Genomic DNA, 57,671 nt, shown 5'->3' with positions numbered 1-57,671 from the left:
CCATTGGCAGTAGGTTGTGTGATCAACTGTAGAGCTGTTGGTGTTTTCAAAATGGAAGATGATGGTGGTGTTGATGCTAAAATTATTGCGGTACCAAGCGCTAAGCTAACTAAAGAGTATGATCATATTAATGATGTTGATGATTTACCGGTAACACTAAAGCAAAGAATTGAACATTTCTTTACTCATTATAAAGATCTTGATTCAGGCAAATGGGTAAAAGTTGATGGTTGGGATAATGCTGCTTTTGCTAAGCAAGAAATTAAAAAATCTATCAGTAACTATAAATAAATTCTTCTTTTGTTTTAAATATTTTAGTCTCAGAATCATTTGTGATAATATCTATAAATTGAATCAAATATTCTTTTTAAAGTTAATAATGAAAATAAGAAAAGAGAAAAATATTAAATTAGCGATCTTTGATGTTGATGGGGTTCTTACTGATAGTGGGATAATAATCTCAAATGACGGGAATGAATTTAAAAACTTTAATGTCAAAGATGGACTCGGCTTAGTCCTGCTTCAAAAGTTAGGTATTAGAGTAGCTATTATAACTGGCAAAGAATCAAAGATTGTTCATGATAGATTTATAAGCTTGGGCTTAGATGCTGAAGATATTTATCAAGGGCAAAAAAATAAAGTTAAGGCATACGAAAACTTAAAAAACAAGTATGATTTAAATGATCAAGATATTGCTTATATGGGTGATGATCTACCAGATCTTGTCTTGATGAATAAAGTAGGACTATCTGCAACTCCTTTTGATTCGATAGAAATAGTAAAAGAATATGCTGACTACATTTGTCAAAACAGAGGTGGCAATGCTGCTGTCAGAGAGTTTTGTGATTATATTATCAAGCACATGGGACTACATAATAAAATCATTAATGACTTTTTAGAGTTTGGCGGAGTGAAATAAAGATAAAGATGAAGTTCTTCACTAAGTATTCTTTATTTGCGAATGTACTCTCAATAATAATTATTATCTTTGCTATGCTTTATATAAGTTATAATGCTCTAGATGGTGCAAAACCTCTTAAAAGTAATCAACAAAAAAATCGAGTTGAGTTAAAAGCTTTTGATTTTACTTATAATAAGTATGATGTAAAAGGTAATTTAGCAACAAACTTTTTTTCTAAAGAGTTAAGGCGTTATATTAATCAAGATTTATTCATGATTGATCTTACTGAAAAAAGTTATGATAGTAAAACTGGTAAGTTGCAATGGCAAGTTAAATCTAAACATGGTTATATTCAACAGTTTACAGGGCAGAACTTAACTCACTTATATGATGGTGTTGATTCTATTATATATACTAATGGCAATGCAGTAGACTCTCAAAATAATAAAAAGCCTGATTCAACATCTTTGGATAAGATTTTCATTAAAACGTCAGAGATATTTTATAACTCGGGTTCAAAAGACTTTTATAATGCTAGATTTACAAAAATGTATGATCCTGAAACTGGTAATAATACAACAGGCATAGGAGTAGCCGGCAACTCAAACTCAAAGGTTATAAGACTTGGAAAGAATGTAAGGAGCTACTATGCGTCGAGTTAGATTGACTGTGGCAATTTTTCTTTCGTTTACATCATATGCCTTTTCAGATGTAAGCGAAAATCAGATTGATAGTAGTTTGCAAATGTATGATTCTGCACTTCAAGAAGATAATGTTGCTGATAATGAAAAAGAAGATAATTCGCCTACTAATAGTCTAAAGGAGTATGGTCCTGTTACTATATGTTCTGATAGTGTTACCTATGATGATAATCAGCGTGTAATTACTTATTTAGGCAATGTATTTGTGATGCAGATTCATAATAATCATATTCTTTGTCATAAGCTTACAACGCCTAAAGATAATATTGTTTACTTCGAAAGAGATCCTTCATTTACTCTAGAACAATTACAACAAAGTTGGCTAACAACAGCTAAAAAACTTTGTGCTGAGCAAAAAGAGTGTAACTTTATATCTGGTCAAAGACTAGTAATAAATTTAGATGATAAAAAGAAGCTAAAGACATTTACTATGATTTCGGATGATAATCATAATTCTCAATTCTATACCTATCCTACAAATTCAAATCCTGATTATAAGACTGTTAAAACAGCCACTAGGGGACCTGTTGAAGGTAAATCAAAAATGATAATTTATCATGTCGATGATAAACATTTAGAAATGTATAGAAAGGCTGTAGCTTATCAAAATGATAATGTTTACAAAGGTGAAAAAGTAATCTTTGATATTGATCACGATTTAATATCTATTCCAGGTAGTGAAAATAGAAGATCTACAATAATGTTAGATGGGGTGCAGAAACAGACTAGAATTGATACTGGGCTTACACCTATTGGTGATTATGGTAAAGATAGACAAAAAGGAAGTGTGATAGGATTGAACACTTATAACACCAGTACATAATTTTAAGAGTGGTTTAAAATGGAAAAATATACATTAGAAGCAAAAAGATTGGGTAAAAAGTACGGTGCTCGCTGGGTAGTAAATAATGTGTCTATGAAAGTTTCAACAGGTGAAATTGTTGGATTACTAGGTCCTAATGGTGCGGGAAAAACCACATCTTTCTATATGATTGTTGGACTTGTCGCTGCCACACGTGGCAAGGTACGTATGGGTGATGAAGATGTAACAAAAATGCCAATTCACTTAAGAGCACGAAGAGGGTTGGGATATTTACCTCAAGAAGCTTCTGTATTTAGAAAGCTAAGTGTAGAAGATAATATTGTAGCTATATTAGAAACTCGTAAAGAGCTTAATAAAATCCAAATAGAAGAAAAACTTAATGAACTTTTAGATGAATTTAGTATTCAACATATTCGCAAAAGTTTAGGTATGAGTTTATCTGGTGGAGAGCGAAGAAGGGTTGAGATTGCAAGAGCATTATCTATGGATCCTAAGTTTATTCTCCTCGATGAACCATTTGCAGGGGTTGACCCAGTTTCGGTAATTGAAATTAAAGAAGTTGTAAGACATCTTAAAGATAGAGGGATAGGTGTATTAATTACAGACCATAATGTACGTGAGACGCTTGATATTTGTGAAAGAGCATATATTGTGAATGCTGGAAATATGCTAGCCGCTGGTTCTCCAGAAGAAGTCTTAGCTGATGAGACAGTTAGAAAAGTATATCTTGGAGAAGATTTTAAATTGTAATTGATTACACAATTTATAAAAGGAAATAAATTATGCAAATTGATCTGACAAAATCAAAAGTGGTTTGTGTTGGTAGGAATTATGTTGAACATATTCATGAGCTAAATAATGAAGTTCCAGATAGTCCAGTTATATTCATTAAGCCTAATTCAAGTATATCTAAAGATCTTGGATTATCCCCAACTAGAGAAATACATTATGAATGTGAGATAGTCTTTGCATTTGATCATGATTCAAATATAAAAGTAGTAGGTTTAGGCTTAGATTTAACTGATAGAAATTTGCAATCAAAACTTAAGAGTAATGGACTACCATGGGAATTAGCTAAAGCTTTTGATAATAGCGCTATAATTAGTGATTTTGTTGAGATTGATAGTCAAGATATTGAATTTTTAAACTTTAAAGCATATAAAAATAACTCCTTAATTCAACAAGGTAGCTACGATTTAATGATTTATAAACCTCAACAAATTATAGATTTTTTAAGTCAAAATGAGATATCTGTGGCTGAAAATGATTTACTGATGACAGGAACACCTAGAGGTGTTGGAGTAGTAAATCATGGCGATAAATTTAGAATAGCCCTTTTTTGTAAAGATAGAAAAATATTAGAAGCAACTTTTGGATAAATGATATATGTGGGCAATTGTAGGAGGTAGTGGTTTTGAATCTTTTGATGATTTTGAGATTATAGAGGAGCTATCACGAGAAACTCTATTTGGGTTATGCTCAAATGGTCTCTTTAAGATAAAAATAGAAGATAAAGAAGCATTATTCCTAAATAGAACAGGCTTAGGTCAGAATATACTACCACATCAAATAAACTACAAAGCAAATGTATATACTTTGAAAAAATATGGAGCTACTTCTATAATTGCCTTATCTTCAGTTAGAAGTTTAAGAGAAGAGTTAAAACCTGGAGATATGGTTATTCCATATTAGTTCATTGATAGAACAAAATCCTTGCGAGAGTTTACCTTTTGTGAACAAGGTTTGCTTAATTAAACCCATAACTGAGAGTATTGCTGAAGAGATTAGGACTAAAAAGCAAGAATTTGATTTTGATATACATTTTAAGCAGTGTTATGTTTGTGAGGGTCCACAATTTCCAACAATAATTGATGCTAAATGTTTCCAAAGCATGGGAGGTGGTGTTATAGGTATGACCGCCTTCCCAGAGTTTGCATTAGCAAGAGAAGCTGGACTTAACTATATTAGCTGTAACTTTATTGTTGACTATGTCCCTTGGTCATATGATGTTAGAAATTTGTATAATGTTTTAGAAATAAGAGAAACAAATAATTATAAAGCTGAAAAAATTGTCAAATGGATGGTGAATAACTTGTCATTTTATGCTGAAAATGATTGTCATGAGCTAGGTATTGCTCGGTACTTATCAACACCTATTGAATTATTATCTCCAAATAAAAAAGAATGGCTTAAAGTTATAGCTAGGGATAATTCTGAGCATGAAGAAGCACTTGAAGCAGAAATTCTTAAAAAGGTTCTAGACTTATATGGAGGTATCAAAACTATACCTGCTAAATTACAAGATCTATTGACATTTATTAGTAAGTTTGACAGAGATGGTAATCGTCAAGATATTGATGCTACAAGAAAGGCAGCTGCATCACTAGGGTTATATAGTTATCCTAAAGTGGATATTGAGAGTGTTGAAAATATTGAAATCACACATGATGATGGTCACAATATTCCTGTTAGAGTATATAATCCTAAAGTTGATGAGAAACTTAAGGTAATAATTTTTTCTCATGGTGGAGGATTTGTATTTGGTACACTTGATTCATTTGATGCTTTTTGCCGTAAGCTTTCATTAACCACTAATAGGATTGTTTTTGCTATTGATTATCGTCTTGCACCTGAACATAAGTTTCCAGCTGGTTTAAATGATGTAGAGTTTGTTGCAGAACATGTTTATCAGCACTCCAAAAAACTTGGTGTATCTCGTAAGAAATTTACTTTAATGGGTGATAGTGCAGGAGCTAACTTGACAGTTTTAGCGACTTATAACCTACTACAAAAAGGTACTGTTAAAATCGAGAATAATATTATTCTGTACCCATCTGTAGATTTATCACATATGCCAACAAAATCATTAGAAGATTTCTCTAGTGGTTATATTTTGACCAAGGCAAAAACTAAATGGTATTCTGAGTTGTATGTACCAGAGAGTATGGACAAACGCTCTCCAGAAATATCGCCATTTTATATCAAAGAATTAGATAATATGCCGAGAACTTTAGTTATGACAGCAGGCTATGACCCTTTAAAAAAAGATGAGGGATTATTATTTGCTGAAAGACTTCTTAGACATGATGTTGAGGTACAACATTATCATTTTGATAGTTTAGTGCGTGGTTTTATTAATTTCTCAAAATTGATTCTAAAAGAGATGGAAATACTTCACTCTAGAGTTATTAAATTTCTTGGCTAATTATGAAAAATTATCTACTACAAATTGAGTACTTTGGTAAAAACTACTGTGGTTGGCAAAGGCAATCTCATTCGCCAAGTGTTCAAGAAGAGCTAGAAAAAGCACTCTCAAAAATTGCAAATCAAAATATAGAAGTTACTTGTGCTGGTCGAACTGATACCGGCGTACATGCGACTTCGCAAGTTGTTAACTTTCATTCGGATGCAGATAGGACTCTTAGCTCTTGGATGAGAGGTACAAATGCTCTTTTACCAAAAGATATCAAAATACTAGATATCAGAGAAGTTGATAATGATTTTAATTCGAGATTTACAGCAATAAATAGAACCTATAATTATATTATCTATAATAATATAACTAGTTCACCAATATTTGTGGAACATTGTTTGTGGGAAAATAGAGAGTTAAATATAGATAAAATGAATCAAGCCTGTAAATACTTATTAGGTGAACAAGATTTTACATCTTTTAGATCATCTCAATGTCAGTCTAATACGCCATTTAGAAATATTCAAAAAGCTGAGTTTATCAAACTGGGGAATTTTATAGTATTTGAGGTTATTGGTAATGCTTTTCTGCACCATATGATTAGAAATTTTATAGGCTCATTGCTAAAAGTAGGTTTAGAATTTGAATCTCCAGAATGGATTAAGCTAGTATTAGAAGCTAAGGACAGAACGAGAGCAGCTGAAACAGCTAAAGCACATGGTCTATACTTTGTTGGGGTTGAGTATCCTGATTTTAGCTTTAGACGTCGAGTAATGGAGCTTTTTTATTAGTCTAATAATTTAGTTTCCTACGAAAGTCTTATACGACTATATATTTAATATTATATTTATCACTAAAAGCTAATTACAATCAAATTCATTTAGGTTAAAATATTCTTTTAAGAAAATATTTATTTCTATAAAAATGAAAGATATACATAATCATAAGATTTTGATTTTAGATTTTGGTTCGCAATATACTCAACTTATCGCGCGTAGAGTGAGAGAGGTTGGCGTCTTTTGTGAAATATTTCCTCATGATATAACAGATGATTTTATCAAAGATTATCAAGCTAAAGGTATAATCCTTTCTGGTGGTCCTGAGTCTGTGTATGACTCAGATGTTAAAGCTCCGGAAATAGTTTTTGAATTAGGAGTTCCTGTTTTAGGTATCTGCTATGGTATGCAAACAATGGTGATGCAGCATGGTGGAGAGGTCAAAGGTGCTGATCAAAGTGAGTTTGGTAAAGCGATCATTAATATCTTAAAATCATCAGAAAATATATTTTCCAATCTTAAAACAGAACAGTCTGTATGGATGAGTCATAGTGATAAAGTTACTCAAACTGGCGAACACTTTGAAGTAATAGCATCATCAGCTAATGCTCCTGTTGCAGCTGTTGCTCACAAGAGTAAACCTTTTTATGGAGTACAGTTCCATCCTGAAACTACTCATACAGAGAATGGTAAACAAATTATAGAAAATTTCGCTTTAAATATCTGTAAATGTGATGCTCTTTGGAATATCGAAAATATTATTGAAAACGATATTAAAGAAATAAAAAAACAGGTTGGAAGTTATAGAGTAATTTTAGGCTTATCAGGTGGTGTTGACTCATCTGTGGTAGCAGCAATATTACATGAGGCTATTGGCGATCAACTTACCTGTATATTTGTAGATACTGGATTACTTCGTTTTAACGAAGGCGACCAAGTTATGGAAGTATTTGCAGAGCATATGGATATTAATGTTATTCGTGTAAATGCTAAAAATAGATTTTTAGATGCTCTAAAAGGTATCGGCGATCCTGAAGAAAAGCGTAAAATTATAGGTAAACTTTTTGTTGATATTTTTGATGAAGAAGCAGCTAAAATCGACAATGCGAAATGGCTTGCTCAAGGTACAATATATAGCGATGTAATTGAGTCAGCTGGTAATAGTCAGTCTAAAGCTCATGTTATCAAATCTCATCATAACGTTGGTGGTTTGCCAAAAGAGATGAAGCTTAAACTATTAGAACCATTAAGAGAGCTGTTTAAAGATGAAGTACGTAAACTAGGCTTAGGCTTAGGCTTACCATATAATATGCTTTATAGACATCCGTTCCCAGGACCAGGTCTTGGTGTACGGATATTAGGCGAAATTAAGAAAGAGTATGTTGAAACTCTACAAAAAGCAGATGTGATCTTTACTGAAGAGCTTTATAAGCATAATTTGTATCATGATATTTCTCAGGCCTTCGGTGTTTTCTTACCGGTTAAGTCAGTTGGAGTCGTAGGAGATCAGCGTAGATATGAATATGTCATAGCATTAAGAGCGGTGGTCAGTATTGATTTTATGACTGCAACATGGGCAAATTTGCCTTATGACTTCTTATCTATAGTTTCAAATAGAATTGTAAATGAAGTTAAACAAGTATCACGAGTCGTTTATGATGTAACAGGTAAACCACCTGGAACAATTGAGTGGGAATAACCACTAGTTGACGAAATGTTTAATTTATTAAAGTATATGTTCTTTAGAATTGTACTTTTGGGTTAGATTAAGATTTTATACTATGTCAAAATATACTATTTTAGATAAGATAAATACCCCTGCGGATCTTAAGCTTGTACCAGAGGGCCAGCTTAAAGAATTAGCATCTGAGTTAAGAACTTTTTTGGTAGACACATTGGATGTGAGTGGTGGACATTTTGCAAGTAGTCTTGGTGCTACAGAATTAACAGTTGCTTTGCATTATGTCTATAACACGCCTTATGACAATATAGTTTGGGATGTGGGTCATCAAACATATATTCATAAAATTCTAACAGGTAGAAAAGATAAGCTTATTACTATCAAAAAAGATGGTGGAATTTCAGGTTTTCCGAATCGATCTGAAAGTGAATATGATACCTTTGGAGTAGGGCATTCAAGTACTTCAATAAGTGCAGCACTCGGTATGGCTATTGCAGATAGACTACAAGGTAAGCACTCTAATTCAATTGCTGTAATTGGAGATGGCGCTATAACTGGTGGTATGGCATTTGAGGCACTTAATCATGCCGGAGGAATTAAAGAAGACATTCTAGTTATTCTCAATGATAACGAAATGTCAATTTCTGATAATGTTGGTGGTCTTTCTGCTCATTTTAGCAAGATTATTTCAGGTGGCTTTTATAACTCTATTCGTGAAAAAGGAAAGGAAGTTCTTAAAAATATTCCACCGATGTTTGAGTTTGTGAAAAAGATAGAAACACAGACTAAAGGAATGTTTGTCCCTGCAAATTTTTTTGAAGATTTAGGTTTTTATTATGTAGGGCCAATAGATGGGCATAATGTTGTAGAGTTAGTAAAGACTTTAAGAATTTTAAAAGATCACAGAGGTCCGAAACTTTTACATGTAATTACCAAAAAAGGTAAAGGCTATACTAAAGCAGAATCTGATCCAATTAAGTTTCATCATGTTGCACCAAGTTTTCATAGTGGAGATGCTCAATCAAAAGCTTCTAGGCTAACTTACTCAAATATATTTGGTAACTGGATTTGTCAAAAAGCAGCTAAAGATGAGCGCTTAGTAGGTGTAACCCCAGCTATGAAGGAAGGCTCTGATTTAATTAGATTTTCACAACAATATCCAAATAGATACTTCGATGTGGCTATTGCTGAGCAGCATGCAGTTACTTTTGCAGGTGGTTTAGCATGCCAAGGACTTAAGCCTATAGTTGCTATTTACTCAACATTTCTACAAAGAGCTTATGATCAAGTTATACATGATATAGCATTACAAGATTTAGATGTCTTATATGCTGTTGATAGAGCTGGTCTGGTTGGAGCAGATGGAGCAACTCATGATGGTAGTTTTGATATATCATTTATGCGTTGTATTCCAAATCATGTAATTATGACTCCTAGTGACGAAAACGAGACATATCATATGCTTGAACTTGGATATGAATACAAGGGACCTGCAATGGTACGCTATCCTCGTGGAGCAGGTATTGGTGCTGAAATTACTGATAATCTTGATATAGAATTAGGCAAAGCAAAGCTTGTTAAAAAAGGTTCAAGAGTCGCTATTTTAAATTTTGGAACTTTATTACCTCTTGCTAACCAGCTAGCTAATAAGTATGATATTACTGTAGTTGATATGAGATTTGTAAAACCTCTTGATGAACAAATGATTAATCAAATATGTCAAAACCATAATATTGTATTTACACTTGAGGAAAATTCAATAGCTGGGGGAGCAGGTTCTGCGGTTAATGAGTATATATTTGCTAATGATCTAAGTAAAAATATAACTGTTAGAAATTTCGGCTTAAAAGATGAGTTTTTAACTCATGGTACAAAAGATCTTCTGCTAGATCATTCAAATCTTTCTTTCAACAAAATAGCTGAGGTTTTAGAAAAGCTTTTAAGTCTCAAAAAATAATTATTATAAAATCTATATCTGAAATTTAATTATAGTTGCCATTAATCTTACTATATAGTATTTTGAGAGTTACTATTTTATAATTTCTAACATATTTATTTTTGGTGATACTCATCTGATGAAGAAAATATTTCTGGTTATTTTTTGATACTCTTATTAGCATTATTATACTATTATTTTATCTATCAAAACTATAATAATTGGCTAATTGTTAACCAAAAACCACAGGGTGAGACTATTATTGCTTTTGGTGATAGTTTAACAGCTGGATATGGTGTAGATAAATATGACAACTATCCATCTCAATTATCAAGAATGATTGGTGAACCTGTAATAAATATGGGAGTATCTGGTGAAACCACAGGTCAAGCACTATTAAGAATTGAAGATGTTGTACAAGTTAATTCTAGAATAGTAATAGTATCACTAGGAGCAAATGATCTCAGAAAAAGAATTCCTGTAGCTCAAGCTTTTGCAAATTTAAGACGTATAGTAAATATACTACAGGCAAATGAGACATTAGTTGTTATTGGAGGTTTAGATATGCCATACTATAAAAATGATTATGCTGAAGACTATATCGAGTTTGCAAAAATTAATGGATGTTTGTTAGTTCCTAATGTTTTAGAAGGAATTATTGGCAACCAAGATTTAATGGTTGATGCTGTGCACCCTAATGCAAAAAGGATATACAATTATGGCAAATCAATTTTATAATGTTATAGAAGGATATATTGATTAGTATTAAAACAGTTAGATACCTTTATTAAGATTAGAGACGCCTTCTTTTTGATAGACGTGATAGACATCTAAACCAAGCTTTCTTCTAATGTATGGTAAAGAGAAATAACCACGAATATATTTTTCGCCATTTTCATTCTTATCATACACTACTATATGATGGTAATCCGAATTAATCAAAGTATTAAGGATATGACCAATCTTAGTATTTTTTATAATAGAGTAAGATACAGTATTTACCTTAGCAATTGGTAACATAATATCATGTGTAACTAAATCAGCGGGTTTTGTGCCTGAGCTTCTAGCTCTTTCTTGAAGTGCTTGGCTTTCTATATAATGAAGAGCAATCGTCCCTACAACTTTATCTTCAGCACTAATGACTAGTGCAAAATCTTTATGATTATCAATTATTTTTGTTTTCACATCCTTTATATTTAGATCTGCTCTAACTGTCAAAGCATCATGATCCTTATAATCCCTAAAGACCTCTAAAGCGGAACTTTCTAAGTAAAGAAGATGGCTAGCATCATCTCTAAGATAGTTTATTGATTTAGTATCGGTAAAGTGAGAAAGCTCTATTTGTTTAAAGTCTTTTAAATCCACTATTTTCTCCATATATTAATGTCGATTTTATAAATAGATTTTAGACAAAACATTTATCTTTTTCAAAGTTTATCAATCAATATTTTTAGTATAAATAGTTAAGGTAGCAAAATTATTCAATTATAAGCATTTAGAACGGGCTAGAGCAAATAATAATAGTAGCTATAAGTTAATATTAAAAACACTAAAAATGTTATAATAGACTAAATTTTTATTAGAAGATTAAAGTATGATCGAGACAGATAGAATAATTTTAGCAAATACTGTACAAACTAAGGATGAAAATTCCATTGATAGAGCTATAAGACCAAAAACTTTAGCTGAATATGAAGGTCAGCCTGCAGTACGCGAACAAATGGAGATTTTCATTCAAGCTGCAAAATCTCGAAAGGATGCTCTTGATCATACTCTTATATTTGGGCCCCCAGGTTTAGGTAAAACAACATTATCAAATATTATTGCCAATGAAATGGAAGTGGAACTTAAGCAAACAAGTGGTCCAGTTTTAGAAAAAGCTGGAGACTTGGCAGCACTTTTGACTAACTTAGAAGAGAACGATGTATTATTTATCGATGAAATACATCGCTTAAGACCTGTTATTGAAGAAATATTATATCCAGCTATGGAAGATTATCAGCTTGATATTATGATTGGTGAAGGTCCCGCAGCAAGATCAATCAAGATTGATTTACCTCCATTTACATTAGTAGGGGCTACAACTAGAGCAGGGCTTCTGACTTCACCCTTGAGAGATAGGTTCGGTATAATTCAAAGGCTAGAATTCTACTCAGTTGACGATTTAGCTAAGATAGTTTATCGTTCGGCTAAGCTTTTAGATCTAGATATTACAGACGATGGTGCCAACGAAATTGCTAAACGTTCAAGAGGTACACCAAGAATAGCAAATAGATTACTACGTAGAGTTAGAGATTATGCTCAAGTTAAAGCTTCTAGAGTTATATCTTATGATATTGCTGATAAAGCTCTTACAATGCTAAAAGTTGATCCTGTAGGATTTGATCATATGGATCATAAATATCTACTTACATTAATGGAAAAATTTGGTGGTGGTTCAGTAGGATTAGATACGATGGCAGCTGCACTTAGTGAAGAAAAGGGAACTATTGAAGATGTCATAGAACCATATTTAATCCAGCAAGGATACATTATGCGTACAGCAAGAGGGCGTATTGCAACTTTGCTAGCATACAATCATTTTAAATTAAAAATACCAGATAGTTTATCATCAGATCAACAACAGAACTTATCTCTTTAATTCAGAACTTATTCTTTAACAAGAAGCTTTAAGCTTATCTAAATTATTTGATTTAATTACACTATTTAATCTATTTTGATATTCATCTCCCTCTAACGCAGAGTATTCTGTCAGAGTATTATGAGTTGAGAAGTATTGCCATTAGCTTGTCTTACTTGTCTAAATTTAGCAAACTTTTCTCCAGTATTTAATCTAAAGTAGTATCCAAGAATACTATCTCCAACATCTTTAAAAGTCTCTACTTGGACATCTGAATCTTTAGCCTTGACACCACAGTTTTCTTCAAAACAATGTAATCCAAAATAATTATTATAGTCAACTGCAAATCTAAATATTCCTCAGCCAGTTTCAAGAATTGCTTGAGCAATTACTAGACTTTTAGGGGTGATATTAACTTTTGTAACTAAAGCATTAACTTGCTCTTATAAAGTATTAGCATTCCATATTTTGTAGAATGAAGTATATTTTTTGACTTTTGTTTTTTGATTTTCATCTAAATCTTGTTTGTTATTAAGAATATCTTGTAGTTTTAAAATAGTTTGTCTTTGTTTACATAGTTCTCGATTAGCTTCATCTATTTCTTTTGACATAAATTCTATAAAGATTTTTTTCTTTTCAGATACGTCTTTCATATTTCTAAAGTCAGGTTTATGACTTCCTGCTGGAATCGGAGGAGTTTCTAAGTGATATTTATCAGAGCTTGCAAAACTTATATTTATAAAAAATATAGTTAAAACAAAAAGTATTTACTTAAATTTATTAGATTCATATTTTATATTGTCTAAGAGTTATTTAAATACAATTGTAACAAGATATACAAAATACTTGTACATCTAAATTCTATAAGATTTTAATCATGATGAACTAGTATGTCACCAGGTTGACAATTTAGATATTTACAAATTGCTTCTAAAGTAGAAAACCTAATAGCTTTTGCTTTTTCATTTTTTAAAATAGATAAATTTTGTTCGGTAATTCCAATAGCTTTAGCTAAAGCTTTTGATTTTATCTGTTTTTCAATCATAATTTTAGCTAAGTTAACTCTTATAGCCATCAAATATCCTTAAATTGTTAAACATTTTCTTCAGCAAGTTCATGAGCTTTTTGCATAACCTTTGATATTGTTATAATCACTCTCCCACATAATAATGCTAGAATTTCGTTAGTACCAATTGATACACTTACGAAACATAATAGCTTAGAGTCAATGATATTAAAGGCTCAAAAATAATTTGAGCAAAAAAATAATATACTAATCCTCATCCTAATCTTTTGTATATCAAAACTACTTTCGAAGAAAAGACCTCAAGTCTCTCATAACACGTAAATAATTTGATTAAAAGAGCAATTATATAAAGTATTACTGAAACTGGTATCAAGCTAACTAAAAGCTCCATAATTCTAGTATCTAAAGCCATTGGTTGCGACATTTGATCAACATATTGCTGCGCTGTATCCGTGACATTAGGTATATATTCATTCTGTGCGAAAGCCCAAAATGTTGGAACAGATATTATTATCAATATAAATATTATTCTAAAAATATTTTTATAGAATTTACTAATTTTTTCTAAATTTTGCATAACTTTATTCCTTGTAATTAGTGATATGATATCTATTTTAGATAAGTTTTACTGTTTATCAATAATTATTTATTGTTAAACAGTATTTATTTGTAAAAATGTCAAAAAAATGAAGGGAAATAAAATATGTTTAGAAAAGTTTCATTAATGTTAATTCTTTGCTTTTTTATTAATTTATCAGTTGCTAATGATCTACAGGGTATTTTAAAGAAATACTAACTATAAGCAATTGAGTATAGAAGGTAAAGGAGAATTTACAGCTCCATACATGATTGCTAAAGTAAACAATAAATCTGCCTATATAGTTTTTGATTCTGGATCAAAATGAATAAGTATTTTTAATCATTCCGTTGAACAGTCAAAACTTAGTCAAAAAAATAGCTCTGACTATTCAACAAATATGGCAGGTCAAAAAATTAAAAATCAAAATGTACTATTAGATAAAATTCAGATAGGAGATATTATCCTTCAAAATGTCGAAGCCAATATTACTAACCAGCCTAAAAGGGAAGAATATCCGGTAGTTGTTATTGGTACAGATTTCTTAGCTAAATATAATGCAATTTTTGACTTTTCAGAGAATTTAATATATTTAAATAAAAAAGGTGTAACAGTCAAACAACACTATGTAATAGGACAATTATTACAAGAAAAAAACTATCTATCAATTAGCTTAACTAAATTGTTATCTCAGCATCAAACAATTGTAATAGCAATAAACAATAATTTACCAGTTAATTGTTTAGTTGATACAGGAACTTCTAATTTTACTATTTCAGACAAATATTTAAAAAGTATAGATCTAGTATCAACTAACCTCAGAAAACAATTAAAGCAACAGATGAAACATTGACAGTTGCAGATATTAAAATCAAGAACTTAATCTTAAATCCTTTGAATTTATTTTTTCAAGATAAAATTAAATTGACAAATGTAAATGCAACTGCTGCAAATATAGAGTCTATGAGTAAATTTCTGGGAGTAGTATGTATCTTGGGATATAAGGAATTAAAATTAAAGAAAGCAATCTATGATTTTTCTGCAAGTAGGATTTATATAATACTATAGACTGAATTTACTCTCTCATATTATCGTATGATAAAATTGAAAAGAGCTCAATTATTAAGTTTGAATAAGAATTTGTATAAGAGTATAGAGGATTATAATTAGTTAGGAATAACTTTGTTTAAGTTTTCGAACATAGTTGCTTGAAGAGCTACATAAACTTGTTCTTTGAAAGCGGCATCGATAGTTTGCCCTTTAGCTATTTGTCCTGCTATTTGCTTAGTAGCCGCGACCATTGCTTTAGCGACAGGATTTTCGCTATTTTGAGCAGCAGTGAAGTTACAAGCATTTTGGCCAAATAGTATGCTATCAGCATCACTTACTTGCTTATATATACTATTTTCAGCGATAGCATTAGCTACAGGAGCTGCTACTGCACTTGCAGGTCTTAACATTAAAGTATGATCTTTAACATATATAACACCTTCAGAACCTATAGCAACAGCGATAGCATTAACAGCCCAATTATTTCCAAGCTTATCTAAACCATATACTTTTAATATCACCAACATTAATGATATCTAAGAATTGAGTAAGAATAGATTCTACAGCTTTTTCATCAGATAAGTCACTTAAAATATTTCTTGCTGTAGCAATATTACTATTAGCTCTGATATCAAGTAAATCAGCTTCACATATTGATTGAGCAGTTCTAGGAGAAGCTATTTTCTCTTGAATTCCACTCTCTAAATCCCCTAGTGTAGTTACTGTATATGCAAGTGTATTTACATTTGCATATGTAGCGATAGCTTTATCACTGTTACCACCTTGAATAAGTTGGATAGCCTGAATAGTTAAATAGTTAGTTATATTATTGAACTCTATTGCAGTTTCAGCATCTTTACTATTGATGTTATATTGACCATTCCAAAGAGCAACTCTTGCACTCCAGAATTTATCTATATTATTTCTATAACCGATGTAATCAAGAGCACTAGCTGAATTCCATACGGTAGTCAACTCAGATGAAACAGGTTTAGCAATATCATTATAGTATGCTGTAGGACCATTTACAGTTATGTTTTTAACAATATTAAACTGAGCAATTTTTTCTTCAGCATAAGCTTTATCACCATTCTCAATACCTTTTAAGATATCAATTTTAGTGTTTATAGCTTTTAACACAGCTTTCTTTTGAGCTATTTTATGATCATAATTTAATTGTTTAACTTTTTTACCGACTCCTGAAACATTGTTTCTTTTTTCAGTTCATCTTTCGATAGTTTCGTTAATTTCATCTCTTTCAGCTCTATATTTTTCAAGACCTTGAGCAGCAGAAGCTTCGTCTTTCATATATATGTCTTTAGGTTTAACAGCATTAGGTATTTTAACTTTACCATTATTTGTTAAAACTAGACCTCTAGCTATTTTTCACCATTTGCTTGTATGTTAGCGGCGTCAGCAGCTATGCTTTTAACAGTATAAATTGGAGAATTAGGATCAGTATCAGCAGCTGTTTCAACTTTATTTGAATAATCAATGATAGAGTTGTTTACAATGTTAGCATTTAAATCATCTGCATAAACAGAAGTAGCTGCAATTGAACCTAAAAGAGCGATAGTGATAGTTTTTTTCATTCTAATCCTCATAATTAATAAAATATTAAATTAGTGTTACTAAAGTATTTAAAATGGCCAATAATTATATTTTATATTAATTTTATTTAAATATTAAAATTAAAATAAAATTCAAATAATTTATTTATAATTAAAAATACGGCCGAATATGTATGAATATTAGTACATAGGTGTAGTTAAATAGGCGATTTGGTAGTAAAATTAAAACTAATTTCAGAATTGTGAGAGTAATCAATAATATTTAAAATAAAATTAAGATATCTATTTGTAAGCTGGAGATTTATATAAACTTTTATACCATAAGAATATAATTGCAGCAGCAATTAATTTACAAAGACAAGGTAAAACACAGTATACAAATCTAAGAGCTATCTTAAGATTAGCAGAATCAGAAGCAAAAGAAGAGTTAATAATAGGGAAAGTTATAATCGTAGCTATTGCATAACTAAACTTAGCAATAAATGTGAGCATAGCATAATAACCGTTACCAAGCTCTTTTCGTTCTGGATAACTATCTATCCATTTAGCTAAAAGAATACTTGGAAGACATTAGCTCTGTAGCAAGTCCCGCACCAGAGATAAAGCTAATAATAGTAAAAAGGATATAGTCATCATTTCATAGTGCAAAAACAAAAGAAAATATGCTGACATAAAATAAAAGGGCATAACCCCACGTTTTAATAATTCCAAATCTTAGTGATATCTTCTTTATTATAGGAATAAATACTATTACTCCTAAGAAGTATGCGAATATATACAATCCTGTTAAATCTGGAGTTTTGAGAATATATTTACTAAAGAAAATAATAGTTACAGCAGGTAAAGTAGAACCAATAGCACTAACTGTATACCCTACAAATAGAAATATACCATCTCTATCTAGATGATTGATATAGTTTTTAATATTGAAACTATATATTACGTGCTTAGATTTATCTTCTAGATTAACTTTATTTATCCATTTTAAGAAAAATATACTAGATATGACAATTAATATTATTGCCACTATAGCATACAGAAAATAACCATTTTGGTGAGGCATTATAGCTAAAAAAATAGATAGTAATACAGGAGCTACTAACACTCCTAAAATGTTAAAAATTTCTCGGGATGAGATTATTACCAATTTGCTATTATCATCCCTCAACCAAAGAGCACCTTTATTTGTTGAGAATATTGTAATATAGCTAAAAGCCAATGTAGATAAAAAAAATTTCAAGGGCAAGATTTACTATAATATTTGTAAATACAGGGATACATATAATATAAACACCAGCTATGAATATAGTGATTATAGCTATTAGACTAATTTTACTAGGATAATGAAATTCATCACAATACCAACCTATTATAGGGTCAAATATAGCGTCTAATGTTCTTAGGATAAAAAGAGCTATACTCAAAACTACCAAATTTATACCAAAGTTTGAATGATAATATTCAGGTATAAATATATATGGGAATACTAGCAAAGGCTACGGGAAAAGCTATAAAGCATAGTTAAATATATCTGATTTTTTTATCTGCATATTATGAATTTAAGATCTGTATTTATTATATATGATATCACCATTGCTAAATTAGTTTAGGTTAAAAATAATTTATCCTGAGTAAAACTCGATATTTAAAATAATAATTAAACAATCAAAATTCTACTTTGAGTTAGAAATTTTTCTTATCATACCGGTCGATACTAGTTATAATCAAATTTAAAATAAAATTACTATGGATAAAATTGATGAATATCAGAAATCAACCCCATTTTTCTTGTTTAACGTACATCATGTTAATTTAAATTTATTTGGTTATAGTGTTAATCCTCAGAGTATGCATCAGTTTTAAATACTGCTGGTGTAATTATATTGTCCCCGATATTAGCTTTTATATATACAAAGCTAGGGGCGAAAGATTTTAGCTTACCATTTAAGTTTGCTTTGGGAATCCTATTCTGTGGTTTAGCATATGGTAGTATGTTTTTAGTTTGTATGATTAATGACCCTACAGCTAAAGTTAGTATACTTTGGGAAGTTTTAGCAATAACAGTGTTTTTCTCAGCTGGTGAATTATTAATCTCAGCTCTAGGATTGTCTTTAATGGCTAAATTATTACATCAAAGGGTAACTGGCTTTGCTATGGGAACATGGTTTATAACATCAGCTATTGGTATTAAGATTGGTACGACAATTGCTCAAGTAGTTTCAAGTGGTATACAGTATGATGAGTCAAAAGGCTTTGATATTCAAATGACGATAAGTAGTTTTCATAAATACCTGGAATTATTTGGCTAAGTTTCTTTAGTTGCGATAGTTTTTGCAATAATTGCTTTTATAATTGGCAAAAAACTTAATAAAATGATCCAAGATTATGACTATAACAATGTGGTCAACAGCTTTTATCGGAATACGTTATTTGATGCTAAATGGATTTAGTGCTGGAGGCTTATCATTAGCTAGATATGGTATAGCTAGTATTGTTATGCTTATAATATTTGTTAGACAAAAAAATAAAACTAAGCCTAATTTAAAAGATTTGTTGAGATTTGCTATTTTAGGCTTCTTTGGTTTCTTGCATATAATGTACTGTTAAATTTAGGAGAATCTAGAATTACGGCATCTAGTGCTAATTTTATTATAGCTCAGGCTCCTATAATTGTAGCTGTATTTGCATTTATATTCTGGGGTGAAAAAATTAATAAGTATGGTATTTTTGGATTTGTCTTAGCCATTATAGGTGCTGCAGTAATTTTTTGTTCAAAGAATGATACCTCATTTGAGTTTATTGGTATTTGCTTAGTTTAAGGAGCTTGTTTTTCAGGTGCCATTTACTCAGTTTTCCAGAAAAGTTTATTTATAAAGTTTCACCCAATTGAAGCTATTACCTATTATATTTGGTTTGGCACGATTATGTTGATGGTATATTCTAATGAGGCTTATGCAGAATTATCTACTGCAAATTTTACAAGTATCTTTGTTGTAATTTATATAGGAGTATTTCCTGGAGCATTAGGCTATTTATTTTTGGGTTATGCTTTTAGAAATATTCCTACAACAGTTGCTATTAGCTCGTTATATTTTATGCCTATTATTTCTTTATTTTTAGGTTGGATTTTCTTGGAAGAAACAGAAGCATATATATCAATAGTTGGTGGAATAATAAGTGTTGTAGGGGCTTTTATAATTAGTAAATATGGCTTAAATAAAAAAACTAACTAAAACTCTTAAATTGTTTGTCTTACCACATTCTAATAAAAATCTTTTTTGTCTATAATATCTGCAAGTTTTTAAATAAAGGATAAATATGCAAATAGTTGATCAAATGAGAGATCAGGCTCTTGAAGAGTTAAATCTTGTCAGTGATAAAAAATCTCTAGATAATATTCGAGTAAAATATCTTGGTAAAAAAGGTGAATTGATAGGTATGATGAGGCTAATAGCTACACTACCTAATGAAGAAAAGCCAAAGCTTGGTCAAGCTGTTAATATTGCAAAAGAAGCACTTCAAAATGCTATTAATGAAAAATTAGCAAAATTTGAAGAAGCAGAACTAAATGAAAAATTAGCAAGTGAAAAAATTGATGTTACATTAAAAGGAGTAGGGCAAAATCAAGGTTCTCTACATCCTGTAACAAAAACACTTAATCGTATAGAAGCTTTCTTTAAGCAAAATGGTTTTGCAGTAGAAGTAGGACCTGAGATTGAAAGTGATTATTATAATTTTGAGACTCTAAATATACCGTCGCATCATCCAGCTCGTGCTATGCATGATACTTTTTATATTGATGATACTCATGTACTTAGAACTCATACATCAGGTGTTCAGATTAGAACAATGGAAAAGCAACAGCCTCCGATTAGGATTATAGCTCCAGGTAGAGTATATCGTTGTGATTCAGATATTACACATACACCTATGTTTCATCAGGTGGAAGGATTGCTTGTAGATAAAGATGTTTCATTTGCTGATCTAAAAGGTTTGTTACATGCTTTTCTTAACTCATTCTTTGAAAAGGATCTAAAAGTAAGATTTAGACCATCATATTTCCCATTCACAGAGCCATCTGCGGAGGCTGATATGAAGTGTGTAATGTGCGATGGCAAAGGCTGTAGAGTTTGTAAACACAGTGGTTGGTTAGAGGTTCTTGGTTGTGGTATGGTGCATCCTAAAGTATTAAAAGCTGGGAATATAGATTCTGAAAATTACCAAGGATTTGCTTTTGGTATGGGTGTTGAGAGATTATCAATGCTTAGATACGGTATTGATGATTTAAGAATGTTTTTTGAAAATGATCTAAGATTTTTGAAACAGTTTTAATTATTATTTGAGGTTTATAAATGAAATTTTCACATAATTGGTTAAATGAATATCTAGGAGATACTCAAAATAGCCAAAATTTGGCAGATACTTTAACTTTAGCTGGATTAGAAGTAGATGCAATTGAACCAGTTGTCTCAGAGAAAGTCAGTGGTGCTGTGGTTGGTCAGATCAAGACTATCAATAAACATCCTGATGCTGATAAGCTCAATATTTGTACTGTAGATGTAGCAGAAGGTGAGTTTCTAACTATAGTTTGTGGTGCTAGTAATATATATGAAGGTATGAAAGCACCAGTTGCAAAAATTGGAGCTGTTCTACCAGGTGATTTTAAAATCAAAAAATCAAAGCTAAGAGGACAAGAATCTTTTGGGATGATGTGCTCAGAAGAAGAGCTTGGCTTAGCTGAAAAAGCAGACGGCTTAATGGATCTACCTGCAGATGCCCCAATTGGTGTTGATATTAATAAGTATCTAAATTTAGATGATAATATTATCGAAGTTGATCTAACTCCAAATAGAGCCGATTGTTTGAGTGTATATGGTATAGCCCGCGAAGTTTCTGCGCTTACAAAAACAGAACTTAAAGATTTGGAAATACTAGAGCCTAAAGTAACTATTACTGATACTAAAAATGTCAACATTACTGCAACAGACGCATGTTATGCATATTATGGTCGCATTATCAAAAATGTAAATAATAACGTCCAAACTCCATTATGGATGGTTGAAAAATTAAGAAGAAGTAGTATTGGAAGTATTTCATTTTTTGTAGATGTAACAAATTATGTATTATTACTAACTGGCCAACCAATGCACGCTTTTGATTTAGATAAGCTAGATGGTAGTATAAATGTTCGCTATGCAGATAATAATGAACAACTAACTCTTTTAGATGAAACAGAAGTTAAGTTACAGTCAGATACTCTAGTAATAGCAGATGATTCAAAAGCTCTAGCTATAGCTGGTGTAATGGGAGGTTTAGATTCATCAATAACTGATAGCACAACTAATATATTCTTAGAAAGCGCATTCTTTGTACCAGAAAAAATTGTTGGTAAGGCACGTAAATATAATCTACATACTGATTCATCACATAGATTTGAGCGTGGAGTTGATCCGCAATTAGCTAAAAAAGCGATGAAAATAGCTATCAAATTAATAAATGAAATTGCAGGTGGCGAAGTTGCTCCAATTTATGGATCAGAAGATTTAGAAAAGTTAAATAAAAAGAACAAAATTACTCTTTCTATTAAAAAACTAAATCGTGTATTAGGAACTGATTTTGGTATAGAATATGTAACAGAAGTTCTCAAAGCGTTACACATGGATGTAGAAACAAGCTTTGATAGTAACTGTATAGAAGTATCACCTCCTTCATATCGTTTTGATATGGTAATACCTGAAGATTTAATTGAAGAAGTTGCTCGTGTATATGGTTATTCAAAACTACCTGAAACTATGCCTAAGTATGCCGCAACTAAGATAAATATTTCTGAAACAAAGCAATCTTATGACATTTTAAACTCTAGATTAGTTGATAGAGGTTATCATGAAGCTATTAATTATAGCTTTATAGATCCTAAGTTTGCTGATTTTTTCTTTGAGCAAAAGGGTATAGCTATTAAAAATCCAATTTCTCAAGATTTATCTGTAATGAGACAATCTCTGATACCTGGATTGATCAATTCATTTAAGGCAAACACATCACGTCAACAAAATAGAATAAGAATATTTGAGAAGGGTGCTTGTTTTAAACTAGAGAATAATCAAAGAGTTCAACTTGATAGAATTACGGGTTTATCTTATGGAGAATTACTAAATCCAAACTGGTCTAGTACAAAAAAAGTAGACTTTTTTGATGTTAAAGCTGATATTGAAGCGCTCTGTGCTGATATTACCGATCTAAACTTTGAAGTGTGTGATGATGTTAAATGGCTACATCCTGGTCAATCAGCTTATATACTTGCTAGTGGTAATAAGATTGGTGTTATTGGTGTAATTCATCCATCAGTTTTAAAAACTTTCCAAATCAAAGCAAAAGTTCCTATAGTTTTTGAGTTAGACTTAGATGTTTTAGTTAACAAAAAAATACCTAGTTTTGAAAAAATTTCTAAATATCCATCTGTATCAAGAGATATATCATTCTTAGTTGATAAATCTGTACTTGCTGGAGATATTATCAAAGCTATCAATGACCTTAATATAAGCATACTAAAAGATGTAAGTATTTTTGATATCTATGAGTCTGACGAAAATACAAGAAAGAGCATAGCTTTAAGCATGCTTTTCCAAGATAATGATAAAACTTTAGATGATATAATTATAAACCAAGCTACAGATTCTACTTTATCTATTCTAAAAGATAAGTTTAACGCAGAACAAAGAGTTTAATTTTATGTTAGAATGAAAATACATAGTCATACTCTAAAGGATGAGTAAATGTTATTTCTAGCTGTTTGTTTTATCATCACAGGGATGATCGTTGGTATTCTTTCGGGACTTTTTGGTCTTGGTGGAGGGTCAACTATAGTTCCACTTATGATGGTATTTATATCGGTATATGAGCCTAGCTTTAGTGCTAATGCCATGCATATAGCAGTTGCTACATCTCTTTTTGTAATGATATTTACTTCAACTATTACAACATATTCGCATCATAGAGCCAATAATATAATATGGAGAGTGGCTATTCCTATAAAATATGGTGTCATAATAGGGGCTATTTTAGGAGCGATACTTGCAAGTTTTTTATCAAGTAAAGTACTAAAAATATTTTTTATAATATTTTTGATTTATGCAGTTATCAAATGGGCTGTTAAATCATTTTCTAAAAAAAGCAAGAGTAATAATATTAGTCAGAGAATAGAGCCTAAGATGGCATTATCTATTATCTATGGTGGCTTTACTGGTGCCATAGCTGTACTTCTTGGTATTGGCTCTAGTGTTATGATTGTGCCATTTTTAAAACATAAAAATTTTACTATGAGTCAGTCATCAGCAATAGCAGCGGCTGTTACACCTTTTATTGCTTTATTAGGAGCTATTACATATATAGTTACAGGTCTTTCAGATTCTATGCTACCAAAATTATGTCTGGGATATGTATATATTCCTGCGACAGTCGGTATGATTTTAGGTTCGCTAATTGGAGTCCCTATAGGTACTAGATTATCAGTTAAAATAACTCCTATAATACAGAATATTATATACTTTATATTTTTGATTATAATATTAATTATAATGTTAGTTAATAGTTGACATAACTACCTAATAGAGCTGTCTAATGCACAAAGTCGCTGTACCTATTTTATCTATCATTTTTTTATAAATGGGTATTCTGATAACTTAAGCAATGAGCAGCAAAATAATTATTCTTCAGATTTAACACAAACAGTTGATGATGTGGCTATGCAGTATGGAGAGTCATTAAATAAAAATAAAATTAATCAGATAAAAACCTACACTTATGATGATTTGATAAATAGTCAATTAAATACATCTTATCTTAAATATAAATCTTTAAATGGTTTTAGGGTTAATGAAGTATTTTCACATGCAATGCTAAATCCACTTAAACGTACAGGACATCCTCTATTTATGATGCAAGCTTGAAAAGATGGTTTACTAGAGGATGGATATATTTATACAGGTGGTAAAACAGCTTTTATTGATTGGAATAGGCTTCATGCAATACACAATCAAGGAGAAACTAAAGATTTTTCTTATTTTATAGATGGATATGTAGCTTCTACATTATCTAAATGGATTAGTGCTTTTGGTAGTCTTACTGTATATAACGATGGCGCTGGAACACACGTAATTCCTTATTCATGGTATAGAACAGTAGGAGATTTATCAGAGAGCAATATTTTTGGTTATGTAGCAAATTATGTAGTCATGTTTGGTAATTTTGATATTGTATCAAATTATGTTTCTACTTTAACCCGTTTATATTTTATGCAATCAGGAGGTAATGCAAACCTATCATATGCAACAGATAGTATTCTTCTGAATGCTGTTATACTTAACTCAAATACAAAAGGCTATTTTGGAACTACGAATGCTAATAGCAAGGGAGGTATTGGCTATACAACTAGTTTCTAAACCAAGAATTTGATTTTCAAGCTGAACTCCCTGAGGAGTTCCTGTTAAAATAACATCTCCAGCTTCTAAGGTAAAATATTCACTTAATTTAGCTATTAATGTTGGAATTTTAAAAATCATTGTTTTAGTTGAACCATTCTGCATAATTTGATTATTTACTTTCGTCTTTATAAAAAGATCATCTGGACGAATTTCATCTTTAGTAACCAAGTAAGGTCCTGGTGGGCAAAAAGAATCACAGCTTTTACCCATGTTATATTGCCCAGGTTGTTGAAATTGCAGTCCTCTTTCAGAAACATCATTAGCTATGCAATATCCAGATATGTATTCATTGGCATCAGATATTTTGATATTTTTCGCAGGTTTACTAATAATAACAGCAAGTTCGTTTTCATAATCTAGTTTATTACAGTTTTTGGGAATATATATAGGATCGTAAGGTCCTATGATACTACTCGAAGGTTTCTGAAAAAATATAAAATTAGTTGGTTTAATTTTAGGTCCACCAAAAAATTAACTCGCTCTAAATGATCTAAATAATACATTCCTATGGCGACTATTTTTCCAGGGTTATTAATGCAGCTAGATATATTATTTTTGTTTATACCTTTTGTTAAGTATTTATATCAATATTACTTATTGTAGAAGTAAGTTTAACAATATTTTTTGGTGAAATATCTGATACAAAATCTTTAATATTATATAAAATGTCTTTTGATAAGATACATGGATAAATATCATTATTATACTTATAATGTAGAAATTTCATGACAAATCCTTTTTATTGTTAAAATTTTAGATGTATTAATAATATTGGAACAAGTTGTAATTATAATTAATTTAATACTATAAAACTAATATTACACTAACATTTATTGAGACATTTATCGCATAATCCTCTTAACTCAAGATTCCAACTATCAATTTGATAAGGGGTAAGTTTTTGAAACTCTTTAAATATATCTAGATTACAAAAATGTGATTCATCAACAAAACCACAATTTTGGCAAACAAATACTTCAAAGCCTTGATGCTTGTGATTTTCTTTACATTTTACATAACAATTTTGACTTTCTATCCTATGGATAAAACCATGTTTTAACCAAAAATCTATTGCTCTATATACAGTAGGGGGATTTGTTTGTTTTTTTGCTGAAAGAATCTCTAAAATATCATAAGCACTTAGGGGAGTGTCTTGATTATAAATAGTTTGGAGTACTTGTTCTCGAGGTTTAGTAAATCTGTATTTATTCTTTTCACAGAAATTTTTAGCTATTTGTATACTTTTACTCATTAATAGAAGTCAAACTTTGTTTAATTTACTCAACAAAGTATAACTCATTTCTTATCATTTAATAAAATGTTATATTATAACACATTGTATGTTTGTATATTATATCAATCAAAATTTAACTACAAGAAAACTCTATATATGAAAAAATTACCTGTTACAGTTTTATCTGGCTTTCTAGGGGCCGGTAAGATTACTTTATTAAGTAATATTCTCAATAATAGTAATGGCTTAAAAATTGCTATGATTGTTAATCACATGAATGAAATAAATATTGATGCTGAGCTAATCAAAAATCATGATTCACATATCTCAAAAACTAAAGCAAAGATGGTTGAGCTTAGTGATGGTTGTATTTGCTGTACTCTGCGTGAAGATTTGTTAGTAGAAGTAGAGCAGTTAGCAAAATCACAAAAATATGATTATTTAATTATTGAAAGTACTGGTATCTCAGAACCATTACCTGTTGCGACAACTTTTGAGTTTAGAGATGAATAGGGTAAGAGTCTTGCAGATGTTGCTTATATAGATACAATGGTTACGGTAGTCGATAGTGTTAATTTTATGAATCATTACAGCTCTTGTAAATATCTAAAAAATACTGGTGAAAGCTTAGATGATGAAGGTGATAGAGCTATAATTGATCTTATGGTTGAGCAGATAGAGTTTGCTAATGTCATAATATTAAACAAAATTAATGGGTGCTCAACAGCAGAAAAAGAGACTGTCAAATCTATAATCAAAGGTCTAAATGTTGATGCTGAAATAATCGAAACAAATTTTTCAAAAGTTGATATCAATGAAGTTGTAAATACAAAAAAATTTAACTTAGAAGAGGCTGAAAATCATCCTTTATGGAGTAAAGAACTTTATAATTTTAAAGAGCATGTACCAGAAACGGAAGAATATGGCATTAGATCTTTTGTTTATCACTCAATAAATCCTTTTGATCCTATCAAGATAATGAATTTTTTTGATAATGTTGACTGGCTGGGAGTAGTCAGAGCAAAAGGTTTTTTTTGGTTAGCTACTAGACCTGATTATGTTGGAGAAGTTTCTCAAGCAGGTGCATTAGTCAGACATCAAGGCATTGGTATATGGTGGGCTAGCATGGACAAAGAGCAATAGTCAAATACTCCAGAATTTCAACAGATGCTAAAAGATAGATGGAATGATATCAGTGGTGATAGAAGACGAGAGATAGTCTTTATTGGCTTAAAAGATGAGATGAAAGATGAGCAAATAAAAGCTGCTCTAGATGATTGCTTAATAAATGACTACTGGGATAATCCAGAAAAATATACCAATTTAGCAGATCCATTTCCTACTTGGTTTGTGTCAGATGATGAAGAGGCTTAAAGAAGAGTGATTTTCAATTAACAATTTTACTTGTAATTTTATTTGTAACGGCAATCTCTGGATTATTTTCTTTTGTAAAGAAAGCAAATAATCCAAATGGATTTCATTTTCCTATTGGTGAAGCTTTAGCAAGTGGAGTGTTTTTAGGTGCTAGTTTAATTCATATGTTAAGTGATTCAGCTGGAGATTTCGCAGAGCTAAATATAGACTATCCATTTCCATTTTTGATAGCTGGGATAACTATTTTACTTTTCTTGTTGTTAGAACATATTGGTGGTGCATTATCAAAGAATAATAAAGGCAACTTATCTTTTATGGCTATAATGGCAACAATAATGTTATCGATTCATAGTTTCTTTGAAGGCGCAGCTTTAGGTCTATCTGAAGAGTTAAGTGTAGCACTTGTGATATTCTTGGCAATTATTGCACATAAATGGGCAGCAAGTTTTGCATTAGCTATAAATATAAATAAAACAAATATGAACTTTATAACGAGATTTATGCTTTTTACAATATTTGTAATAATGACTCCACTAGGAATAGTCTTTGGACAAGCTGCGCATAATTATGTCACAACCCCATTTATTGAGCCCACATTTACTGCTATAGCAGCAGGTACTTTATATATAATATGGGAACTTTACATGGTTTAGATAGATCCGTACTCGTGAAAGACTGTTGTAATACTAAACAGTATAGTTTTGTAATTATTGGTTTTGCAATCATGGCAGTAGTCGCTATTTGGACTTAGAAATTGACAATAATTTAGACTCTAATTACCACTATAATATTTATTATCTTTGAAATTCTCACAATAATTTATTGTACCATGCTCTAATATTCCTGATTTAATTTTATCATAGCAACTTTGCGTAGGTGCGGTAACAGTCATCAACATACAGTTGCTAGGATTATCATAGTTATTAGGTACTATATTACTCTGGAATATCTGATTTGGGAATTTGACTTTTAAACCACTATGAGAGCCGTACCAATCTGTCATTTGATCACCAATAGACATAAGCCAATATACATTTCTTTGCTCTGATAGGGCTTGTCTAAATGAATCTTTATAAGCGACTTTATCATTTGCACTTGATGCACAAAGGCTATTTTCAATCGAACCTGATAAAAATACATACTTATCAATCTGATTATCTGTAAGATTGAGATTATCTTTTAGCCATTTCGCAGTAGTAGTTGCTGAGGCAGTATTACAATACCTAGCAGTTATAAAATAGCAATCAATTCCATCTTTAAAACATTGTTTTTTGACAAAGTCAGTAATATATGGAGTTGGTTTAGTACCTTTGCTATGATAATCATCATTAAAAGAAGTTAACTCAAGAGTGTTATCAATGTCGAACATAATAGCAGGGTGTTTACCACTTTTCTCTATAGCTTTAATAAAACCAATATTTTTAAATTTGTATATTAGATTATCTAGACTATCTACTAATTTTTTTGCTGTTTGGGCATATTGAGAATTATCTGTATAATCATAACCTGTTCTGCTATCCATATACTTAAATACATCTGAGTTTTTGGTAATATTTGTAGTACATTGTTTAGCATTTTCTGGTAATTTGAAAGTATCACCATATTGTTCATCAAAAGCAGCTTCGAGTTGTGTAACTTTGTTATAAAGTTCTAGTGGATCAACATTGCTTTTATCATCCTCATTTGAGCATGATGCCAATATTGTTGTGCCTAATCCTAGTATTAATAATGTTTTCGATGTAGCTTTAAGTTTTTGCATAATAGTATATCTCCTTAGTATTAACTAAAATAAATCAAAAACAAGGACATAATAGTTTACAAATTCAAGAGATTAACCAGCTTTTATCAAATAAAAAAATATCAACAAAAGTCTATTTAAAAGATAGTAAATAAGTGTTATGATTGACGGTTACATTAAAGGAGTAAGTATTTTAAGTATACTTTCTGCGATCAGACTGCCTTTGCTTGTGGTCATATGCTGTGTGCTTTGAGTAGAGTCAGCTAATATTTTGTCAGCCCACTGATATATTTTTTTGACATCGTTGTGGCTATATAGAAAAGTAGCAATTTCATAATTCAAAAATAAACTACGGTTATCTAGATTAACAGAACCAAGCATGGCGATATTATCATCTATTAACACGGCTTTTGCATGGATCATATTCCTTGTAAAATGAACATCAATGTCATTTGCAAGAAAATCTCTTATATAGCTAGCCCTAGCACGATCAGCTAATTGATGATTAGATTTTTTAGGTGTAATAATTTTAACATCTATGCCTTTCTTTTTTGCCAATATAATTGAGTGATATAGTTCAGCTGATGGTATTAGATATGGAGTTATTATCCAGAGTTTTTCTTTGGCTGAATTAATAGCAGTAGTAAGCCCAGAATATAGTTGATCTTCTTGTAAGTCTGGTCCTGAAGGTATTACTTGAACAAAACCTTCCTGAGAAATAGTATTTTCAATTTTAAATTCAAGCTCTTCACTTGTAGCAAAGTGCCAGTCTGAGCAAAAAACTTTAAGAAAATATGCTAATGAATCTCCTTGGATTTTAAATAAAATATCATCCCACATTCCTTCATGTTCAATTGGCGACATATATTCATCACCAATATTCATCCCACCACTAAATACAGTTCGATTATCAAAAATATATATTTTACGATGATTTCTATAGTTAATATAGTTACGTAATGGATTTGATATTACCGGCATAAAAAATACAACTTGAGCACCTAATTTATGTAAGTTTTTAAAGATTTTTCTATTGTGACGATATACATAGAATGATCCTAAAGAATCTATCATCATTTTAACTTCGACACCTTCGGCAGCTTTTTTTTCTAAGGCTCTAATTACAAGCTTAGATGTTGTGTCATTTTTTAAAACATAAGTTTGTATGTAGATATTTTTCTTAGCAGCTTCAATCGCTTGCATAAAGGCTTCGAATGACTTAACTCCGTTAGTATACATCTCAAAAGAGTTCCTACTTGTTAAAGTCTGTAGATCCATATTTGTGAAAACATTGATTGTTTCAATCGGCAAATTTTTACAGCTATGACTTGTATCAATATAAAATGATTGTAGCTTTGATTCGCTAATATCCATATTTTCTTTTTGCCAAAAGCTACGCTTATCCTTACGTTGAAATATAAAGAAAAAAGGTATAGCTATATAAGGAATAAAAAGTATAGCGAGTAACCACGCTAGTATGTTCGAAGCAGACTTCTTATCAACTATTAATTTTAGAACAATCAATATTGTAAATGCCTGACAAACAAATAAGATTATATTTGCTTCAAGGATATATAGTAAATGTAGTAAGAAATTTTCCATTTATTTATATAGAGATAAAAATTATTAAGCTAGATTGTAACACAGCACTGATTTTCTAGGTAGCTTACATTAATGGTGTCAATATTTTCATTATACTTTCAACGATTAAACTTGTACGTTTAGTTGGTTGGTGAGATGCATCTTGTGTTGAGCCTTCTATTACAGTTTCTACCCATTCATATAATTTCTTAACTTGTTTAGATGAATATATAAAAGTTACTACTTCATAGTTCAAAAATAAGCTACGATTATCTAAATTTACTGAGCCTAAAATAGCTATGTTAGAGTCAACAAGTACAGCCTTTGCATGTAGCATGTTTTCAGTAAAATATACGTCTATGTCGCATTCGAGTAGATCTCTAATATAGCTTAATCTAGCTCGATTAATTATTTTATGGTCAGAATTTTTGGGTGTGATTACTTTTACATCTATCCCACGACATTTTGCTATGTAGTAAATCAAGTGATGGGATTAGGTATGGTGTTATAATCCATAACCGATGTTGAGTAGAGTTTATGGCAGTAATTAATCCAGCATAAAGTTGATTTTTATGCATATCTGGACCAGAAGGTATTACTTGAACGAAACACTCGGTTGTGATTTGATTCTCAATTTTGAAGTTTAGTTCTTCTGATGTTGCAAAGTGCCAATCTGAACAAAAAACCTTTAGAAAGTGGACTACAGATTCTCCTTCAATTTTGAACAATAAATCACTCCACATTCCATTATGCTTAGTCAGTGACTTATATTCATCACCTATATTTATTCCACCACTAAAAACGGTGTTATTATCAAAAATGAATATTTTACGATGATTGCGATAATTTATATAATTACGCAAAGGATTAGATATTATAGGCATAAAAAATACTATTTTAGCACCCAGTTTTCTTAGATTCTTAAATATTCTTTTGTTATGACGATAAACATAAAATGATTCTAATGAATCTATTAATATTTTAATATCTAAACCCTCAGCTGCTTTTTGTTCTAATGCGCTTATTACAAGCTTTGATGTAGTATCATTTTTGATAATATATGTTTGAATATAAATACTATGTTTGGCTGATTTTATAGCCTCTATAAATACTTCAAATGACTTTGTTCCATCAGTAAATATCAAATGAATTTCTCATAGTTAAAGTAGATAACTCAAGATTTGAAAATGTTCTAATAATATTAACAGGTAAGTCCTGACAACTATTTTGATATATACATGATTTATCAAATGATTTGGTATCATCCATACTCATTGCATTTTTTTACTAAAATTTACGCTTATCCTTACGCTGGAAAATAAAAAAGAATGGAATAGCAACGTAAGGAATAAAGAGTATAGCTAATAGCCATGCTAATATATTTGACGGAGATTTCTTATCAACAATAAGTTTTAAGACTACAAAAATGGTAAAAGCTTGGCATATAAACAAATTTGTATTTGCTTCTAAAATATATACCAAACTATTTAGGAAGCTTTCCATGGTAAAACTAAATAAAAGAAATATTTTATCACAATGATAGCAATCTATATAGCAATGTTATGTTGACCAAATCTACTCCAACAACAAGTCCCATAAAGATATTGTTAATAAGCATTATTTCTAAAAGATATTTTGAATTAGTTATAACACTATAGTAGAAAAAGCTTCCAAATATCATTAAGCCTAAAGCACCAATCAAAAGTATACGTAAAGGTGTAAATTTATCAGCGAGATATCCTGCAGGTATAGAAACTACTGAAAAAACAAAAAGATTAATAAGTATTAAACTAGCTCCATTTTCTATATGATTTAGCTGAAAGTAAGTTGGTAAATATAATGAGAAAAAACTAACTACCATAGCAAATATTGAGACTGCAGCTGTTGCTCTTACGATTGCGAGCTTTTCTGTTTTGAATAAATCAATTAATGGAACTTTGTGATGATTTTCCTTATTTAAAAAAGTGTTGGTTTCATGTATCTCTTTTCTAAACAAATAACTAATAATAGCAGCAAGGCCACCAAACATAAAAGCTACGCGCTAAGCATAATTATCAGTGAGAAAATGGGTTGTTATAATCTTTGTAATCTACGCAAAGAAAATACCAAAGTTAATAAAGCAAAAAATAATTCCACAAGCAAGACCGCCATTTTTAACTAAAGATTCCTTCACAAAAACTACAGCTCTTGGAATTTCACCACCAATTGCTGCTCCTTGGATAATTCGTAATATTACAAATAGTAATGTAGCCAATATACCTGCATTCTGATATGAAGGCAGTAATGCTATCAAAAAAGATACTAGACCCATAAATAGTATAGTAAGAATAAATGATTTTTTACGTCCATATCTATCACCAATATGTCCAAATAATATTCCTCCAAATGGCCTAGCAAAATAATCTACTGCAAAAACTGTAAATGCAGAAAGTGCTTGTAATGCAGGAGATCCCTCAGGTGGGAAAAATGTCTTGCCTAAGACAATTGCAAACATACCAAATATGACAAAGTCATAAAATTCTAACATTCCACCAATACTCGTTAGCAAAATCGTTTTAAAATCATCTTTTTTAAGCATATTTAATTAAGTATAATTAGAGTCAAATTGTAGTTATAATAGCGAAAATGCTAGTAATTTAAAATCATGAAGATTGAAAATGTCGCTAAAAGGAAAGTCCCAAAAGGACAGAAACTTTTGGCTAATATTAAAAATATAATCTTGGTTGCATCTGGTAAGGGTGGTGTTGGTAAATCGACAGTTACAGCTAATCTTGCAGTTAGTTTCGCAAAGATGGGTGCTAGTGTTGGTATATTAGATGCTGATATCTATGGCCCAAGTCAGCCAACATTATTTGATTTAAAACAAAATCCCAATACAACAGATAAGAAAAAAATCATTCCATTAGAGAAATATGGAGTCAAAATGATTTCTATAGGAAATCTAATAGATCCCGAATCAGCAGTCATTTGGCGAGGCCCCATAGTATCTAGGGCTTTGATGCAACTTTTGAATGATACTGACTGGGGAGATATTGATTATCTATTTTTAGATTTGCCACCTGGAACAGGAGATATCCAACTCACTATCTCTAAAAATATGCCAGTAACAGGAGCTATAATCGTTACGACACCACAAGACTTATCACTTATTGATGCAAGAAGAGCATTAGCAATGTTCCAAAAAGTTGATATAAAAACCCTTGGTGTCGTAGAGAATATGAGTTACTATGTTTGTCCAAAATGTGGTAATAATGATCATATCTTTGGTGAAGATGGTGCTCATCTGTTATGCGGTAAAAATAACATTGAATTTTTGGGAAATTTACCGCTACATAAATCTATCCGTGAAAATGCTGACAATGGAAAACCATATGTCAGTTTAGATAAAGATGATGCTATCAATACTAGCTATATGACTATTGCTAAAAATATTATAAATGAAATTGAAAAACTACCTAAAGCGAGTAGTTTAGATTCTATTGGTGTTAAATTAGAAAATTAAGAGAGAAATAATAGTAATGACTATAAAATCAGATAAATGGATCAAAAAAATGTCTCAAGAGCATAATATGATAGAACCTTTTGAGGCAGGACAAATTAAAGTTTCAAATAATCAAAAAATTGTTTCTTATGGAACATCCAGTTATGGATATGATGTACGTTGTGCTGATGAATTTAAAATATTTACAAATATAAACTCTTCGATAGTTGATCCTAAAAATTTTAATGATAAAAATTTTGTCGATTTTAAAGGAGATGTTTGTATTATTCCTCCTAATTCATTTGCATTAGCTCGTACAGTTGAGAAATTCAAAATCCCAAGAGATATTCTAGTAGTCTGCTTAGGTAAATCTACCTATGCTAGATGTGGAATTATTGTTAATGTAACTCCTCTTGAACCAGAATGGAAAGGCTATGTAACACTAGAATTCTCAAATACTACGCCATTGCCAGCTAAAATATATGCTAATGAGGGTGTGGCTCAGATGCTATTTTTCCAATCAGATGAAGAGTGTGAAACTTCTTATGCAGATAAGGGTGGCAAATATCAAGGTCAGGTAGGTGTTACATTACCTAAGTGTTAGTTTTTAGATTATCTATTCTACCTCTAATATCCTGGAATGCCCTTAAACCAAATAAGTGCATACTTGCATAAATATAATCAAAGATTCCTGCTTGTATAGCTTCATAGTTAGCCCATACTGTATCAGTTGTATACATATATAGCTGGATTGGTAAACCTTTCTCTGTAGGTTGTAATTCTCTTACAATAAACAACCAACCAGGCTCTATATGAATTTTTGGATGATCTTTCAGATAGTGTTCTAAGTATTTTCTAAACAATGTTGTATTAATTAATTCATCCTTATTACAAGAGTTTATAATATCATCCATGTAATTTAGTTTTCTTAAATTATCAAGAGTTTCTGCATCACAAAACTTGATACTATCAACATCAATATTAAAAGATCTTTTGATCTGTCTACCACCCATTTCAAACATTCCACGCCAATTTTTGACACTATTTGTGATTAATGAGTAAGTAGGGATATTGTAAATTGTCTTATCAAATCCTCTAATTTTTACAGTATTAATAGATATTTCTTGGACAGTTCCTTCAACTCCTAATGATTGTATACTTATCCAATCACCGACTCTAACCATATCCAAAGCTGCTACTTGTATATTAGTAGCAAAACCCAAAATTGTATCTTTAAACACTAACATTAATACGGCTGATAGTGCACCTAATCCTGTTAAGAAAGCAATAGGTGATTTATTTAGTAACAGTGATATTACTAATATTGTACCCACTAGATATAATAAAATCTTTACTACTTGAGCATAGCTTTTTAAAGAATAATATTTAAATTCATGCAAGGATTGAAAATAGCTAAAAATAGCATCAATCAAGGATATGAAAAAAGAAATTATTGATATTGTAATATATACCTCAGCTATTAGCTGGATAAAAGAAACTAATTGTTCAATCCATGGGTAAGTAGTACTACTTAAAAATCCAATTACAATATATATAAAAACAGCAGGGGCTATATGTGCTAACTTATCAAAAATTTTGTTTTTTATAAGTGACTTACTCAATGATGAATTTGCTTTAAAAAAAACTCTTTCTGCTAATGATGATATATATTTACTAATTATCTTATTTATTATCCAAGAAAATAATAAAATGGCTAACAAAAATACTATAAAAATCAATATAGCTACTGATGTTGAATTATTAATTAATTCCATATAGTACGTTTTTAACAAATCCATTATATTAATTCCTTTAGTTTCTATTTAGTTTCTTTACTTGGTAATAATTCTGCTATTTGAAGAACTATTCTTGTTAATAAGTCAGATTGTAGATAACTCCAAATCCTTTCTAATTCATTATTCTGTGCTAATTGAGTACTTGCGTTTGATTGCCAGAACATCTGAGCATTAACGGTACTATCAGGAACTACAGGAGTTTTAACCTTAGGCTTAACAACATTATATGTTATCGTATAAATAGCAAGGAATGTATTATTTGATGCACCACCTACAATACCAGTCATTTGAGTATTTTTCGTAGCTCCTTGAATATTTATTATATAGTCGGCATCTTTTTCTTCACTTTTATTTCTTAATACAGTTGCCTGATAGCCAATAAGTCTACGTCTTAACTCATTAATTAAACTAGGTGGTGCACCACCTGCATTGTAGATATAAAACTTAGTATCAACTAAGCTACTAAAATTTCCAGCATTACCATCCGCAAGATCTCCACGTAAGTGAAAACCACAACCAGATAAAAATGCTGCTGTTATTAATAAAAATAAAGTTCTGGCATAGTTTTTTATCATTGTGTATACCTATTTGACTACAATATTGATTAATTTCTGAGGCACATATATAACTTTTATTATTTGCTTATCTTCGATGAAAGTTTTAATATGCTCATCATCTAATACCTCTTGTTCAACTTGTTCTTTTGTTAATGAGCCATCTAATTCAAGTTTTGCTTTAACTTTGCCGTTAATTTGTACAACTAATAAAAAATCATCCTTCTCAAGAGCTTTGTTATCAACAGTAGGAAATTGTGTATGCAAAATATCTTCACCTAAGCCAATTTTTTGCCATAAATAATGACAAATATGTGGTGTGAAGGGTGATAATATTCTTAATAAGATACTAAAGCCTTCTGACTTAACACTATCTGATAAATTATCATAATTATTAAGCGTATTTAAGATTTTCATACATGCTGAAACAACCGTATTAAATTGACTTTTATCAAAATCAAAAATAGCTTGTTTAAAATTAGCATAGATCTCATAACGAGCTTTCTTATCATTTTTTGATAATTTAGTTAGATCTATAGTTATATTTTTAGCTAAGATTTCTTTGTTTGTATAAGCATAATTATATACTTTACGTAGGAACTTATTAGCTCCATCAACACCAGTTTCTGACCATTCAAGTGATTGCTCAGGAGGTGCTGCAAACATACTAAATAATCTAACTGTATCAGCACCATATTTATCAATAAGCTCTTGAGGATCAACAGTATTTCCTTTAGATTTAGACATTTTAGCACCATCTTTTAACACCATACCTTGAGTAAGTAAGTTTTTAAATGGTTCGTCAGATGAAACTAGTCCTTGATCTCTCATTAATTTATGGAAAAATCTTGCATATAAAAGATGCATAATAGCATGCTCAATACCACCAATATACTTATCAACTGGTAGCCAATAGTTAGCTTCTTCACTTAGCATCTTATCAGCTGTTGGGCATGTATATCTTGCATAATACCAAGATGATTCAAAAAATGTATCAAATGTATCTGTTTCTCTAGTCGCTGGTTTACCACAATGTGGACATGCCACATTCAAAAACTCTGACATCTCTTTAAGTGGAGAGCCTGCTTCTGTAAGAGTTACATTAGTTGGTAATTTAACTGGTAAATTTTCTTCTTTTTCTGGTACTAATCCACAATCATTACAGTGAATCATAGGAATAGGGCAGCCCCAATATCTTTGACGTGAAATACCCCAGTCATGAATCCTAAAGTTTGTAGTTTCATAACCTTTATCATTGTCAAAAAGATATTTTTTAATAGCTTGATAAGCTGTTTTAAAATTTAATCCATCAAATTCACCTGAATTAATCAAAATACCTTTTTCAGTAAATGCTTCTTTATCCAAGTCTAATTTTGACTTATTATCACTAGGCTTAATAACTTGTTTTAAAGCAATATTATATTTCTGTGCAAATTCCCAATCTCTCTGGTCATGTGCTGGAACTGACATTACAGCTCCAGAACCGTATCCCATAAGTACAAAGTTTGCAACCCATACATCTATAGATTCACCTGAGATAGGATGAGTCACTTTTATAGAAGTTTTAAAGCCTTTTTTTTCTTGAGTTGCCAAATCAGCTTCCATAGTAGAGATTTTTTTACATTCTTCAATGAATGATTTTAATTGAGAGTTTGTTTTTGCTTCTTCAAGAGCAAGAGGGTGCTTAGGTGCTATACCTAAATAACTAACTCCCATAAGAGTATCTGGACAAGTTGTAAATACTTCAATTTCTTGATCAGAGTTTTCAATTTTAAACTTAATTGTTAAGCCTTTTGATTTACCAATCCAGTTAGTCTGCATAGTTTTAACAGCTTCTGGCCAACCATCTAATTGATTAATATCTTTTAGAAGCTCATCTGCATAATCAGTAATCTTTAAAAACCATTGAGGAATCTCTTTCTTCTCAATTAAAGCTCCTGATCTCCAGCCTCTACCATCTACAACTTGCTCATTTGCAAGTACTGTTTGATCAATAGGATCCCAATTAACTACTGAATTTTTGCGATATGCCAAGCCTTTTTTATATAGCTGGATAAAGAACCATTGTTCCCACTCATAATAATTTTCATCGCAAGTTACGACCTCTCTAGACCAGTCAAAACTAAATCCAAGAGAATCCAACTGAGATTTCATATACGCGATATTACTTTTTGTCCATTTATAAGGAGACTTTTTATGTTTTATTGCAGCATTTTCAGCAGGTAATCCAAATGCATCCCAACCCATAGGATGAAGAACGTTTTTACCTTGCATCTTTTGGTATCTTGCAATTACATCTCCAATCGTATAATTACGCACATGCCCCATATGAAGGGTACCACTTGGATATGGTAGCATTGATAAGCAATAAAATTTTTCTTTATTCTTATCTTCTACAGCTTTAAAAGAATTATTTTCACGCCAATATTTTTGAGCTTGTTGCTCGATCTGAGTAAAGTTATATTCGCTCATTTAGATATTAATTCCAGTTAATAATTTATTGAAAATATAATTGCTTAATTTTATTTGAAAATGAGTAAAATATCTAGGCTATAGATATTTATGCAGATAATTAATTTATTTGGCTTTTCTATTAATAAGATAAGCTCTTAATATAAGTATAAAAATAATAAAACAGAAGGTAGTAATTAATTTTCCGCCATCCAAGTTTCTAAAATCACACAAGCTGCTAAAGCATCTACCTTGATATGTGATACTTTTTTACTTTTTACTTCTTCTAGACGCCATCTTGCTTCACGAGTTGAATATGCTTCATTAATGAGATGAACATTTCTTTTATAGCGTTCTTTAACTACTTTAGCAAAATCCTTAGCGGCTTTTGTAATATCTGTCTCAAAATCTTGAGTATCTAATGGCAATCCAATGACTATATCAGAAGGATTCCAACGCTTAACAATCTTATCAAGCTCGATCCAGTTAGGTACACCATCATAAGCTTCTACAGTACCAATAGGAGTTGCTGTTTTAGTAATCATTTGGCCACTGGCTAAACCAATTCTAGCTTTACCATAATCTATTGCTATTAAAGATTGAAACATTAACAATTTCCTATATTTTTGAATAAACTATCTAAACTTTGTAGCGTATATCCTGCATGTTCAATATGATTTTGCCATTTTACTTTGTTCTCGTGATTGAATAGTATCTTTTTGCTTAATTTATTTGTTACAATCCAGTCATTAGACTTTATTTCGTCTGTAAGTTGGTCAGCAGTCCAGCAACTATAGCCAACTACTGGTAGAAAATATTCAGGTAAAATATTATTTGCTAAGTCTTCTAGAATATCCATAGAAGCAGTTATAGCAAGACCTTCATCTAGTTTGATTGTAGAGCTATAATTTCTACCATTTGTAGTATGTAAAATCATGATTTTATGGGGGCTAATAGGACCACCCATATAAAGAGGGTAATCTAAAATCTCATTAAAAGTGTTATTATGAGGAATTTCTAATTCTTCAAAAACATCTCTTAATGTATCACTTAAAGGTTTGTTGATAATCAAACCCATAGCGTCATGGCGATCATTTTGACATAGATAGATTACAGATTTAGTAAATATAGCATCATCTTTGATTAGTGGAGTTGCTAATAAAATTTCACTTTTATGATTTTGGAACATATTATATTATCTTAAGTATAAAAATTTTTTGTAAAAAATGGCAAAAATAAATGCTGCAGTGGCAATAATTTTAGATGAACAGAATGCTAAAGTCTATATAAGTCTAAGACAAAAGTTTCAAAGCTATAGTGACCACTGGGAATTTCCGGGGGGTAAAGTAGAAAAAAATGAAACTTTTGAACAATGTATAAGAAGAGAGGTTTATGAAGAAGTTAGCATTATAGCTAAATCAGAAAGTTTTTATTTTCGTAAAAAACATATAAACAAAGATAATGATGAAGTTAATTTAGAGTTTTTTATAATTAAGGATTACGAAGGTAAACCTTATGCTAAGGAAAACCAGCAATTAAGATGTATAAATATCTCTGAGCTTAATAACTATAAGTTTCTTCCTGCAAGTTTAGAAGTAATAGCAATGTTACAGAAGGATTACTCATACAATAGTTAGTATCAGCAAATAATTAAGCATTTTACAAAAAGGTTAGAATATGTTGATGATCTATAAGATAAATATTTAATTTAACATAATATATATTATGCGAATTTACATATTTTATTATCCCACAGTAATAATCTTAGTTGATTTAGTTATATTTGCCCAAATTATGATAAATATAACAATTGTTGCTATGCCTGCTATTATATTGACTACAGGAACTACATTTAATAAAGTCAATCTCATATACCAATATACAAGTGAAGCTTTAAATTTTAATTTTTTTTTCGTGAGTTTGATTATATAATTTAGTTCTCTCATCTAACTTTACAGCTGTTACCACTAACGCTATATATGACCATATTGGTATTAGTTGAAGTCCATAACCATGCTAAATGTATTTGCTCAGCACTATTTACAGTAATTAAAGCTTTTGCTAATTTTTATTGCGATAAAATAAATAAAACTGAAACAATCAAAGATGTAATTATTAAAGCTACTGCACATACTTGTATAATAAGAATCGTTGTTTCTGGAGATATAGAGTTTATCATTTTGGACTAAATGTAAATTAATATTTCTTGTTATTTTGATATTTAAATATTTTGTTAAAGACTTAGATTATGGAATAATTCATATAGTTGAAATATTTCTGAAATTTTAATATGAACGACAAAAATAATTTTAAAAGAGATATATTATCACGCCATATAGTTATGATATCTCTAGGAGGTACTATCTCAGCAAGTTTTTTTCTTGGTATAGGTAGTATTTTAAACTCAGTTGGTGCATTTGGTACTGTACTAGGATTTCTAATTGGTGGGATAATTATGATGCTAGTAATGATAAGTCTAGCAGAAATGGCTATAGCAATGCCAATAAGTGGTTCTTTTCAAACTTATGCTACAAATTTTATATCTCCATATTCAGGATTTTTAACTGGTTGGTTATATTTACTTAACTGGTTAACAGCTGCGGCTGGAGGTTTAGTTGCTGCGGGTATTATTTGTCACAATTTTTATCCAGAGATCAGTGTTTCGCAATTCTGTTTAGCAATTATTGTTATCCTTAGCTTACTTAATTTATGTGCTGTTAGAGTCTTTGCAGAGATTGAATTTTGGCTTTCTGCAATAAAAATTATCACTATTATGGTATTTATAATAATTGGTATAGGTATTATTACTGGAGTTTTACACTCTAATAAGCCTATATCTGGCCTAGTTAATTTCTACTCAGATGGCCTATTTCCGAATGGCTTTAAAGCATTTTTATTTGGATTAGTAATTATTGTATGTACTTTTCAGGGTGCTGAATTAGTTGGTATTGCAGCTGGAGAAACAAAAGATCCTGAAAAAAATATTCGTAAAGCAGTAAAAAGTGTCGCTATTCGTATACTTCTATTTTTCGTATTTTCTTCTTTTATAATAGCTTATATTATTCCTTATAAAGATTCTGGTGTTGCAAACACTCCTTTTATTACAGTACTGCAGCTTGTGAATGTCAAATATATTGATACGATTATGCAACTAGTAATTTTGACAGCAAGTTTATCTGCCGTCAATTCGTGTTTTTATACTTGTGCAAGATTAATGTGGTCTATGGCTTCAGATAATCAAGCTCCTAAAGTATTTGCAAAAGTTAGCAAAAAACAAGTTCCTATATATGGCGTTATATTTGTAGCTATACTTTCTTGTCTTTGCTTAATTACAAAGTTTGCCGGTGCTGAAAAGCTCTTTATATTAGTAGTGTCTTCATCTGGTATGATTGGCTGTATGATATGGATAATTATTAGTCTGTGTCATATCTACTTTAGAAAATCACTTTCTTCAGAACAAATTAAAAATCTTAAATTTAAAGCATGGGCTTTTCCATTAATCCCGTATTTGAGCATATTGTTTAATTTTTGTGTAATATTAGGAATGTTTTGGGATCCTGATCAACGCATGGTTATTTATTCAGGAATCAGTTTAATTATTTTATTCTCATTATGTTATAAGCTATTTTATAAAAATCGGTAAATCCTGCTTTGAAAGACCCCTACTTTTGTAAGATATCTTTTTGATTTTTCACATTTTGAAACATACAAAGTATCATTAATTACATAATAGATCGCATCCTGCGAGAACTCTTCACCTAAATCACAAGCTTCATCAAGCGACCAAGCGACTTAGCATCAAATATAAAACCATTCTCTTTGTGCTTAGATGATTTATCAAAACCATTAATTTCATAAACCCAATCATATGACTTTTCTAATTGATTCTTTAATATTTGATTTCTGGCTATATTCTCTTGATCTTTGAGAAGTTGATTTAATAGATTGTATACTGTGATAATTGCAAATTGGTTAGGATACTTTATAGGTGATATAGGGACTTCAAATTTAGTTGTAAAATACCATTCACAAAGATATAAATTAGAAGTATTATTATTCATAAGCCTTTAGCTTTTGCTCTAATTGGCTACCTGTATGAACACCAGTCAGCGTTTCTACAGGTTTACCTGCTTTGAAAATTATCATAGTTGGTATGCTTCTTATACTAAATTTAGCAGCTAAACTTTGATTATCGTCAACATTAACTTTGACAATAACAGCTCCCGTATAATCTTTTGATAGCTGATCAAGTATTGGTGATAACGTCTTACAAGGACCGCACCAGTCAGCATAGAAATCTACCAATATAGGTTTTGCAGAACTATTTATTAGCTTATCAAAATTAGCTTCATCTGTTTTTATTACTTTACTTAATGCCATATTTATTTCTCCATAAATGTTACATTTGCTCTTATATTAATATCTTGAGATACAGTTACTGGATTATAGTTACTTGTATCAGTTTCATTATAAGCTTCCGACTTCATTAGCATAACCGTATTTCTAGGTTTATAGCCATCTACATCAATATATTGTAATGACTGAATAAGTATAGTTGCTATTATTTTGTTTATTAAAATTAGCAAGGTAATCTTTTGTATCTTTAAAAAGTTGTATCATAAGCTACTGCTTTGTAGCTTCTACCTCTTTAGCGGGAGGATTGTAATCTAATACTTTTATAGCTAATCTCTTTCTAGAAGATCTGTCTTGATTTTCAATTGCTTGTTGTAATTTATTTAAATCACCTTGAGATATTCTAGATTGAAGCTGTATAGTAATATTTATAGCGTCACTATTGCTAGTGTTTTGTTCAATATTTTTGACTTTCCAGTCAGATTTTACAATATTGTTAATACTGTCTGTAATTTGATTTTCTATACTATTTTGCTTATCTAATGTGGTTGTTGCATAACCAGTTATTTCAACAAGGATACTATCACTTTTTATGGTGGTTTCAGCCTGAGTCGTATATTTAATAGTATTATATTCTACACAATCATCTGATGCTGCTACAGCAAGAGATACAGAACCAATAAATCAAACTAAACAAAATGGAACTAACTTTTTCATATACACATCTTTTAAGAAATACTTATATAAATCAAGTCTAGCAGATATTGAGATATTAAGCAGGCTCAAACCTAGCAATTATTGCTAAGAGTTATATTATATCATGAAGAATATCGTCTAATGATTCTAAGATTTGCTCTTTCATTTCATTTTCAAATGGGAAATTATCAGATGTTAGCTGAGATTTTACAAAGCTTTCTAAAAGTAGATGCTGAGCACTCTCTAAAGTCAGTCCTCTTGACTGTAGATAGAAAAGAACATCTTTATCAAGCTCTCCTATTGTTGCACCATGAGTACACACTACATCATCAGAGAAGATCTCCAATTCTGGTTTTGTATTAATTTCAGCCTTATTGCTTAACTGAATATTTTTATTATTCTGAAAGGCTTGTATTTGCTCTATACCTTTGTTAACTACTGCTTTTGCATTAAACCATGCTTTAGAGCTGCCGTTAGCTACACCACGGAAATTTACATTACTATATGTATGAGATGCATTATGATTAACTAAAAAACATGCATTAGCAATAGCATTATCAGCTACTAAATATAATCCTCTAATATCAAATCTTGAATGTGGCTTATTTAGATTTACTACGAAATCATTTCTAAGTAGTCCATCCTTATTTAGCAAGCTAAATCCATTAAACTCCGCAGCACGATCTAAATTGATCAAATAATTAGCAGTAGTAATTAACTGGGTATTATTTGGGTTATCTGCATTATTTGTAAAGTTTACCTTAGCAGATTCTGCGACATTCACATCCAAAAACAAATTGATAGCAGAATTTTTAGTAAGACTTACAAAGTCAATATCCAAATCTAGATTTGTAAACATATCGACATCTAACTTCAATGAGATATTAGTTAGCTTATTTTTAGCCATATATGTATTTATAAATATAAGGCTAAGAGAGTCTTTAGCATCTTTAGGTATATTTATTGCAAAGTGCTTAGAATTTTCGATAGCTAATCTAGACATAGTTCTATCATCTCTATGCAGCTCTAGAGCGCTAATATGGCTCAATTTTTTGTTATAGTCAATAGCCAAAACACCATCTAGTATTATTACAACATTTTCTTCAGTATCAAATTTAAAGCCTTCTAAATAATCCTTAAATTTAGGAGAATCTTTAAGCATTTCAGATATACCACTTTTACAATAAATAGTAGCTAAGTTTGTATATTTCCAGCTTTCTTGTTTAGTAGTTGGTAGCGATTTATTATCTATTAACATTTTTAATCAACCTTTAACTATTTAACCAAGAATAACCTTTTTCTTCTAGCTCAAGAGCTAGCTCTTTACCACCTGTTTTGACAATTTTACCATCAGCTAAAACATGGACAAAATCAGGTTGTATATGATCTAAAAGTCTTTGGTAGTGTGTAATAACTAAGAAGCTTCTCTCTGGAGATCTCATAGTATTTGCGCCTTGAGATACTACCTGAAGAGCATCAATATCTAATCCAGAATCAGTCTCATCTAATATAGCAAGCTTTGGCTCAAGCATCATTAACTGAAGCATTTCATTACGTTTTTTCTCTCCACCTGAGAAGCCTTCATTAACTCCACGCGACATATATTTTTGATCTATCTTTAAGACTTGCATGTTTGCTTTTAGCTTTTTCATAAAATCTATAGCATTGATTTCTTCTTCGCCATTTTGCTTTCTAATGCTATTTACAGCTGTCTTTAAAAATTGAACATTACTAACACCAGGAATCTCAATAGGATACTGTAAGCTTAAAAAGATACCTACTGCGGCTCTTTCGGATATAGATAGATCATCTAAATCTATACCGTTAAATGTTATCGATCCTTGAGTAATCTCATAACCATCTTTACCAGCTAGAACATTACTTAAAGTACTTTTACCAGCACCATTAGGTCCCATAATTGCATGGACTTCACCTTTGTTAACTTTTAGATTTAAGCCTTTTAGAATATGTTTCTTTTGTTCGCCAACACTTACATGTAAATCTTTAATTTCTAATAACATTTTATTAACCTTTTAATTTATATAATTCTAAAGTTTAACCAACAGCACCTTCTAAACTAACTTCCATTAGTTTTTGAGCTTCAACTGCAAACTCAAGTGGTAACTTTTTAAATACTTCTTTACAAAAACCATTAACAATCATAGCAATTGCATCCTCTTCCGAAAGACCTCTTTGCTTACAATAGAAAAGCTGATCATCTGAGATCTTTGAAGTTGTAGCTTCATGTTCGATTTGAGATGAATTACTCTTATTTTCTATATACGGGTATGTATGTGCACCACAATTATGTCCTATTAATAAAGAGTCACATTGTGAGAAGTTTCTAGCATTAGAAGCATTAGGTGATATTCTCACAAGTCCTCTATAGGCTTGAGAAGCTTTACCTGCAGAAATACCTTTTGAAATAATCGTACTCTTAGTATTTTTACCAAGATGAATCATTTTTGTGCCAGTATCAGCTTGTTGAGCATGACGAGTCAAAGCTACAGAGTAGAATTCACCAATTGAGTTATCTCCACGTAATACTACTGAAGGGTATTTCCATGTAATTGCAGATCCTGTCTCAACTTGTGTCCAAGAGATTTTTGCATTTTTGTGACAAACGCCTCTTTTAGTAACAAAGTTGTATATACCGCCCTTACCTTCTTTATCTCCTGGATACCAGTTTTGCACTGTAGAGTACTTAATCTCAGCTCCATCTAAGGCAACCAGCTCAACCACAGCTGCATGAAGCTGATTTTCATCACGCATTGGTGCTGTACATCCTTCTAAATAACTAACATAACTTCCTTCATCTGCGACAATCAATGTTCTTTCAAATTGTCCAGTATTCATCGCATTTATTCTAAAATACGTTGATAATTCCATTGGACAAGTAACACCTTTAGGAATATATACAAATGAACCATCACTGAATACAGCTGAGTTAAGTGCTGCATAAAAGTTGTCACCCTGTGGAACTACAGAGCCTAAATACTTTTGAACTAGTTCTGGGTACTTCTGTACGGATTCTGATATAGGACAGAAAATAACTCCAGCTTCAGCTAGTTTTTCTTTAAACGTTGTTACAACTGAAACTGAGTCAAATACTGCATCAACAGCTATATTTTTAACTCCAGCTAACATTTCTTGCTCATGCAGAGGAATACCAAGCTTGTTATATGTCTCTATAATCTCAAGATCAACTTCATCTAAACTTTTAGGATGATCTTTTAATGATTTTGGCGAAGAATAATAGCTTATTGCTTGAAAATTAATAGCAGGATAACTTAAATCAGCCCACTCAGGTGACTTCATCTCCAACCATTTTTTATATGCTTTTAAACGCCATTCCAATAGAAATTCAGGCTCTTTTTTTCTTGCAGATATCAAGCAGATTACATCTTCATTAAGACCCGCATCGATAGTCTCAGCTTCTATTTCAGTTACAAAACCATGTTCATAATCTTGCTCAATGATTTTATCTAAATTTTCGCTCATACTTTAACTTCTGCCCTTATTGTTGACAATATCATAGATTGATGTTTTTGAAAGTAGATCTAGCAATTGACTATTTAAAACTCTCCAATAACTACTTACCATACAGCTTCCCAAGCTACATTTTTTATGTAAATCACAACATTCTGTAAGATTCACATCTTTCTCTACAGCTTTAACGACATCTAGAACAGTAATGTTTTGTGGATCATCAACTAATGTGTAGCCACCCTCTATACCGCGTTTAGATACTATAATATTTGATATTGAAAGCTGATTTAACAGTTTTCTAACTGTAGGAATATTTAGCCCAGTAGTTTCAGCAATTCTTGCTGCACTATAGGGATTTAAGTTATTTTCAGCAATTGTTACAACCACAAGTAAACCATAGTCGAGTAATTTACTTATTTTAAGCATAATTAACTCTAATCTATACTAATTTAGTATCATATATCTGATATAATAATATTTATGAAGCTCAATGTAAATTAAAAATTTGATTATTTTATAACCTTAGACTAGTATTTGTAGGTAATTAATACTATAACGTCATTATAACAATTAATCATGAGAATAGCTATTTTAGGTGCTGGACAATTAGGAATTTATTTGACCCAAAGATTAAGTCTAGATCATCAAGTTTCTATAATAGACTTAGATGAAGAAAAATTAGGATTTATTTCATCTGCTTTTGATGTTCAGACAATCATTGGAGATGTTACAAAGCCTAATATAATGATGGAAGCTAATTTTAAAGATACTGATATGATTATTGCCGTAACATCTAATGATACTACTAATATAGCAGTATGTGATATGGCTTATAAGTTATATAAAACACCATATAAGATAGCGCGAATTCGTGATACAGAATATAATAGATTTCCAAAATTACTTAATAATATAGACTTGGTTATCAAATCTTTTTTTGAAACTACAAAAAGATTAGAACAATTGATTTTTTTATCTGGAGCTTATTTTATATCAACATTTTTTGATAAACGTGTGCAATTAGTTGGAGTTAGGGTTTCACAAGATTCATCACTTATTGGTTTGTCTGTTAAAGATATATATCTCGGCTTAGGAGATATAAAAGTAGATATAATTTCAGTTCACAGAGGCGGAAATAAGTTGGATATTAATGATACCTATATTCTAGTTGAACCAGGTGATAGAGTTATGTATTTGTCAGAAAAAGCATACTCTTCTCAAATCCTATCAATTTTTCAGCCTAAAAAAGCAAATATTAGAAAAATTTTTATTGCGGGGATTAACTATGCAAGTATCACCCTGGCAAAATCATTGGAAAATAAAGGCTATATAATAAAAATGATTGATCCTAATGCTGAGAAGTGTGAATTTGCTTTAAATGAGTTATCAAAGTCTACAATTCTACACTATAATCCAGTAAACAATAACCTATTAGTTGCTGAAGGCATTGACGAAGCTGATATTTTTTTTGCGTTGACTAATTCAGATGAAATTAATATTATGTCATCTATTTTAGCCAAAAAACTTGGTGCACAAAAAACAGTGGCAACTGTAAACAGTTCTGAATATTACGATATTACTAGAGACCTTAAGCTTATTGATATATCAATTTCACCTCATAATTTTTCATATACAACAATCAAAGCATTTTTGACCCAAGTTGATATGCTTAAAATGTATGAAGTTGAAGATAGTGAAGAAATGTTTGTAGAGCTAAAAGTTCATGGTCAAGAAAATATGTCTACAGTAATCGGCAAAAAAATAGCTGATCTAAAATTACCAAATGGCTTACAAATTTTAGCTATTATGAAAGATGACAATACTCCCAAATTCTTCACCGACAACTCGGTTATAAATGATGGAGATAGAATAATCATCAAAGTTGATAACAAAAATGCTCTACAAACACTCGAAAAGCTTTTTCAAGTAATGCCTTTATACATTGCATAAAGGATTGTTAAAATATGAGAAATTAGGTTATGATAAATCTATCATAAAATTTACTGATAAGTATAGCTCATGGTATCAAACTCAACAGGAAAAGAAAAAATTGGTTTAATTCTACTTATATTACTAATGACCGGAGCAATTGATAATATAAGGAATCTTCCTTCTACTGCGATATCCGGGACCTATATATTTTTCTTTTTTGCTGTTGCAGTTTTGTTGTTTCTCGCTCCTGTTGCTTTAGTATCTGCAGAAATGACTGCAACATATACAGCCAAAGGTGAAGAAGGTGTATATGGTTGGGTTAAAAAAGCTTTTGGACCTAATGTAGCGATGCTAGCAATTTGGTTTCAATGGATTAATACTTTAATATGGTTCCCAAGTATATTAACATTTATTGCAGGCACTATTGCATATCTATTTAATCCAGATTTTGCTCAAAATATTAAATTCACTATTATTTTTATTACAGTTGTATTTTGGTCCTTGACTATTCTAAACCTCAAAGGTTTACGTGTCTCTGCAATTTTTGCAAGTGCCTGTACATTTTTTGGTATGGTTGTGCCAATGCTACTAATGGTTATTTTCGCATTAATATGGTTACTGAATAGCTATACTATAAATATTCATTTTGAATTAGGTAATTTAATCCCTAGTTTCACATCTACTGAATCTTGGATGGGTCTGACAGCCATAATTGCATCTTTCTTAGGGCTTGAATTAGCAACAGTTCACATAAGAAATGTAGCAAACCCCAAAAAAACATTTCCATTAGCGCTATTAATTTCAGTAATTTTTATAGTATTTACGATGGTATTAGGTGCTCTAGCAGTAGTGATTATATTCCCTCAATCTGAAATAGATGTTGTGCATGGAACAATTAAGACTTTTAAAGTTTATCTAGAAAGCCTAGGTATACCTATGTTTTTCTACTATATTCTAGGACTAATGATCTTCATAGGATCTATAGGATCGATGATCAATTGGATGATTTCACCTGCTCGAGGTCTATTGCAGGCTGCCGATGATCATTTTTTACCCGATGCTTTAGATAAAACAAATAAGCATGATGTGCCAAGTGGAATTCTTATATTACAAGCAATTATTATGACTATAATATGTCTTTTATTAGAGCTTGTACCATCAGTTCAGGCTTACTATTGGCTTCTTACTGCTTTAAGTACTCAAATTTACTCTTTGATGTATTTAATGATGTTCTTTGCGGCACTCAAACTAAAACTTACAAATAAAGAATCTACTCGTAACAATAAGGATTTCAATATACCTGGTGGTAAATTTGGTATGTCTTTTGTTTGTATTTTAGGTATTGTGGGAACAATCTCTTGTGTAATAGTTGGTTTTATTCCACCTGATAATTTATATGAAAATCCTTTTGAATTTATTCAAATGTTATCAATATGTTTTGTATTATCAATCCTTCCTGTAGTATTATTCATGATTTATAGAAAGATTAAACTTAAAAATATCTAAATGCTTGAATCATCAATTCTCTTTATATTCCTAATTATTGGTTATTACATTTTTAATTTCTCACAATCATTAAAAGTTATAAAACTTATAAACTTATCGTTAGACTTTATTGTAATTTCTATAATTTTTTTACTGGGTATAACTTTAGTATATTTACTAATACAAATACTATAGTTCTAGAAGTTATAGGTATAAGTTTGATATATATTACAATTATTACAGTTACTAATATATTGGGGATTTTTATTTTTTGTAAAAAAGATCCTAATATAAAAGCTCACTTTAAATCTAATAATATAAGTGAAGCTAAAGAAAGTCTATTTATTACAATTCTTAAAGCAAGTAAGTACTTAATATATCTAATAATAGGCTATATATTAGGCGAAATTATTAATATAAATATTACTTCATTTATAAATGACATTGTATTTGTGATGTTATTACTTCTTATGCTAATTATTGGTGGTTTATTAAGATTTGAAAATATATAACTTATAAGTCTCTTTAAAAATAAATTAGCTATGTCTGTGGTTGTTATAGTTATTGCAACATCGATAATTTCAGCTATTTTGATCAGCTATATGATTAATTACCAGTTAAGCGAAGTATCATGATCAGCTCAGGCTTAGGCTAGTATTCTTTATCAGTAGTCTTAAATACTGACTTCATTGGTGAATATTATGGAGTGGTAACATTTATGGTTGATTTTTTACGAGAAATATTAGTGATCGCAATGGTACCATTACTCAAACGATATTTTTCTGTAGAGATGGTCGGGTATGCCGCAAATACTGCTATGGATTTCTGCTTACCAATCCTTAGAAATAATTATAGTAATAAAATAGTTCCATTAGCTATAATTATTGGCTTAACGATGACTATTATAACTCCAATTCTTCTCGTGTTAGAAAATATAATCCTATAACTATTCAGAAAAAGCCGATAATAAATATAGGTTTTAGATATTTATGAATGGAACTAAATGAAATAAAGAAATTTATTTGCTGCGGAATTTGATACGACCTTTAGTTAAGTCATAAGGAGTTATTTCAACTACTACCTTATCGCCAGTTAGTATACGAATATAATTTTTTCTCATCTTACCTGAAATATGAGCTGTTACAACATGCCCATTCTCAAGTTCCACTCTAAACATTGTGTTTGGAAGAGCTTCTAAAACAACTCCTTCCATTTCTATACAATCTTCTTTTGCCATATTGGCCTCATCTCCGGTTAAATTAGTTTTTAATAATTACATAAAACAGCATCTATTTTAAAAGGAATTAATTAAAAACTCAAATCTTTTGAAAAAATACTTATTAAAAGGTTATAATTCATTATCAAAATCCTAATTTTTAAGTATTCTCGTAGTGGAAAAGTACTTTTTCTTTGAGTTAGTAATCTTCGTGGTAGGCATTTTGGGTGGTAGCATTGGAGCTGTTATAGGTTTGGGTGGAGCATTAGTAATAACTCCTTTACTATCAACTGTATTAGATGCCCCTCTTCATTATGCTATTGGAGCATCTCTAGTGGCAATAATCTGTACATCAACAGCAACATCTCTTGTTTCATTAAAATCTCACGGATTAACTAAAGAAAAATTAGGATTATTCTTGGCATTAGCTACTGCTATAGGAGCTATATTTGGAGCTAAACTAGCTTTATTGCTAAAATCACAAGCATTATTTCTAATATTTGGTGGAATATTATTTGTAGTTGCAGTTTTAAGTTTTATTAAAAAGAAACAAAATAACAATATTCAAGAATCTACCAAAGTATCAGTTATTGCTGAAAAACTTCAACTTAATGATTCAATTACTGTAGATAAAGTAAAACAGCAATATAGTGTCAAACACCCTGTTCTTGGCTTTATATTTATGTCTGGTGCTGGATTTATTGGAGGCTTACTTGGCATTGGTGCTGGTATTTTTAAAGTAATAGCGATGGATAAGGTTATGAAGATACCCTTTAAGGTAAGTGCATCTACTAGTAATTTTATTATGGGTATTACGGCATTTGCAGCGACTTCAACTTATTATTTTGCAGGGTATATAGATAGCTCGATAACTGCTCCTGTTGCTTTAGGTACTTTATTAAGTGCTACTATAGGCTCTAAAATTATGCCACATATTTCAACAAGAATTTTGAGACTTACATTTTTTATAGTTTTATTTATTTCAGCATTACAAATGATAATTAAAGGATTAATATGATCAAAGATAATGTCATATATCATGTTATAAAGTTAAACTTATCATTAGCTGTTTTTATAATATGCTTAGGTGCTATAGATGCTATTTTTGGAAGTGATAATATTGCAAAAAATATTGTTAATATTGGAATCTTTTTAATAATAATAACACCAGTGCTAAGAATCCTTTTAGAATTTATCTTTTTTATAAAGGCAAAAAACTACACTTACATGCTGATATGTTTACTATTATTCCTAATAATAGCCATTAGTATAGTCTGTTAGATAGTATATTTATTCTAAAAATGTTAATATTTTGTCTATTGTGATAATTGGCTCATAAGGGCTGAAAACTTATTGAAATATGTTTACTAGTTTATCAGATAAATTACAATCTTCATTTAAGAAGATAAAGGGACAAACTTCTCTTACAGAGGAAAATATACAGTCAGCTTTACGTGACATTAGAGTATCTCTACTAGAGGCGGATGTTGCGTTACCTGTTGTCAAAAAGTTTATAGAAAATATAAAGCAAAAAGCAATAGGTGAAGAAGTCAAGAAAAGTCTTACGCCAGATCAAACATTTATTTCATTCATAAAAAAAGAAATAGAAAAAGCATTAGGTGAAGAAGCTGTACCTATTAACTTAAAAACACAACCTCCTGCTGTGATACTTATGGCAGGTTTACAAGGTGCTGGTAAAACAACATCAACAGCTAAGCTTGCTAAATATCTAAAAGAGCAACATAAGAAAAAAGTAATGGTAGTTAGTGCCGATGTCTATCGCCCTGCTGCTATTGATCAATTAAGAACTCTTGCAAATAGTTTAAACATAGAATTTTTTGAATCTGACACATCTCAAAAACCTGACTATATTGTTACAGAAGCTATTAAAACGGCAAAAACAAAACTAATAGATGTTTTGATTATCGATACCGCAGGTAGATTGCATATTGATAGTAATATGATGGATGAAATCAAACAAATCCATAAAATTGCAAATCCAATAGAAACATTCTTCACTGTAGATAGTATGATAGGTCAAGATGCTGCTGTTACTGCTAAAGCATTTAATGATGCTTTAGAATTGACAGGTGTGATTCTTACAAAAACCGATGGTGACGCTAGAGGTGGTGCAGCTCTTTCGATTAGAGAAATTACGGGTAAACCGATTAAATTCTTAGGTACTGGAGAAAAAACAGACGCATTAGAACCATTTTATCCTGATAGAGTAGCCTCTAAAATACTAGGAATGGGTGATGTTCTAAGCTTAATCGAAAGTATTGAACAAAAAACAGAAAAAAAGTCTGCTGAAAAATTAACTAAGAAGCTTAAAAGTGGCAAAAGTTTTGATTTAGACGATTTTAAAAGCCAAATCCAACAAATGAAAAATATGGGTGGTGTTGACTCTATCATGTCTAAACTACCAAATATGCCTGCAAATCTACCAGGCAATGTTGGTGATGATATGTTTAAAAAAATTGAAGCTATGATAGACTCAATGACTCCGTATGAGCGTAAGAAACCAGAGTTGATCAAACATAGTAGAAAACAAAGAATTATAAAAGGATCAGGAACTTCCATACAAGATCTTAACAAACTCCTACAGCAACATACGCAAATGAAAAAAATGATGAAAAGTGTAGTTGGTAAAAAAGGAGGCATGGCTAACATGATGAAACGTTTATCAGCTATGCAAGGTATGGGTAATATGCCAGGTCTTTTTGGTAATAAAAAATAAGAATAAAAATATAAGGAAATCTCTAAATGATAGGTGATAAAAACTTTGATAAAGTTTCAAATATAAATATAAAAAATGAAAAAGTATTGATTCCAGCAGAAGTTCTAATCCAAGATATACCTTTTTTAGAGACTTCTTTTGAAACAGTCAGAAAATCACGAAAAGAAATAGCTGAAATTGTTCATGGTAAAGATATTAGAGTCGCTGTTATCGTTGGTCCTTGCTCAATTCATGATACAGAAGCTGCTATCGAATATGCTAAAAAGCTAAAAGACCAAGTCAAAAAATTCCAAAAAGAAATCCTGATAATTATGCGAGTATATTTTGAAAAACCTCGTACAACTATAGGCTGGAAAGGACTTATAAATGATCCTAATCTTGATAATTCTTATAATATCAATAAAGGTCTTCGCATGGTTCGTACCCTATTATCTGATATTACAAGTATGGGATTACCTTGTGGAACAGAGTTTTTGGATGTAATCACTCCACAATATTTCGCAGAGCTTATTACTTGGGGAGCTATTGGTGCTAGAACTGTTGAGAGCCAAGTTCACAGAGAACTTGCTTCAGGTCTTTCTGCTTCCATTGGCTTCAAGAATGCTACAAATGGAGATATTCAAGTAGCCGTAGATGCTATTAAGTCAGCTACTTATCCAAATCATTTCTTAAGTACTACAAAATCTGGGTCTACAGCAATATTTGCAACTAAAGGTAATCAAAATGGCCATATAATTCTTCGTGGTGGCGTTTCAGGACCTAACTTTAGCAAAGAACATGTTGATGACTGTATCGAAAAGCTTAAAAAATCTGAAATTGATACTAAAGTTATGATTGATTGTAGTCATGGTAACAGCAATAAAGATTATACTAAGCAAATCGCAGTATTAGAAGATATTTGTGAGCAAATTAAAACTAGTAATGATGTATTTGGAATAATGATTGAAAGTAACCTTGTAGCTGGAAATCAGGATATTAATAATAAGCCTCTAACTTACGGACAAAGTGTAACAGATACGTGTGTTAATTTTGATGAAACAATCAAAATGCTTGAAATGTTAGCAGATGCAGTTAAAGCTAGACGTAAATCTCAAGAAAAAGCAGAAACTAAAGAAGAGTCTCAATTCTCATTATTATAAATACCTTTTTGAAATAAATGAAATATCACATCCTAAAATATACTCAAATATTTTTGGTAGGATTTAATCTTTTTATACTTTGTAGCTGTGCTGATCAAAGTGCTACTTTTAAAAATATTCCCGCAGATAAGTAACCAATTATAGGTAAAGTTTCTAATATTTATATATTAGGAGGTTTAGGGCAAACTTCAGAAGTAGTCCCAGCTGATATATGTGGTGGGCATCAAGAGAAAGTTGCTAAAGTTACTTTTACAAAACCATTTATTTGGGATGGATTAATATCTTTGATAACTTTAGGTATTATAACTCCACGACATACTTATGTTTATTGCGCATAAATTTATGAAAAAAACGGTAGCCATACTTATTTGCTTCCTTTTAGGAGGTTGTGCAACACAAACTGTAAATTTTGAAAAGCATAAACAAGTATTACAAAAGCCTACTTACTATAAAAAAGATACATTTTTCTTAGGCATAGGGCCATCGACATATATAAATGCTAGTAAAATATGTAATGGTAGTAACAATATTTCTAAAGTTGATGCTGAGCAAACAACTTCAGATTTAGTCATAGCATGGACTACTTTGTAAATAGCAGTCAACTATCATTATAAGAAAATATTATACACTTAATAAAATCAATATATTTAACTCTATGATATTTTTTTGTCATAATATTTCACAGAAAATATATAAGAATTTTAAATAAGGTTATAAAAAATGAAAAAATTAATTTTATCAGTAGTAATATTTAGTTTAGTAAACGTAGTTTTTGGAAGTCCATTACATCAAATAAATAGTTTTTCAAATAATGGGGTATTCCCAGCACCAGTAATAATTCTTGCAGAGTAGAATCTTTAAAATTAATGATTATCAAAAAACTAAACTTAAATGCTTCTTATAATTCTCAGTATACTCTTCAATTTTAGGATCTTTAATAACATCATTAGTAATAAATGTTGGTAACCCTTTCATACCTATGAATTCATGTGCTTTATGAAAGTGCGGATATACTCCATCAACCCCAACACCTTCAAAAAGCTGATCTTTCTCCACAAAAGCCTCCAATGGAGCATTCC

General features: G+C 30.6%; 51 protein-coding genes and 14 pseudogenes (2 of these 65 only partly in view). 37 read left to right on the top strand and 28 right to left on the bottom strand.

Annotated elements, in window-relative coordinates; translation table 11 throughout:
• The 11 genes and pseudogenes from ppa to FNO12_RS04970 form a co-directional block, all read left to right on the top strand.
• On the top strand, nt 1-291 hold the 3' portion of the coding sequence (gene ppa / locus FNO12_RS05020) for an inorganic diphosphatase (protein WP_014714958.1). The gene continues 231 nt to the left of window position 1, outside the view; only the last 291 of its 522 coding nucleotides appear in the window; the start codon falls outside the window, past its left edge; it ends in the stop codon at nt 289-291.
• Nucleotides 292-379: 88 nt separating this feature from the next.
• The gene (locus FNO12_RS05015; RefSeq protein WP_014714957.1) at nt 380-919 is read left to right on the top strand and encodes a KdsC family phosphatase; all 540 of its coding nucleotides are present in this window, start codon (nt 380-382) and stop codon (nt 917-919) included.
• Nucleotides 920-927: 8 nt separating this feature from the next.
• Entirely contained in the window at nt 928-1,563 is a 636-nt protein-coding gene (lptC, locus tag FNO12_RS05010; RefSeq protein ID WP_014714956.1) for an LPS export ABC transporter periplasmic protein LptC, read from the top strand.
• Nucleotides 1,550-2,425: an LptA/OstA family protein gene (locus FNO12_RS05005; RefSeq protein WP_014714955.1), complete on the top strand. Its 876-nt coding sequence runs from the start codon at nt 1,550-1,552 to the stop codon at nt 2,423-2,425. The genes lptC and FNO12_RS05005 overlap by 14 nt, the downstream gene beginning before the upstream one ends.
• Nucleotides 2,426-2,443: 18 nt before the next feature.
• Nucleotides 2,444-3,175, top strand: coding sequence for an LPS export ABC transporter ATP-binding protein (gene lptB, locus FNO12_RS05000; RefSeq protein ID WP_014714954.1), 732 nt, complete (start codon nt 2,444-2,446; stop codon nt 3,173-3,175).
• Nucleotides 3,176-3,207: 32 nt separating this feature from the next.
• On the top strand, nt 3,208-3,804 hold the full coding sequence (locus FNO12_RS04995) for a fumarylacetoacetate hydrolase family protein (RefSeq protein ID WP_014714953.1): 597 nt from the start codon (nt 3,208-3,210) through the stop codon (nt 3,802-3,804).
• Nucleotides 3,805-3,811: 7 nt separating this feature from the next.
• Nucleotides 3,812-5,630 (top strand): annotated as a pseudogene (locus tag FNO12_RS04990) (alpha/beta hydrolase fold domain-containing protein).
• A gap of 2 nt (nt 5,631-5,632) precedes the next feature.
• A complete protein-coding gene (gene truA / locus FNO12_RS04985) occupies nt 5,633-6,409 on the top strand; it encodes a tRNA pseudouridine(38-40) synthase TruA (RefSeq protein ID WP_014714952.1) in 777 nt (258 codons plus the stop codon).
• Nucleotides 6,410-6,542: 133 nt separating this feature from the next.
• A complete protein-coding gene (guaA, locus tag FNO12_RS04980) occupies nt 6,543-8,093 on the top strand; it encodes a glutamine-hydrolyzing GMP synthase (RefSeq protein ID WP_014714951.1) in 1,551 nt (516 codons plus the stop codon).
• Between the two features lie 82 nt (nt 8,094-8,175).
• Complete coding sequence (dxs, locus tag FNO12_RS04975; RefSeq protein ID WP_014714950.1) at nt 8,176-10,032, top strand: 1-deoxy-D-xylulose-5-phosphate synthase; 1,857 nt, start codon at nt 8,176-8,178, stop codon at nt 10,030-10,032.
• Nucleotides 10,033-10,150: 118 nt separating this feature from the next.
• A pseudogene (locus FNO12_RS04970) lies at nt 10,151-10,774 on the top strand (GDSL-type esterase/lipase family protein).
• Nucleotides 10,775-10,785: 11 nt separating this feature from the next.
• On the opposite strand, the gene FNO12_RS04965 reads toward FNO12_RS04970, so the two are convergent.
• Nucleotides 10,786-11,376 carry a CBS domain-containing protein gene (locus tag FNO12_RS04965; RefSeq protein ID WP_174805280.1) on the bottom strand — a complete coding sequence of 197 codons (591 nt, stop codon included), beginning with the start codon at nt 11,374-11,376 and terminating at the stop codon, nt 10,786-10,788.
• 229 nt (nt 11,377-11,605) lie between these two features.
• On the opposite strand from FNO12_RS04965, the gene ruvB reads away from it, so the two are divergent.
• Nucleotides 11,606-12,652 carry a Holliday junction branch migration DNA helicase RuvB gene (gene ruvB / locus FNO12_RS04960; protein WP_014714947.1) on the top strand — a complete coding sequence of 349 codons (1,047 nt, stop codon included), beginning with the start codon at nt 11,606-11,608 and terminating at the stop codon, nt 12,650-12,652.
• Between the two features lie 422 nt (nt 12,653-13,074).
• Here the strand turns inward: ruvB and FNO12_RS10540 are convergent, their stop codons facing one another.
• The 3 genes and pseudogenes from FNO12_RS10540 to FNO12_RS04940 all read right to left on the bottom strand — a co-directional run bounded on the left by FNO12_RS10540 (nt 13,075) and on the right by FNO12_RS04940 (nt 14,235).
• Complete coding sequence (locus tag FNO12_RS10540; RefSeq protein WP_014714946.1) at nt 13,075-13,284, bottom strand: hypothetical protein; 210 nt, start codon at nt 13,282-13,284, stop codon at nt 13,075-13,077.
• 218 nt (nt 13,285-13,502) lie between these two features.
• Nucleotides 13,503-13,706, bottom strand: coding sequence for a helix-turn-helix domain-containing protein (locus FNO12_RS04945; RefSeq protein WP_014714945.1), 204 nt, complete (start codon nt 13,704-13,706; stop codon nt 13,503-13,505).
• 17 nt (nt 13,707-13,723) lie between these two features.
• Nucleotides 13,724-14,235, bottom strand: a pseudogene (locus tag FNO12_RS04940) (DUF2975 domain-containing protein).
• A 126-nt stretch (nt 14,236-14,361) separates the two neighbouring features.
• Between FNO12_RS04940 and FNO12_RS04935 the strand changes: the two are divergent.
• Nucleotides 14,362-15,303, top strand: a pseudogene (locus FNO12_RS04935) (retroviral-like aspartic protease family protein).
• Nucleotides 15,304-15,401: 98 nt separating this feature from the next.
• Here FNO12_RS04935 and FNO12_RS04930 read toward each other — a convergent pair.
• The 3 genes and pseudogenes from FNO12_RS04930 to FNO12_RS10530 form a co-directional block, all read right to left on the bottom strand.
• A pseudogene (locus FNO12_RS04930) lies at nt 15,402-16,877 on the bottom strand (hypothetical protein).
• A gap of 261 nt (nt 16,878-17,138) precedes the next feature.
• A complete protein-coding gene (locus FNO12_RS10535; RefSeq protein ID WP_030005613.1) occupies nt 17,139-17,348 on the bottom strand; it encodes a hypothetical protein in 210 nt (69 codons plus the stop codon).
• A gap of 145 nt (nt 17,349-17,493) precedes the next feature.
• Nucleotides 17,494-18,280, bottom strand: a pseudogene (locus FNO12_RS10530) (MFS transporter).
• Nucleotides 18,281-18,623: 343 nt separating this feature from the next.
• Between FNO12_RS10530 and FNO12_RS04920 the strand changes: the two are divergent.
• The 6 genes and pseudogenes from FNO12_RS04920 to FNO12_RS09650 all read left to right on the top strand — a co-directional run.
• Nucleotides 18,624-19,240 (top strand): annotated as a pseudogene (locus FNO12_RS04920) (POT-type proton-dependent oligopeptide transporter); the annotation flags it as partial.
• A gap of 1 nt (nt 19,241) precedes the next feature.
• Nucleotides 19,242-20,089 (top strand): annotated as a pseudogene (locus FNO12_RS04915) (DMT family transporter).
• An 85-nt stretch (nt 20,090-20,174) separates the two neighbouring features.
• Nucleotides 20,175-21,188, top strand: coding sequence for a phenylalanine--tRNA ligase subunit alpha (gene pheS / locus FNO12_RS04910; protein WP_014715472.1), 1,014 nt, complete (start codon nt 20,175-20,177; stop codon nt 21,186-21,188).
• Between the two features lie 20 nt (nt 21,189-21,208).
• Complete coding sequence (pheT, locus tag FNO12_RS04905) at nt 21,209-23,581, top strand: phenylalanine--tRNA ligase subunit beta (RefSeq protein ID WP_014715471.1); 2,373 nt, start codon at nt 21,209-21,211, stop codon at nt 23,579-23,581.
• A gap of 48 nt (nt 23,582-23,629) precedes the next feature.
• The gene (locus FNO12_RS04900; RefSeq protein ID WP_014715470.1) at nt 23,630-24,448 is read left to right on the top strand and encodes a sulfite exporter TauE/SafE family protein; all 819 of its coding nucleotides are present in this window, start codon (nt 23,630-23,632) and stop codon (nt 24,446-24,448) included.
• A 144-nt stretch (nt 24,449-24,592) separates the two neighbouring features.
• Entirely contained in the window at nt 24,593-24,802 is a 210-nt protein-coding gene (locus FNO12_RS09650) for a hypothetical protein (RefSeq protein ID WP_030005611.1), read from the top strand.
• 417 nt (nt 24,803-25,219) lie between these two features.
• Here the strand turns inward: FNO12_RS09650 and FNO12_RS04890 are convergent, their stop codons facing one another.
• From FNO12_RS04890 to FNO12_RS04885, 3 genes are all read right to left on the bottom strand, one after another.
• Entirely contained in the window at nt 25,220-25,723 is a 504-nt protein-coding gene (locus FNO12_RS04890) for a fumarylacetoacetate hydrolase family protein (RefSeq protein ID WP_231138798.1), read from the bottom strand.
• 184 nt (nt 25,724-25,907) lie between these two features.
• Complete coding sequence (locus tag FNO12_RS09545; protein WP_030005609.1) at nt 25,908-26,063, bottom strand: hypothetical protein; 156 nt, start codon at nt 26,061-26,063, stop codon at nt 25,908-25,910.
• 96 nt (nt 26,064-26,159) lie between these two features.
• The gene (locus FNO12_RS04885; protein ID WP_014715469.1) at nt 26,160-26,588 is read right to left on the bottom strand and encodes a Fur family transcriptional regulator; all 429 of its coding nucleotides are present in this window, start codon (nt 26,586-26,588) and stop codon (nt 26,160-26,162) included.
• A gap of 138 nt (nt 26,589-26,726) precedes the next feature.
• Between FNO12_RS04885 and FNO12_RS04880 the strand changes: the two are divergent.
• Both FNO12_RS04880 and FNO12_RS04875 read left to right on the top strand, forming a co-directional pair.
• Nucleotides 26,727-27,944 (top strand): annotated as a pseudogene (locus FNO12_RS04880) (GTP-binding protein).
• Nucleotides 27,945-27,967: 23 nt separating this feature from the next.
• A pseudogene (locus FNO12_RS04875) lies at nt 27,968-28,695 on the top strand (ZIP family metal transporter).
• A 21-nt stretch (nt 28,696-28,716) separates the two neighbouring features.
• On the opposite strand, the gene FNO12_RS04870 reads toward FNO12_RS04875, so the two are convergent.
• From FNO12_RS04870 to FNO12_RS04855, 4 genes and pseudogenes are all read right to left on the bottom strand, one after another.
• Nucleotides 28,717-29,703 (bottom strand): HAD family hydrolase, encoded by a 987-nt coding sequence (locus tag FNO12_RS04870; protein WP_014715467.1) that lies wholly within the window; start codon nt 29,701-29,703, stop codon nt 28,717-28,719.
• 150 nt (nt 29,704-29,853) lie between these two features.
• Entirely contained in the window at nt 29,854-31,284 is a 1,431-nt protein-coding gene (cls, locus tag FNO12_RS04865; protein WP_014715466.1) for a cardiolipin synthase, read from the bottom strand.
• A gap of 64 nt (nt 31,285-31,348) precedes the next feature.
• Nucleotides 31,349-32,766, bottom strand: a pseudogene (cls, locus tag FNO12_RS04860) (cardiolipin synthase).
• A gap of 73 nt (nt 32,767-32,839) precedes the next feature.
• Nucleotides 32,840-33,841 (bottom strand): annotated as a pseudogene (locus FNO12_RS04855) (MFS transporter); the annotation flags it as partial.
• Between the two features lie 63 nt (nt 33,842-33,904).
• Here FNO12_RS04855 and FNO12_RS04850 point away from each other — a divergent pair.
• Nucleotides 33,905-34,765, top strand: coding sequence for an Mrp/NBP35 family ATP-binding protein (locus tag FNO12_RS04850; RefSeq protein ID WP_174805283.1), 861 nt, complete (start codon nt 33,905-33,907; stop codon nt 34,763-34,765).
• A 16-nt stretch (nt 34,766-34,781) separates the two neighbouring features.
• The gene (dcd, locus tag FNO12_RS04845) at nt 34,782-35,348 is read left to right on the top strand and encodes a dCTP deaminase (protein ID WP_014715464.1); all 567 of its coding nucleotides are present in this window, start codon (nt 34,782-34,784) and stop codon (nt 35,346-35,348) included.
• Here the strand turns inward: dcd and FNO12_RS04840 are convergent.
• From FNO12_RS04840 to FNO12_RS04820, 5 genes are all read right to left on the bottom strand, one after another.
• Complete coding sequence (locus FNO12_RS04840) at nt 35,338-36,543, bottom strand: mechanosensitive ion channel family protein (protein WP_014715463.1); 1,206 nt, start codon at nt 36,541-36,543, stop codon at nt 35,338-35,340. The genes dcd and FNO12_RS04840 overlap by 11 nt on opposite strands.
• A 20-nt stretch (nt 36,544-36,563) precedes the next feature.
• Nucleotides 36,564-37,115, bottom strand: coding sequence for an LPS-assembly lipoprotein LptE (locus FNO12_RS04835; protein WP_014715462.1), 552 nt, complete (start codon nt 37,113-37,115; stop codon nt 36,564-36,566).
• Between the two features lie 9 nt (nt 37,116-37,124).
• Entirely contained in the window at nt 37,125-39,566 is a 2,442-nt protein-coding gene (gene leuS, locus FNO12_RS04830) for a leucine--tRNA ligase (RefSeq protein WP_014715461.1), read from the bottom strand.
• 176 nt (nt 39,567-39,742) lie between these two features.
• On the bottom strand, nt 39,743-40,153 hold the full coding sequence (gene ruvX, locus FNO12_RS04825) for a Holliday junction resolvase RuvX (protein WP_014715460.1): 411 nt from the start codon (nt 40,151-40,153) through the stop codon (nt 39,743-39,745).
• The gene (locus tag FNO12_RS04820) at nt 40,153-40,734 is read right to left on the bottom strand and encodes a YqgE/AlgH family protein (protein WP_014715459.1); all 582 of its coding nucleotides are present in this window, start codon (nt 40,732-40,734) and stop codon (nt 40,153-40,155) included. The genes ruvX and FNO12_RS04820 overlap by 1 nt, the downstream gene beginning before the upstream one ends.
• Nucleotides 40,735-40,771: 37 nt before the next feature.
• On the opposite strand from FNO12_RS04820, the gene FNO12_RS04815 reads away from it, so the two are divergent.
• The 3 genes from FNO12_RS04815 to FNO12_RS04805 all read left to right on the top strand — a co-directional run bounded on the left by FNO12_RS04815 (nt 40,772) and on the right by FNO12_RS04805 (nt 43,188).
• Nucleotides 40,772-41,182 carry a (deoxy)nucleoside triphosphate pyrophosphohydrolase gene (locus tag FNO12_RS04815; protein WP_014715458.1) on the top strand — a complete coding sequence of 137 codons (411 nt, stop codon included), beginning with the start codon at nt 40,772-40,774 and terminating at the stop codon, nt 41,180-41,182.
• Between the two features lie 342 nt (nt 41,183-41,524).
• On the top strand, nt 41,525-41,734 hold the full coding sequence (locus FNO12_RS09645) for a hypothetical protein (protein ID WP_014715457.1): 210 nt from the start codon (nt 41,525-41,527) through the stop codon (nt 41,732-41,734).
• 101 nt (nt 41,735-41,835) lie between these two features.
• Nucleotides 41,836-43,188: an amino acid permease gene (locus FNO12_RS04805; protein WP_014715456.1), complete on the top strand. Its 1,353-nt coding sequence runs from the start codon at nt 41,836-41,838 to the stop codon at nt 43,186-43,188.
• A 115-nt stretch (nt 43,189-43,303) separates the two neighbouring features.
• Here FNO12_RS04805 and FNO12_RS04800 read toward each other — a convergent pair whose 3' ends face one another.
• From FNO12_RS04800 to FNO12_RS04770, 7 genes and pseudogenes are all read right to left on the bottom strand, one after another.
• Nucleotides 43,304-43,606, bottom strand: a complete 303-nt coding sequence (locus FNO12_RS04800; protein ID WP_014715455.1) for a hypothetical protein — start codon at nt 43,604-43,606, stop codon at nt 43,304-43,306.
• Nucleotides 43,599-43,925, bottom strand: a complete 327-nt coding sequence (trxA, locus tag FNO12_RS04795; RefSeq protein ID WP_014715454.1) for a thioredoxin — start codon at nt 43,923-43,925, stop codon at nt 43,599-43,601. Before trxA ends, FNO12_RS04800 begins: the two co-directional genes overlap by 8 nt.
• A gap of 2 nt (nt 43,926-43,927) precedes the next feature.
• Nucleotides 43,928-44,579, bottom strand: a pseudogene (locus FNO12_RS11525) (hypothetical protein).
• Between the two features lie 127 nt (nt 44,580-44,706).
• A complete protein-coding gene (sufD, locus tag FNO12_RS04785; RefSeq protein WP_014715452.1) occupies nt 44,707-45,852 on the bottom strand; it encodes a Fe-S cluster assembly protein SufD in 1,146 nt (381 codons plus the stop codon).
• Nucleotides 45,853-45,865: 13 nt separating this feature from the next.
• On the bottom strand, nt 45,866-46,615 hold the full coding sequence (gene sufC / locus FNO12_RS04780; protein ID WP_014715451.1) for a Fe-S cluster assembly ATPase SufC: 750 nt from the start codon (nt 46,613-46,615) through the stop codon (nt 45,866-45,868).
• 34 nt (nt 46,616-46,649) lie between these two features.
• Complete coding sequence (gene sufB / locus FNO12_RS04775; RefSeq protein ID WP_014715450.1) at nt 46,650-48,095, bottom strand: Fe-S cluster assembly protein SufB; 1,446 nt, start codon at nt 48,093-48,095, stop codon at nt 46,650-46,652.
• Between the two features lie 3 nt (nt 48,096-48,098).
• Complete coding sequence (locus tag FNO12_RS04770) at nt 48,099-48,509, bottom strand: SUF system Fe-S cluster assembly regulator (protein ID WP_014715449.1); 411 nt, start codon at nt 48,507-48,509, stop codon at nt 48,099-48,101.
• A gap of 150 nt (nt 48,510-48,659) precedes the next feature.
• Between FNO12_RS04770 and trkA the strand changes: the two genes are divergently transcribed.
• The 4 genes from trkA to FNO12_RS10515 all read left to right on the top strand — a co-directional run bounded on the left by trkA (nt 48,660) and on the right by FNO12_RS10515 (nt 52,446).
• Nucleotides 48,660-50,033, top strand: a complete 1,374-nt coding sequence (gene trkA / locus FNO12_RS04765; RefSeq protein ID WP_014715448.1) for a Trk system potassium transporter TrkA — start codon at nt 48,660-48,662, stop codon at nt 50,031-50,033.
• A gap of 69 nt (nt 50,034-50,102) precedes the next feature.
• Nucleotides 50,103-51,521 (top strand): APC family permease, encoded by a 1,419-nt coding sequence (locus FNO12_RS04760; RefSeq protein WP_014715447.1) that lies wholly within the window; start codon nt 50,103-50,105, stop codon nt 51,519-51,521.
• A 197-nt stretch (nt 51,522-51,718) separates the two neighbouring features.
• The gene (locus FNO12_RS10520) at nt 51,719-52,012 is read left to right on the top strand and encodes a hypothetical protein (protein WP_231138794.1); all 294 of its coding nucleotides are present in this window, start codon (nt 51,719-51,721) and stop codon (nt 52,010-52,012) included.
• 194 nt (nt 52,013-52,206) lie between these two features.
• Nucleotides 52,207-52,446, top strand: a complete 240-nt coding sequence (locus tag FNO12_RS10515; RefSeq protein WP_302846512.1) for a LysO family transporter — start codon at nt 52,207-52,209, stop codon at nt 52,444-52,446.
• A gap of 72 nt (nt 52,447-52,518) precedes the next feature.
• Here FNO12_RS10515 and infA read toward each other — a convergent pair whose 3' ends face one another.
• On the bottom strand, nt 52,519-52,737 hold the full coding sequence (gene infA / locus FNO12_RS04750) for a translation initiation factor IF-1 (protein WP_004287780.1): 219 nt from the start codon (nt 52,735-52,737) through the stop codon (nt 52,519-52,521).
• A gap of 154 nt (nt 52,738-52,891) precedes the next feature.
• Here infA and FNO12_RS04745 point away from each other — a divergent pair, with 154 nt between their 5' ends.
• The 7 genes from FNO12_RS04745 (at nt 52,892) to FNO12_RS10505 (ending at nt 57,444) form a co-directional block, all read left to right on the top strand.
• Nucleotides 52,892-53,734: a sulfite exporter TauE/SafE family protein gene (locus tag FNO12_RS04745; RefSeq protein ID WP_030005605.1), complete on the top strand. Its 843-nt coding sequence runs from the start codon at nt 52,892-52,894 to the stop codon at nt 53,732-53,734.
• Nucleotides 53,731-53,997: a DUF1634 domain-containing protein gene (locus tag FNO12_RS04740; protein WP_014715445.1), complete on the top strand. Its 267-nt coding sequence runs from the start codon at nt 53,731-53,733 to the stop codon at nt 53,995-53,997. Before FNO12_RS04745 ends, FNO12_RS04740 begins: the two co-directional genes overlap by 4 nt.
• 79 nt (nt 53,998-54,076) lie before the next feature.
• On the top strand, nt 54,077-55,453 hold the full coding sequence (gene ffh, locus FNO12_RS04735; RefSeq protein WP_014715444.1) for a signal recognition particle protein: 1,377 nt from the start codon (nt 54,077-54,079) through the stop codon (nt 55,451-55,453).
• A gap of 26 nt (nt 55,454-55,479) precedes the next feature.
• Nucleotides 55,480-56,592: a 3-deoxy-7-phosphoheptulonate synthase gene (locus FNO12_RS04730; protein ID WP_014715443.1), complete on the top strand. Its 1,113-nt coding sequence runs from the start codon at nt 55,480-55,482 to the stop codon at nt 56,590-56,592.
• A gap of 137 nt (nt 56,593-56,729) precedes the next feature.
• Nucleotides 56,730-56,930 carry a Bor/Iss family lipoprotein gene (locus FNO12_RS11520; protein WP_306668707.1) on the top strand — a complete coding sequence of 67 codons (201 nt, stop codon included), beginning with the start codon at nt 56,730-56,732 and terminating at the stop codon, nt 56,928-56,930.
• Nucleotides 56,931-56,934: 4 nt separating this feature from the next.
• A complete protein-coding gene (locus FNO12_RS04720) occupies nt 56,935-57,183 on the top strand; it encodes a Bor/Iss family lipoprotein (RefSeq protein WP_148663984.1) in 249 nt (82 codons plus the stop codon).
• Between the two features lie 129 nt (nt 57,184-57,312).
• On the top strand, nt 57,313-57,444 hold the full coding sequence (locus FNO12_RS10505; RefSeq protein WP_014715441.1) for a hypothetical protein: 132 nt from the start codon (nt 57,313-57,315) through the stop codon (nt 57,442-57,444).
• A gap of 21 nt (nt 57,445-57,465) precedes the next feature.
• On the opposite strand, the pseudogene FNO12_RS04715 reads toward FNO12_RS10505, so the two are convergent.
• Nucleotides 57,466-57,671, bottom strand: a pseudogene (locus FNO12_RS04715) (NAD(P)H-dependent oxidoreductase) (it continues 372 nt past the right edge of the window).

The sequence above is a fragment of the Francisella orientalis FNO12 genome, assembly GCF_001042525.2.
Lineage (GTDB): Bacteria > Pseudomonadota > Gammaproteobacteria > Francisellales > Francisellaceae > Francisella > Francisella orientalis.
The sequence above is the reverse complement of the archived record's forward strand: the minus strand, read 5'-3'. Positions and strand labels throughout refer to the sequence as shown.

Bases quoted from the DNA above. Each gene is read 5' to 3' on its own strand.
- sufB (WP_014715450.1), bottom strand. From the start codon at position 48,095: ATGAGCGAAAATTTAGATAAAATCATTGAGCAAGATTATGAACATGGT.
- ruvX (WP_014715460.1), bottom strand. From the start codon at position 40,153: ATGTTTCAATCTTTAATAGCAATAGATTATGGTAAAGCTAGAATTGGT.
- FNO12_RS10505 (WP_014715441.1), top strand. From the start codon at position 57,313: ATGAAAAAATTAATTTTATCAGTAGTAATATTTAGTTTAGTAAACGTA.
- FNO12_RS04740 (WP_014715445.1), top strand. From the start codon at position 53,731: ATGATCAAAGATAATGTCATATATCATGTTATAAAGTTAAACTTATCA.
- sufD (WP_014715452.1), bottom strand. From the start codon at position 45,852: ATGTTAATAGATAATAAATCGCTACCAACTACTAAACAAGAAAGCTGG.
- pheS (WP_014715472.1), top strand. From the start codon at position 20,175: ATGCAAATAGTTGATCAAATGAGAGATCAGGCTCTTGAAGAGTTAAAT.
- FNO12_RS04840 (WP_014715463.1), bottom strand. From the start codon at position 36,543: ATGGATTTGTTAAAAACGTACTATATGGAATTAATTAATAATTCAACA.
- cls (WP_014715466.1), bottom strand. From the start codon at position 31,284: ATGGAAAATTTCTTACTACATTTACTATATATCCTTGAAGCAAATATA.
- FNO12_RS04820 (WP_014715459.1), bottom strand. From the start codon at position 40,734: ATGTTCCAAAATCATAAAAGTGAAATTTTATTAGCAACTCCACTAATC.
- trxA (WP_014715454.1), bottom strand. From the start codon at position 43,925: ATGGCATTAAGTAAAGTAATAAAAACAGATGAAGCTAATTTTGATAAG.
- FNO12_RS04760 (WP_014715447.1), top strand. From the start codon at position 50,103: ATGGTATCAAACTCAACAGGAAAAGAAAAAATTGGTTTAATTCTACTT.
- FNO12_RS04805 (WP_014715456.1), top strand. From the start codon at position 41,836: ATGAACGACAAAAATAATTTTAAAAGAGATATATTATCACGCCATATA.
- sufC (WP_014715451.1), bottom strand. From the start codon at position 46,615: ATGTTATTAGAAATTAAAGATTTACATGTAAGTGTTGGCGAACAAAAG.
- FNO12_RS04870 (WP_014715467.1), bottom strand. From the start codon at position 29,703: ATGCAAAAACTTAAAGCTACATCGAAAACATTATTAATACTAGGATTA.
- FNO12_RS05015 (WP_014714957.1), top strand. From the start codon at position 380: ATGAAAATAAGAAAAGAGAAAAATATTAAATTAGCGATCTTTGATGTT.
- FNO12_RS04835 (WP_014715462.1), bottom strand. From the start codon at position 37,115: ATGATAAAAAACTATGCCAGAACTTTATTTTTATTAATAACAGCAGCA.
- ruvB (WP_014714947.1), top strand. From the start codon at position 11,606: ATGATCGAGACAGATAGAATAATTTTAGCAAATACTGTACAAACTAAG.
- FNO12_RS05005 (WP_014714955.1), top strand. From the start codon at position 1,550: ATGCGTCGAGTTAGATTGACTGTGGCAATTTTTCTTTCGTTTACATCA.
- FNO12_RS09645 (WP_014715457.1), top strand. From the start codon at position 41,525: ATGACCATATTGGTATTAGTTGAAGTCCATAACCATGCTAAATGTATT.
- lptB (WP_014714954.1), top strand. From the start codon at position 2,444: ATGGAAAAATATACATTAGAAGCAAAAAGATTGGGTAAAAAGTACGGT.
- FNO12_RS04815 (WP_014715458.1), top strand. From the start codon at position 40,772: ATGGCAAAAATAAATGCTGCAGTGGCAATAATTTTAGATGAACAGAAT.
- FNO12_RS10540 (WP_014714946.1), bottom strand. From the start codon at position 13,284: ATGAAAGACGTATCTGAAAAGAAAAAAATCTTTATAGAATTTATGTCA.
- FNO12_RS09545 (WP_030005609.1), bottom strand. From the start codon at position 26,063: ATGAAATTTCTACATTATAAGTATAATAATGATATTTATCCATGTATC.
- trkA (WP_014715448.1), top strand. From the start codon at position 48,660: ATGAGAATAGCTATTTTAGGTGCTGGACAATTAGGAATTTATTTGACC.
- truA (WP_014714952.1), top strand. From the start codon at position 5,633: ATGAAAAATTATCTACTACAAATTGAGTACTTTGGTAAAAACTACTGT.
- FNO12_RS04800 (WP_014715455.1), bottom strand. From the start codon at position 43,606: ATGAATAATAATACTTCTAATTTATATCTTTGTGAATGGTATTTTACA.
- lptC (WP_014714956.1), top strand. From the start codon at position 928: ATGAAGTTCTTCACTAAGTATTCTTTATTTGCGAATGTACTCTCAATA.
- FNO12_RS04995 (WP_014714953.1), top strand. From the start codon at position 3,208: ATGCAAATTGATCTGACAAAATCAAAAGTGGTTTGTGTTGGTAGGAAT.
- ffh (WP_014715444.1), top strand. From the start codon at position 54,077: ATGTTTACTAGTTTATCAGATAAATTACAATCTTCATTTAAGAAGATA.
- FNO12_RS04900 (WP_014715470.1), top strand. From the start codon at position 23,630: ATGTTATTTCTAGCTGTTTGTTTTATCATCACAGGGATGATCGTTGGT.
- FNO12_RS04945 (WP_014714945.1), bottom strand. From the start codon at position 13,706: ATGGCTATAAGAGTTAACTTAGCTAAAATTATGATTGAAAAACAGATA.
- FNO12_RS04885 (WP_014715469.1), bottom strand. From the start codon at position 26,588: ATGAGTAAAAGTATACAAATAGCTAAAAATTTCTGTGAAAAGAATAAA.
- dxs (WP_014714950.1), top strand. From the start codon at position 8,176: ATGTCAAAATATACTATTTTAGATAAGATAAATACCCCTGCGGATCTT.
- guaA (WP_014714951.1), top strand. From the start codon at position 6,543: ATGAAAGATATACATAATCATAAGATTTTGATTTTAGATTTTGGTTCG.
- FNO12_RS04770 (WP_014715449.1), bottom strand. From the start codon at position 48,509: ATGCTTAAAATAAGTAAATTACTCGACTATGGTTTACTTGTGGTTGTA.
- dcd (WP_014715464.1), top strand. From the start codon at position 34,782: ATGACTATAAAATCAGATAAATGGATCAAAAAAATGTCTCAAGAGCAT.
- FNO12_RS10535 (WP_030005613.1), bottom strand. From the start codon at position 17,348: ATGCTCACATTTATTGCTAAGTTTAGTTATGCAATAGCTACGATTATA.
- FNO12_RS04720 (WP_148663984.1), top strand. From the start codon at position 56,935: ATGAAAAAAACGGTAGCCATACTTATTTGCTTCCTTTTAGGAGGTTGT.
- infA (WP_004287780.1), bottom strand. From the start codon at position 52,737: ATGGCAAAAGAAGATTGTATAGAAATGGAAGGAGTTGTTTTAGAAGCT.
- pheT (WP_014715471.1), top strand. From the start codon at position 21,209: ATGAAATTTTCACATAATTGGTTAAATGAATATCTAGGAGATACTCAA.
- FNO12_RS04730 (WP_014715443.1), top strand. From the start codon at position 55,480: ATGATAGGTGATAAAAACTTTGATAAAGTTTCAAATATAAATATAAAA.
- leuS (WP_014715461.1), bottom strand. From the start codon at position 39,566: ATGAGCGAATATAACTTTACTCAGATCGAGCAACAAGCTCAAAAATAT.